Raw genomic sequence first — 56842 nt, forward strand, 5'->3', positions numbered from 1 at the left:
CAGGGTCCCTCCACAGCGAGCTATCAACACGCAGGTATGTCGTTCTGTTCCTTCCTTAAGGCTAATATAGTTAAAAAATTAACCATGTTTGAACAAGCGGCATTTGCATGGGGCAAATGCCGCTCGATTGCGGAAAATTGTCAGATCTGATGAAGAAGCAACGCCAGCAACTGTTGCAGCGAAACGCAGCCTAGCTGCTGGCCACTTGGTGACATGACAACGGCAGAGGAGACGTCGGCGCGCGACATTTCCCGCAACGCTCCCTCGATATCCATGTCCTCAGAAAGCTGAAGCCGGCTTTCGGCAGGGGCCTGTTTGGCGACCGCACCGATCTTGATGACCCGGCCGCGATTGACCTCCTTGACGAAGGCGGCAATGTAATCGTTGGCGGGATTGAGAACGATTTCAGCCGCCGAACCCTGCTGGATGACCTCGCCGTCCCGCAGGATGACGATTTTCTCCCCGAGCCGCAGTGCTTCGTCGAGATCGTGGGTGATGAAGACGACCGTCTTCTTCAGATCTTTCTGCAGGTCGAGGAGGACGGTCTGCATATCGACGCGGATCAGCGGATCGAGTGCTGAATAGGCTTCGTCCATCAGCAGGATTTCAGCATCGTTGGTCAACGCCCTTGCAAGCCCGACACGCTGCTGCATGCCGCCCGAGAGCTGGTTCGGATAATGTTCGGCGAAGCCTTCCAGGCCGACGCGCTTGATCCAGGCATTCGCTCGTTCCTCGCGCTCTGCCTTCGCAACGCCCTGGATCTCCAGCCCATAAACGGTGTTCTGCAGCACGTTGCGGTGCGGCAGGAGCCCAAAACGCTGGAACACCATGGCGGTCTTCCGGCGTCGGAATTCGCGAAGCTGCAGCGCATCCATGCGACAGACATCCGCGCTGCCATAGAGGACTTCTCCCGATGTGGGGTCGATCAGCCGGTTGATATGGCGGATCAGCGTAGACTTGCCGGAACCGGAAAGGCCCATGATCACGGTGATCCTGCCGCCCGGTATAGTGATGTTGATGTCCTTTAACCCCAGCACATGACCATGCTCCTTATTGAGCTCGGTCTTCGACATGCCTTTGCTGACGGCTTCCACATAGTCGCGGCCGCGCGGGCCGAAGATCTTGAAGAGGTTCCGGATCTCGATCGAATTGCTATCCATGCACGATCTCCCGGTGCTTCTGGAGCCGCAGACCATAGGCCTGGCTGATCCGGTCGAAGATGATGGCAATGCCGACGATTGCCAGACCGTTGAAGACGCCGAGGGTGAAGTACTGATTGGCAATGGCTTTAAGAACCGGCTGGCCGAGGCCCTGAACACCGATCATGGAGGCAATGACCACCATGGCGAGCGCCATCATGATCGTCTGATTGATGCCGGCCATGATGGTCGGCAGCGCAAGCGGCAATTGAACGTTGCGAAGCTTCTGCCAGCTGGATGAGCCGAAAGCGTCTGCCGCCTCCAGCACATTCTCGTCGACCATGCGGATGCCGAGATTGGTCAGACGGATCATCGGGGGAAGGGCGTAGATCACGACGGCGATGACGCCGGGCACGCGACCGATGCCGAGAAGCATGACGACTGGGATAAGATAGACGAAACTCGGCATCGTCTGCATGACATCGAGGATCGGATTGACGACCCTTTGCACGGCATTGGAGCGCGACATCAGGATGCCGAGCGGCAGGCCGATAACGATGGACAGCACAGTGCAGACGAGGATCATCGACACCGTCTTCATCGTGTCCTGCCACATGTCGAAATAGCCGATGATCAGAAGCGTCAGAACGCAGCCGATAACGATCTTCCAGCTGCGGGTGGCAAACCAGGCGATGGCGGCCAAAGCCAGCAGGATGATTGGCCAGGGCGTGCCGGTCAGCAGCCGTTCAGCCCAGATGAGAAAACTTTGCAACGGGCTGAAGGCTGCTTCGATACTGTCGCCATAGGCGCGGGTGAAGGCGCGAAATCCTTCATCCACGCTCTTCTTCAGCTCGCGCAGCATGTCGTCGTTCATTGTCGGAAATTTCCAGAGCCAATCCATAACGGTTCCCCAAAATAGATAGTGGCGGCGGCCGATTGTTGTTTTGGCCGTCGCGCCGAAGGATTGTCTGGGCAGCGGCAAGGCTGCCCATGTCATGTCTGAATGATTAGAGCGAAGCCTTGATCTTTTCGGCGGCTTCCGGGGAGACCCAATCCTTCCAGAGGGGTTCGTTGTTCTTCAGGAAGTATTTCGCGCCGTCTTCACCGGTTGCCTGGTTGTCGGTCATCCAGGCGATCAGCTTGTTGACGGTGTCATTGGTCCAGGCACGCTTCTTCAGGTAATCGATGGCCGGGCTGCCGCGATCGGCAAAGCTCTTGCTGATCAGCGTCTTCACGTCATCGGCCGGCCAGGCATTCGGCTTGGGATCGGCGCAATCTGCAACCGAGGTGCAACGCTTCCATTCGGCGGCATCATATTCCGTGCCGTAGCCGAGCTTGACCATCTCGTATTTGCCGAGCAGGGAGGTCGGTGCCCAATAATAACCGACCCAGGGCTGCTTGCCCTCATAGGCCTTGGCGATCGAGCCATCGAGGCCTGCGGCCGAACCGGTGTCGACAAGCGTGAAGCCGGCTTTTTCTGCGTCATAGGCCTTGAAGAGCTGAGATGTGACGACAGTGCCGCCCCAGCCCTGCGGGCCGTTGAAGACAGCGCCCTTGCTCTTGTCTTCCGGTGCCGGGAAGAGTTCGGGATGCTTGAGAAGGTCGGGGATGGTCTTAACGTCGGGATGGGCGTCGGCGATGTATTTGGGGATCCACCAGCCCTGGATTGCACCATCGGAGAGGATCTTGGCGCCTTCGACGACCTTGCCGCCTTCAAGGCCACGCTTGACCAGTTCCGGCTGAAGGCTGACCCAGGCTTCCGGGGCGATATCCGGTTCGCCTTTTTCTGCCATGGAGGTCAGGGTGGGGACGGTATCGCCGGTGACGATTTCGGCCGTGCAGCCATACCCTTCCTCGAGAATGATCTTGTCGAGGCTTGCGGCCACTTCCGCGGACTGCCAGTTCATGCTCGCAATCGTGACATTACCGCAATCGGCTGCAAAAACGCTGCCGCTTGCGAGCATCGTGCCGGCGGCAAAGATGGTGGATGCCAAAAGTACTTTCATTTTCTTGTTCCCTCTGGTCCGCGGTGCATCCTTAACCCGGGCGCCGGCGGCACCGCGTGCGCCGACCCCTGCATTGAGCCTGCTTTAGGACCGCAACGGCCATTCTGGTTGCGCCAGAAAATGGCGCATTAGAACCTTCTTTCAATACTGTCTTAAACACGGCGTCGCTGATGGAATGATGGCGTGGTGTAGTCGCGCCTTGGTTGCGCTTTTCATTCGAAGGGCCATCGGCTGAGAACGCGGACCACTATTCACTTGTTGCAGATGGTTCGCGAGAATCGCTGGAACAGATCGCGTCACACCCTCTTCCTTTTTGGCTTGGCGTATTCCCACCTCGGTCTCGTTTTCCACAATCGCAAAAACGGCTTATCGACGCGCTTGCCAGAAGTTGGATACTAATATATTACTTTCTTCATCAGGCCGAGTGGAGGCGGTTCCCGATGATTTCAAACGCGCGATTGCTGATCTGCTTCTTGGAAGGAATGCGATGAATTCGCCCTCCGCAACCGTGCGCAAGAAGCGCTCCCTGCAGGGGGTCACGGTGCTTTCGCATCAGCGGGCGGCTGCCCCGCGGGCGGCGACCCTGGTCTATAATGCGCTTCTCGACGATATCGTCTCGCTGCGTCGCAAGCCGATGGAACTACTGAACGAGAAGGAGTTGGAGGCGCAGTTCGGTGTCAGCCGCACGCCGATTCGTGAGGCGATCATCCGGCTTTCCGATGACGGCCTGGTCGACGTCTTTCCGCAATCCGGCACTTTCGTTTCCCGCATTCCGCGCCGCGCGCTTTATGAGGCAATCCTCGTGCGCAAGGCGCTGGAGGACACAACGGTTTCGATCGCCGTCGAGAAGATGACGCCGGCCGGCCTCAGGGCACTGGAGCGTAATCTTGCTGATCTGGATKCCTGCCACCGTGAAGGCGATGTGGCGAGCTTCCACGTCATCGATAATGATTTCCACCAGCTCATCAGCAACATCGCCGGGTTTCCAGGCATCTGGGCAATCATCCAGCAGGTCAAGGTTCACAGTGACCRTTATCGCCTGCTGACGCTGCCTCAGCAGGGCCGCCTGACGCGTGTCATCGAGGAACATGCCGCGGTCATCGATTGCATGCGCAACGGCGACGAGGAAGGGGCCAAGGCCGCCATGGGGTTCCATCTCGGCAAGCTGCTGCACGAAGTCGAAAAGGCCGAGATGCTCGACCCAGCCTATTTCATTGAGGATGCCCCGCAGATGGTGGCATCCGGAGGAGAGAAGGATCATTCCAATGMAGATTGACGTACGACACGCCTCCCATCCCGAAGCAGTCAGAGGCTTCGATACGGACACGCTACGGCGTCACTTCCTGGTCGAGACGGTGTTTGCACCTGACGAGATCAGGCTTACCTATTCCCACTATGACCGTATGGTCATCGGCGGTGCTTCGCCGCTCGGCGCGGGCCTGGCGCTGACGGCGCCGAAGGCGATCGGTCAGGACACCTTTCTGGCTGAGCGTGAACTCGGGGTGCTGAATGTCGGCAATTCCGGCCGCGTGATCGTCGATGGCACGACCTACACTCTGGCAAAGTATGATTGCCTCTATGTCGGCAGGGGCGCCGTCGATGTCCGCTTCGAAAGTGCGGATGCCGGCAGTCCGGCAAAATTCTACCTTGTTTCTACGCCGGCCCATGCGAGCCACCCGACCGTGCTTCTGACGCGCGACAAGGCGCGGCATCTGACGCCGGGGGAGGCGGCAACCGCCAACAAGCGTTCGATCTACCAGTATATCCATCCGGAGGTCTGCCAGTCCTGCCAGCTCACCATGGGCTTCACCAGCCTGGAGACCGGCAGCATCTGGAACACCATGCCGAGCCACACGCATGACCGGCGCATGGAAGCCTATCTCTATTTCGATCTCGATGCCGACCAGCGTGTCTTCCATTTCATGGGCGAGCCGCGTGAGACGCGCCATATGCTCGTCGCCAACGAGCAGGCGATCATTTCGCCGCCCTGGTCGATCCATTCCGGCGCCGGCACCAAGAACTACAGCTTCATCTGGGCGATGGCCGGCGACAACAAGAGCTTCACCGACATGGACCATATCGCCATCGGCGATCTGAGGTGATGACGATGCAGGCTCTTTTCGACCTCTCGGGAAAAACCGCCGTCGTCACCGGTGCCAATACCGGCATCGGCCAGGGGATCGCCGCTGCATTGGCGCAAGCCGGTGCGTCGATCGTCGCCGTCGGCCGCTCGTCGATGGATGAGACGGAAGCGATGGTGACGAAGGCGGGTGCGAAATTCCACGTCATCAAGGCCGATCTCGGCACGATCGAGCCGGCCAAGCCGATCGTTGCAGAGGCGTTGGAGCGTTTTGGTAGGCTCGACATCCTCATCAACAACGCCGGCATAATCCGCCGCGCTGATGCGATCGATTTCACCGAGGAAGATTGGGATGCGGTGATGAACGTCAACCTGAAGACGGCTTTCTTCCTGTCTCAGGCCGCCGCCCGCCATATGCTTGAACAGGGCCGCGGCAAGATCATCAATATCGCTTCGCTGCTCTCCTTTCAGGGYGGCATCCGCATTCCGTCCTACACAGCCTCGAAGAGCGGTCTTGCGGGACTGACGCGGCTACTTGCCTGTGAATGGGCCGGCAAGGGCGTGAACGTCAATGCCATCGCGCCCGGCTATTTCGTCACCAACAACACGACGGCACTGCGCGAAGATGCCGATCGCAATGCGAGCATCCTTGCCCGCATTCCGGCCGCCCGCTGGGGTGAGCCAGGCGATATCGGCGGTGCCGCGGTGTTCCTGGCATCATCAGCATCCGACTACGTGCACGGCACCGTGCTGCCGGTCGACGGAGGCTGGCTGGCGCGCTGACGCGACGGCCATGAGGACAAATGACGCTTTCCCACGGGAAAGCGGGGTCGCGTCAAAGGAGTTGACACGGCCGGAATGGAGGAGGACATGCAGTACCAGTTCGATTTTGCGGCCCTTTTGCCCTATTGGGGCGATTTCCTGTCGGGCGCGCTCGTCACGATCGAGATCACCGTCTTTTCGGTCATCATCGGTCTTGTCATCGGCGTTGCTTGYGCCATTGCCCGCCGCTCGAACATCGGCCCGCTCCGCACCCTCGTCAGCGTCTATGTCGAGACTGTGCGCAACACGCCTTTCATCGTGCAGATCTTCTTCATTTTCTTCGGGCTTTCCTCGATCGGCTTCCGTCTGCCTATCATCGCAGCTGCCGTTTTCGCCATGGTCATCAATGTCGGCGCCTATACGGCTGAGATCGTGCGTGCCGGCATGGATTCCATTCATCCGAGCCAGATCGAGGCAGCCGAAGCGCTTGGCCTGTCGAAGCTGCAGATCTACCGCGACATCATTCTCCTGCCTGCCATCGAACGCGTCTATCCGGCACTTTCCAGMCAGTTCATCCTGATGATGCTGTCGACCTCGATCGCCTCGCAGATATCAGCAGAAGAGCTGACGGGTGTCGCCAACAACATCCAGTCGAACACGTTCCGCTCGCTGGAAACCTATATGGTCGTCGCCGTCCTCTATATCGCCATCACCTATCTGATGCGGGCCGGCTTCTACGGCATCGGTCTCATCGCTTTCCCGCGCCGCCGTCGGCTCGGCACGTCGCTTTAGAGGTCGCCATGCTCGGTGGGTTTTCCTTCAATCATCTGATCTATCTGCTTGACGGTCTTGTCTGGACCGTCGTGCTATCCGCTCTCGCCTTCCTGCTTGGCGGCATTGCGGGCTTTTTCGTCATGCTATGCCGTATCTCGCGCTTCCTGTGGCTGCGCCGCGCTGCCCTTATTTACATCCAGCTGGTCCAGGGCACGCCGCTCCTGATCCAGATGTTCATCCTCTATTTCGGCCTCGGGGTGATCAACATCTCCGTACCGCCGCTGGTGGCGGCCGGTCTCGGCATGATGATCTATTCGAGTTCCTATCTCGGTGAGATCTGGCGCGGTTCGGTCGAATCCATCTCGCGCACCCAGTTCGAGGCCGCCGAGTGCCTCGGCCTGACGCGCTGGCAGGCTCTGAGGGACGTGATCCTGCCGCAGGCGCTGAAGATCGCCACGCCGCCGACGGTCGGCTTCCTCGTCCAGCTCATCAAGAACACCTCGCTCGCCTCGGTCGTCGGTTTCCTGGAACTGACCCGTGCGGCGCAGGTCATCAACAACTCCCTGTTCCAGCCCTTCCTGGTCTTCGGCATCGCAGCGCTTTTGTATTTCTGCGTCTGCTACCCGCTGTCGGTCTGGAGCCGCTCTCTTGAGAGGAAACTCAATGTCGGTCGCCGTTAAGCTCACCAATGTCGTCAAGCGCTTCGGCGCGCTGGAAGTGCTGAAGGGCGTCTCCTTCGAGATCAATGCCGGCGAAGTGGTGGCGCTGATCGGCCAGTCCGGTTCCGGCAAGAGCACAGCACTTCGCTGCATCAACCGGCTGGAGACGATCCAGGACGGCTCGATCGAGGTGTGCGGCCACCGCGTCGAGGATCCGAAGCTCGATCTCAGAACCCTGCGGCGCGACATCGGCATGGTGTTCCAGAGCTACAACCTCTTCCCGCATATGACAGTCGCCGAAAACATCATGCTGGCGCTGCGCCGCGTGAAGGGCATACGCAAGGATCAGGCTTTCGAGATCGCCAAACAGGTACTCGCCAAGGTCGGCCTCTCCGAAAAAATTGATGCCTATCCAGAGCAGCTTTCCGGCGGCCAGCAGCAGCGTGTGGCGATCGCCCGTTCGCTTGCCATGCAGCCCAAGGTGATGCTGTTCGACGAGGTGACCTCCGCCCTCGACCCGAAGCTGACGGGCGAAGTGCTGCGCGTCATGGAAGATCTCGCCCGTGGTGGCATGACGATGATCGTCGTCACCCATGAGATGGGTTTTGCCAAGCGCGCCGCCAACCGCGTCATCTACATGCACACGGGCAAGGTCTGGGAGACGGGTGGTGCGGATATCCTGAGCAATCCGCAGACGCCGGAACTCAAGGAGTTCATGGCCGCAGAGCTTTAGACCCCGCCAAGCGCGGGAGGGAAATGCCTGCGCCGGATGGACCGGTGCGGGTTTCAGAGGAGGCCCGACAAAGAGCGGGCAGAGGCAATCAGGTAGAGGAGACTTGGAACATGCCGAAGACAATGATTTCGAAACTGGCAATTTTKGCCGGCGCAGGGCTGCTGGCGTTGGCGAGCGTTGCGCATGCCGATGTACTCGACAACATCAAGAAGGCGGGCAAGGTGCGTATCGCCGTGGCAATGGGCATTCCGGAATATTCCTTCGTCGATGAGAACCTGAAGCCTTCCGGCTCCGACGTTGAGACCGCCAAGCTGATTGCCAAGGACCTCGGCGTCGAGCTCGAGTTGGTGGAAATCACCAACGCCGCCCGTGTCCCCTCTGTGCAGACCGGCAAGGCCGACATGGTCGTCTCCTCGCTCGGTATCACCGAAGAGCGCAAGAAGGCGATCGACTATTCCGTCCCCTATGCGACCCTCGCTCTCGTCGTGGCAGCGCCGTCGACTATCGAGATCAAGAATTATGCCGATCTTGACGGCAAGCGTATTGGTGTTACCCGGGCCACGACCAACGACCAGGATATCACCGCCAATGCAAAGGGCGCCGATATCGTCCGCTTCGAGGATGACGCAACACTGATCACGTCTGTTGTATCCGGCCAGGTCGATACCGTTTCCAGCCAGTCGGCCGTAATCAATGGCATCAACAAGAAGATGGCTGACCATCCGCTGCAGGTGAAGTTCACGCAGAAGGAAACGAACCTTGGCATCGGCATACCCAAGGGCGAAGCCAATCTGAAGGCCTGGCTCGACCAGTGGGTAAAGACCAACTTCGATAACAAGGTGCTACGCGACATCTATAGCAAGTACCACAATGCTGCTCTGCCTGATGACCTGACCTCCCGTTAAGGAGAGTAGCGAGGCCGGCATTGTCACGCGCTGGCCCTCTACAATACCGTCATTTCGGCTGATCTTCTCGCCGCGACCGATGAGGCCGCGGCGTTCGATTTTCTGGGCTTAGAATTGGGCCTATGCTACGCCCTCCAAAAAGCGAACCCTACGTCGATTTCGGTTTCCACAAAACGTTGACGATTTATCGATAATTTCTTAGTGATATTCCAAATGAACGTCGGAGGCGATTTTGTTGGGCACTGCGGCTGGTAGCTGGGATTTCTGGATCGATCGTGGGGGTACCTTCACGGATATCGTCGGGCGCGACCCCTCCGGCGAGCTGCATGCCCGAAAGGTGCTCTCTGAAAATCCGGACGCTTATCGTGACGCCGCTGTTCACGGGATCCGGCAGCATCTCGGCCTGACGGCCGGTGAGGCGATCCCGGTGGGTCTGATCGGCGAGGTGCGCATGGGCACCACGGTCGCCACCAATGCGCTACTGGAGCGCAAGGGCGAGCGTCTGGCCCTGATTACTACGAAGGGTTTCCGCGACGCTTTGCGCATCGGCTATCAGGAACGCAAGAATATCTTCGCGACCGAGATCATCAAACCGGAAGCTCTCTATCAGGACGTGGTCGAGCTGAACGAGCGCGTGCTGGCCGACGGCACGGTCGAGATAGAGCTCGATGAGGCGGCAACGGAAACGGCGCTCCGCAATCTGCGCGCCAAGGGATACCGCGCCGTCGCGATCGTCTTCATGCATGCCTATAAATATCCCGAGCATGAGGCAGCGGCTGCGCGCATTGCCCGCGCCATCGGTTTCGAGCAGGTCTCCGTCAGCCACGAAGTCTCGCCGCTGATCAAGCTGGTCGGCCGCGGCGATACGACCGTTGTCGATGCCTATCTCTCGCCGGTGCTCGGCCGCTATGTGCGCCAGGTTTCCGATGAACTCGATGTGGTGCGCACAGGTGCCCGCGTCATGTTCATGATGTCGTCAGGCGGTCTGACCGCCGCAGATATGTTTCAGGGCAAGGACGCCATCCTGTCGGGGCCGGCCGGCGGCGTCGTCGGTCTTGCCAAAACCGGCGAGCAGGCAGGTTTCGGCCATGTGATCGGCTTCGATATGGGCGGCACCTCGACTGACGTGGCGCATTTCGACGGCGAGTACGAGCGGGCTTTCGAAACGGAAGTCGCCGGCGTGCGTGTCCGCGCGCCGATGATGCTGATCCATACGGTGGCTGCCGGCGGTGGTTCGGTCCTGCATTTCGAGAGCGGCCGGTTCCGCGTCGGGCCTGATTCTGCCGGCGCTTTCCCAGGTCCTGCCTGCTACCGCAATGGCGGCCCTCTTGCTGTGACCGATGCCAATGTCATGGCTGGCAAGCTGCTGCCCGATTTCTTCCCGGCGATCTTCGGCCCGAAGCAGGATCAGCCGCTCGATGTCGAGGCGGTGCGGCAAAAGTTCGCCGAGTTGGCATCGGAGATCGGTGATGGGCGCAGCCCCGAAGAAGTGGCTGACGGATTCATCCGCATCGCCGTTGCCAATATGGTCGAGGCGATCAAGAAGATTTCCGTCCAGCGCGGCTATGACGTGACGCGCTATGCGCTCAACTGCTTCGGTGGCGCCGGCGGCCAGCATGCCTGTCTGGTGGCTGATGCGCTGGGCATGAAGAGCATCCTGCTGCATCCGATGTCCGGGCTGCTTTCGGCCTATGGCATGGGCTTGGCCGATATCCGTTCCACGCGCCAGAAGGCGCTCGGCGTGCCGCTCGACGGAGAAGCTCCCGCAGCGATTGCCGCCCTCGGGCTGCAGTTGCAGGCTGAAGGTCTCCCGGAACTGGTTGCGCAGGGCGTGGAGGCCGACAAGATCAAAACGGTGCTTCGGGCACATATCCGCTACGCTGGTACCGATACGCTGCTCGCGGTCGAGGCGGTGTTCCCGCAAGCGGATAAGGTGGCGCGTCTTCGCAAGGAATTCGAAGTGCTGCACAAGCGCCGCTTCGGTTTCGTCGCCGAGGACAAGCCGCTGGTCGTGGAAGCCGTCGAAGTCGAATGCATCGGCGGTGCGGCGGCCGAGATCGATGTCGATCGCGGTGAGACGGGCAAGGGCGAAGCCGTGGCCGCTCGCCGGACCCTCTTTCATTCGCAGGGCGGTAGCCACGATGCGGCGGTCGTTCTGCGCGACGGCATCATTCCGGGCCAGACGGTCACCGGACCGGCTATCATCATCGAGCCGAACCAGACGATCGTCGTGGAGGATGGCTGGCAGGCGAGGCTGACGATGCGCGATCACGTCGTCCTGACCCGCATCAAAGCCCTACCGGTGCGCACGGCCATCGGCACAAAGGCTGATCCGGYCATGCTGGAGATCTTCAACAATCTCTTCATGTCGATTGCCGAGCAGATGGGCGTGACGCTGCAGAACACCGCCTATTCCGTCAACATCAAGGAGCGGCTTGATTTCTCCTGCGCAGTCTTCGATGCGGAAGGCAATCTCGTTGCCAACGCGCCGCATATGCCGGTGCATCTCGGTTCCATGGATGCATCCGTGGCGACCGCCATCCGCGAAAATCCGGTCATTCATCCGGGTGATGTCTTCCTGATCAACGCGCCCTACAATGGCGGCACGCATCTGCCTGACCTCACTGTCTGCACGCCTGTCTTCGACGATTCCGGCAAGCGCATCCGCTTCTGGGTTGCGAGCCGCGGTCACCACGCCGATATCGGCGGCATCTCGCCCGGTTCCATGTCGCCGCTTGCGACGCATATCGAGGAAGAAGGCGTCTATATCGACAATTTCAAGCTGCTCGATCGCGGCCGTTTTCGCGAGGACGCGCTTGCCGATCTGCTCACCGGTGCGCGCTATCCGGTGCGCGCGCTGGCGCAGAACGTCAACGACCTGAAGGCGCAGGTCGCCGCCAATGAAAAGGGTGTGGCGGAACTCAAGAAGATGATTGTGCACTTCGGCGAGGATGTCGTCGACGCCTATATGGGCCATGTTCAGGACAACGCCGCCGAAAGCGTGCGCCGCGTGCTCGACCGCCTGCCCGACGGCGAGTTTTCCTATGAGATGGATCAGGGCTGCAAGATCGTCGTCAAGATCTCCATCAACAGGGACAAGCGCGAGGCGACGGTCGATTTTACCGGCACGTCGGCACAGAGGCCGGACAATTTCAACGCGCCGGCACCGGTCACGCGGGCGGCCGTTCTCTATGTTTTCCGTGTGCTGGTCGAGGCTGATATTCCGATGAATGCCGGCTGCCTGCGGCCGATCCGTATCGTCATCCCCGAGGGAACCATGCTGACGCCGGCATATCCGGCAGCCGTCGTTGCCGGCAATGTCGAAGTCAGCCAGGCCGTGACCAACTGCCTGATCGGCGCCGTCGGTGCCATGGCCGCGGCGCAGGGGACGATGAACAACCTGACCTTCGGCAACGACAAATATCAATATTACGAAACCATCTGCTCAGGCGCTCCGGCCGGCCCCGGCTTCCATGRCGCGGACGCCGTGCATACACACATGACCAATTCGCGTTTGACCGATCCCGAAATCCTGGAGAGCCGCTTCCCTGTGGTGCTAGAAGATTTCCATATCCGGCCGGATTCCGGCGGCCGCGGTCAATGGCATGCCGGCAACGGCACGCAGCGCACGATCCGCACACTCGAAACGCTGGAATTTGCCGTTCTTTCCGGCCATCGCCGTGTCGCGCCCTTCGGCCTGAAAGGTGGCGAGCCCGGGCAGACCGGCCGCAACTATGTTCGGCGCAACGATGGTACGGTAGATGAATTGATTGGTGCCGCTCATACGGTGCTGGAAGCCGGCGAAGCCTTTACGGTCGTGACGCCAACAGGGGGCGGATACGGACCATCCGATGCTTAAAGTGCATTCGGTTAAAACGATTTAAAATCAATGCGATAGTGATGCGTTCCTATATGCCGAACGCATCGGAAAATAAGGTCGGAGAAACGGCGGCAGAATAGAGAAATCTTAGCGATAATTTGTTGACAAATTATCGCTTCTGGCTAACCTGCCAGACGTACTTCAGTTCTGAGATGAGAGAGTTCATTGGATAAACCGAAGGAACGAAAAGCTCCCCGCGAATTGATCGTGTCGTCAGCCCATCTGGCGCTCGGCAGTTCTCCGGCTCTCTCCGAACTCGAATATGGATCGATCCTCTTTTCTCATGCTTTTAACCGCTGGATGGTGCGCTGCATGGCTGCCGCCGGCGCGCCGAGCCTGTCGCCGGTGGAGATCCTGATCATCCATTCGGTGCGCCATCGCGGCCGTCCGAAGACGCTGTCCGATCTCTGCCTCGTGCTCGACATCGAAGACACGCATGTCGCCAATTATGCAGTCAAGAAGCTCGATGCGGCGGGGCTGGTTAAGACCGGGAAATCCGGCAAGGAAAAAGTGATCCAGGTCACCGACAAGGGGCTGGAAGCGCTGACCCGCTATTCGGAAATCCGCGAACGATTGCTGGTGGAGGCCACAAAACTCTCGGGCCTTTCACAGGATGAACTCTCCGACATTGCCTCCCATCTGCGAGCCTTGTCGGGATACTACGAACAGGCGGCAAGGTCAGCGGCAACCTTATGAGTAGATCGACCGAGAGCAGCAGCGCCGCCAACCCCGCCATCCTCTCGGTCCGCTCACTCTCCGTCGACTTCAGGTCCGGCCAGTTTCAGGCCGTTCGGTGACTGGCTTCGCGACTATCTCGATCCGACGAGGGAAAAATGAGCACCATCCTCAATCTCGAGATTCCGCGCACGCTCGACGTGCTGGTTTCCGGCCTGATTGCCAACCCGCCGGGCAAGCCCGTCGAAGCATGGGTCTTCGATGACGAGCCCTCGCGGCGGGCAGTGGAAGAAAAACTTGCCGCCGCGGGTATCGCGGCGCGGATCCGCAGTTCCTACAAGCCGCTGGTCTATTTCTTCCTTGAGGAGCTGCATATCGCTTCCCTTGCCAAGGTGGAGATCGGTTATCCAGTTCATCCGGCCGCGGACCCGCAACGCTTCCTGATCGAATCCTATCCGCTGGCGGCACTTGTCGGTGATGCAGAAGTCGCTTTTCACGCCAACAGGCGCGATCTCACCTACGATATCAAGCTGACGACGAAAGCAGGAGAGACGGAGACCTATACGGTCTTTGCACCAAACGTGGTTGAGAATGACCATGTCGGCAAGCCGGTTCTGCGATGCTGCGGCTGGGCCAATGGCGAACGGCTCAAGACCGACTTCGAAGCGATATTCCTGGCCGCTGTCGATGCCGTCAAGCAGCAGACATGGGAGCGCAAGCAGCCCTATTTCGACCGGCTGCGCATCACGGTCGATTTGCCGGCCAGGGATCTCGACCTCGATTTCTGCAGCGAGAGCATCAGCCTGCGCGAAGCCATGCATGAAGACCTGTTCTTCAGCCTGCGGGAATGCCTGGATGCCGAGATGGGCGCTATGGCAGGCCGGGGTGGCGCAAGGCCAGGCCAGGTCGTTCCCGATATCCGTGGTACGGACGGCAATCCGCGCATCATCATGACCGTCGAAGACTTCGGCGAGCACGAGGAAACGACTGGCGAGGATGTCGACATTGCCACGGCAACGCGGCCGCTGAAGATCGGCCAGATCCGTCGCGAACTGGCGAAGATCGAAGGCGAGCCGATCAAGGCGCTATCACGCGAAGGTCGAGAGGTGCTCGGCCGCTATCGCAAGGGACCGGGTCCGGCCGTGCTGATATCATCCGGCCAGCATGCCAATGAGACCAGCGGTCCGGTCGGAGCACTGCGCGCGGCACAGCAGCTTGCCGCCGATCCCGACCAGCATTTTGCCGTCGTGCCGGTGGAGAATATCGATGGATATGAGCTGCATCAGCGGTTGATCGTCGAAAACCCGTTCCATATGCATCACGCAGCCCGCTACACGGCCTTCGGTGACGACCTCTCCTTCACCGTTCCTCCGCCGATGTACGAGCGCGAGGCACGCGGGAGGGCTCTTGATCTCTCGTCCGCCAAGCTGCATCTCAATCTGCACGGCTATCCTTCGCATGAGTGGACGCGGCCAATGTCAGGCTACTTGCCGCGCGGTTTCGAACTCTGGACCATTCCGAAAGGCTTCTTCCTGATCGTGTCCACCCATCCCGGCTGGGAAGCGATCGGCGAGGCGATCCTTGATGAGGTGGCCGAACGCCTGGCTGAAGACAAGAGCCTCGTCGAATTCAACGCAAAGCAGATCGATTGCGTGCGTCTGCACATGCCGAACGCTCCCTTCGAGGTGCGTTACGGCATTCCTGTGCTGAAACAGGTGGGCACACTCTATCAGGCGCCGGTGACGATCATCACCGAAGCGACCGACGAGACGGTTTACGAGCAGATCTTCGTCGACTGCCATGACGCGCAGACGCGGTCAGTGCTTTATGCCGTCGAAGCCTATCGCCGGCTGGCGGCGAGCAGCGATTTTCCGTCGGCGTAGTCGGGCGCCTTCGAGTGACAATTTGCGCTCTGTTTGAACAACCATTGTACCGGCGATCGTTGATCTCCAAGGCGCCGTCTAATGCAGGCGCTATTCATACCGGAAGATCGCCGTCATCACCGATTTCCCGTCAGGACAATGCTCCGCCGCTTTCAGGGCGACGGAGCATGATAGGAAGGTTGAGGCTCAGTTCTTGACAGTATCTTCCAGGAAGAAGCGGCCAAGCGGATTCTGGTAGAAGTTGTCGATGTTCTTGCGGGCAACGTTGATATAGGGGCTGTAGTAGAGATCGATCCAGTTGACGTCGTCCTTCGCCGTCTTCTGCAGATCAATATACATCTGCTCGCGCTTTTTCGGATCGAGTTCCAGGCGGGCCTTGGCGACCAGCTCCTTCACCGCTTCATTCTTATAGTTGGTCAAGTAGTTGTTGTTGGAATCGTGGCCGAGCACGAAAGTCGTCTTCTGGTCCGGGTCGAGAATGTCGTTGGTCCAATAGTTGACCGAGATGTCATAGTCGCCGGCAACCGTCATGTCCCATTCCTGACTGGGGTCGACCTTCTGCAGGTTGGCGGTGATGCCGGCCTTGGCGAGTTGCTGCTGCAACAGCACGGCTGTCTGTTCATCCACCTCGTCGCCGGCGCGGATCAGGTAGTTCAACGTCAGGTTGGAGACACCGGCATCGGCCAGCAGCTTCTTGGCCTTTTCCGGATCATAGGGGCGCTGCAGGTTGTCGGCGTAGTAATAAAGCGCGCCCTTCGGAATGTAGGAATTGGCGACCGTGCCCTGGCCGAAGGTGACGGCATCGACGATCGCCTTCTTGTCGATTGCGAGATCGAGTGCCTGACGCACTTCCTTCTTGCCGAGATCGCCATGCGCATGGTTGATCAGCAGGTGATCTTCGCGCGTCGAGGGGTCGATCAGCACGTTGAGGCCTGCATCCTTCTTGAGTTCCTCGACGCGCGAGAAGGGAACGAAGATGGCTGCATCGAGCTGGCCCGCCTGCACGTTCAGCATGCGGGTATTATCGTCGGGCACCGAGATCCATTCGACGCCGTCGAGCTTCACGCGGTCCGCCTGCCAGAAATTCGGGTTCTTTTTCAGGATAACGCGGTCGCCGCGACGCCATTCGTCGACCACGAAGGCGCCGGATCCGATCGGCTTTTCGCCATAGGCTTCCGCGCCCATGGATTCGATGCCGGCCTTGGAAATGACAGAGGCATTCGGCAGCGCCAGCGTCGACAGAAAAGGCGCCGAAGGGTTCTTGAGCTTGATCGTCAGCGTGTGTGGATCGGTGGCGACGGCGGTATCGATCACCTTGTAGGAATCGCTCCAGAGCGAGCCTTGGTCATCACGGATGCGCAGCAGGCTGAAGGCGGCATCTTCTGCCGTCAGCGGTGAACCGTCGGAGAATTTTGCGTCGCGGATCTTGAAGACATAGGTCAGGCCGTCGTCCGACACGGTCCAGCTTTCCGCGAGGCCGGGCTCGAGCTTGGTGCCGGTCTTGTCGACGCGGATCAGCACGTCATAGACGTTCGAAAACACCCAGTTGTCGATGTTCTGTGCCGTCTTGATCGGATCGAATGTCGTCGAATCCTCGCGTCGGCCAATGGTCAGCACGCCGGCGGCTTCGGCATAACTTGCGCTGAGCGTCAGCCCGGCAAGAAGCGCTGCAAGTCCGATTGATTTCCATCTGGTGATCATGCGTTCGTTCCCTTCGTTGTTATGGCATGCGTTTGACGGGTAGGGTCGGCATCGATTGCAGCTCGTCTTCCAAACTGGCGCTGCTCAGAAGCGGCTTGTCCGGATCGATGTCGGGAATGGCGGCGATCAGCGCCGCGGTATAGGGATGCTTCGGCCGCGCGAAAACTTCTTCCGAGCGGCCTTCCTCGACGATCTCGCCGCGATACATGACGACGACGCGTTCGCAGAGATTGCGCACGATGGCCAGATCATGGGCGATGAACATCAGCGTCAGGTTCATCTTCGCGGTCAGTTCGCGAAAGAGCGCGATGATCTGCGCCTGGATCGTCACGTCGAGGGCTGCGACGCATTCGTCTGCAATGACGAGCTTCGGATCGACGGCGAGCGCCCGGGCGATGCCGGCACGCTGACATTGGCCGCCGCTCATGCTGCGGGGCTTGCGACTAGCGAATTCCCGCTCCAGCCCGACGAGATCAAGCAGTTCGCCGATCCGAGCCGGAATGGCCGAGGCTGGTACCTTGCCCTGCACCTTCAGCACTTCGGCGAGCATCTGACCGATGGTGAGCCGTGGATTGAGGGCGTTGTACGGATCCTGAAAGACCATGGCCGTCTCGCGCCGCAGCTTGGCGAGACCGGAGGACCGATGCTGCGCCAGATCGATACCGTCGAACGACACATGGCCAGAGGAAATCGGGGTCAGGCCCAACACGGCGCGCGCAAGTGTGCTCTTGCCACTGCCGGATTCGCCGACAATACCGATGGTTTCGCCGGGCATGATCTGCAGGCTGACGCCTGAAACCGCGCTCACCGTTTTTTTCGCACTGCCCTTGAACAGGCTGCCGCCGACCTTGAAGCKCACATGCAGGTCGTCGATTTCGAGGAGCGGCTTCGTCGAGGCACCTGAGGACGCGACCTCCAGCACAGGTGTCGGCGCCTCGTCCGGCATGGAAGGATGGCTGTTGATCAAGTTGATCGTATAGGGATCCTGCGGCCGGGACAGGACCGCCCGTTTTGACCCCTGTTCGAGCAGCTTGCCACTGCGCATGACGGCGATGCGGTCGCAGGTCTGGGCGACGATGCCGAGATCGTGGGTGATAAGAATGATCGACAGGCCGCGTTTGTCGCGGATCTCCAGTAGCAGCTTCAGGATCTGCGCCTGGATGGTCACATCGAGCGCCGTCGTCGGCTCGTCGGCGATCAGGATCTTCGGGTCGCAGGAGAGTGCAACGCCAATCATTGCGCGCTGGCGCATGCCGCCGGAAAACTCGTGCGGGTAGCTGTCATATTGGCGCACGGGATCGGGAAAACCCACCTGTGTCAGGATTTCGATCGCCGCTGTCCGCGCCTCCCTCGCGCCGAGCCCCTGGTGGTAGCGGATGCCCTCGGAAATCTGGTCGCCTATGCGCATAACCGGGTCGAGATGGCTCGTGGGGTTCTGGAAGATCATGCCGATCTCGCCACCGCGAACTTCCAGCATCTCGGCATCGCTTGCCGTCGTCAGGTCGCGCCCCTCGAGCAGCACGGTGCCGCCCTCGATCTTGATCAGCGAGGAGGGCAGGAGCCGGACGAGCGAGCGGCAGAGCAGGCTCTTGCCCGAGCCGCTTTCGCCGACGAGGCCGAGAATTTCTCCTTTGGCGAGATCCAGGGAAACGTTATCGATCAGCGTTCGAGCGCCGCCATCGAGATGGACTTTAACCGTCAGGTCGCGGACGGAAAGCACTGACGCGCTCATTCGTGAACTCCGAGAAGTTCGCCGAGCGCATCACCCAGCATGCTGAAACCGAAGGCGAGGCAGACGATCGAAAGGCCCGGGAAAAGTGTGATCCACCAGGCAGTGGTGATGAAGCTCTGGCCCTCCGCGACCATGACGCCCCATTCGGCGAGTGGCGGCTGCACGCCGAGGCCGAGATAGCTGACTGCTGCGCCGCTGAGCAGCACCAGCGTCGCATCCGACATGGAAAAGACGATGGAGCCGGCAATCGCATTTGGGAGGAGATGACGGAACATGATCCGGAAGCGGCTGAAGCCGAGGCTAACGGCTGCGACTGCGTAGTCGCTGCTTTTCAGAACCAGCATCTGCGCGCGGATGAGGCGCGCATAAGAGACCCAGCCGACCAGCGCGATGGCGATGTAGAAACTGCTGAGGCCCGGCCCGAGGATGGCGATGATCGACAACATCAGGACGAGGAACGGAAAGGCGAGGATGATATCGACGAGCCGCATGAAAACCGCATCGACGATACCGCCAAAGAAACCGGCGATGGTGCCGACCGTCGTGCCGATCAGGAACGGGAAKATGACGCCGATGACGGCGATCTGCAGATCGATGCGTGCGCCCCATACGACGCGCGAAAGGATATCGCGGCCGAAATTATCCGTGCCGAAGAGATGGTAAGGCGACGGTCCCTGTAGCCGCACATCGGCATTCTGCAGGATCGGATCATAGGGTGCGATTACGGGCGCTGCGATTGCCAGAAGCAGAAAGAACAGCAGGATGCCGGCGCCGATGACGAGCGTCAGCCGCCGGCTGAGGAAGCGGCGCCATGCGACCGGGGAGGGAGCTAGGGTCTCGACGCTCATAGCTTCACCCTCGGGTCGACGGCGACGGTGACGATATCGGCGATGAAATTGACGAGCACGGTGGCGCAGGCAAATGTCATCGCCACGCCCTGAACGACCATATAATCGCGCGAGAAAATGGCGCGCACCAGCAATTGTCCCATGCCAGGCAGGGCAAACACGCTTTCCACGACGACGGTTCCGCCGATCAGCCAACCGATATTGACGGCGAGAAGATTGATTGTCGGCACCAGCGAATTCGGCAGGACGTGGCGCCAGAAGACGATACTCTCAGGCATGCCGCGGGCGCGTGCGGCCGTCGCTACATCCGATTTCAGGGACTCGATCATGGCGGCGCGCAGGCTTCGGGTCAGCACGGTCGAGAGCGACAATGCAACCGTCAACGCCGGCAAGATGAGATGGGAGAGCTTGTCACCCAGTGTCGTGCCGTAGCCGGAGACCGGCAGGACGCCGAGTTCGACGCTGAAAAGTATGATCAGCATCAGGCCGAGCCAGAAAGGCGGAAAGCCGATCCCGAATGTGGAGATGACCCGTACTGCATGATCAGGCGCCCGGCCAGCATTGCGAGCGGCAATCGCCGACATCGGTACGGCGATCAGGATCGACATGATGACGCTTGTCAGCACCAGCGCGATCGTCGGCTCGATGCGCGTGGCGATCAGCGGAAATACGTCGATCTTGTATAGGATCGACTTGCCCATTTCGCCATTCGCGAGGTTCTTGAGAAAATAAAAGTATTGCAGCCACATGGGCTGATCGAGGCCGTATTGGGCGCGGATATTGGCAAGGGCCGTCGGCGTGGCGCGTGTGCCGAGAATGTTGCGGGCGGGATCGCCGGGGATCAATCGCACCAGGATGAAGGTGATGACGCTGATGCCAAAAATGACAGGCAGAAACTGGACCGGCCGGGTCAATATGAACTTATAACGATGCATGGCGGCGCTCGCCCCCTTGTCTTCGTCGGGTTCCGATCACCTTACCCTGCATCAGCTTGCCCTGTGCCGCGATAGGAAATCGACCAGCGCGGGATAATAATCATGCGGATTTTCGTAAAACGGCATGTGGCTGGCGTTGGCGAAGACCCTGAGTTCGGCATTCGGCAGGGCCAGCTTCATGCGCAGCGCGCAGGCCGGCGTCAGTTCGTCATGTTCGCCCGCGGTAATCAGCACCGGCGTCGTCACATCAGGCAGATCGGGGATGCGGTTCCAGTCCTTCAGATTGCCGATATAGAGGAATTCGTTCGGCCCCTGCATGGTCTCATAGGGACCCATGTTCCAGTCGTCGAGCGAGCGGCGCACTGGTGCCGGCCATTMCGGCAGGCGGCAGACATGGCGATAATTGAGGATCGTCACCGCCGCCTGATATTCCGGATGATTGTAAGTGCCTTGCGCTTCGTGTTTCTGCATCATCGCCACCGTCTCAGGCCCGAGGGCGGCGCGCAGCCGTTCCAGTTCGGAAATCAGGTGCGGCATGTCGGCGACTGTGTCTTCCAGGATCAGCGTCTGCAGGTTTTCCGGATAGGTCAGTGCATAGTCGATCGCCAGCCAGCCGCCCCAGGAGTGGCCGAGCATATGCACTTTGCCGAGGCCGAGCGCCTTGCGCACTGTCTCGGTTTCCTCGACATAACGGMCGATSGTCCAGAGGGACGCGTCGGTCGGCCGGTCCGAGGCGCCGGTGCCGAGCTGATCGAAGGCGACGACGCGGTAGCCCTTGTCGATGAGGCAGGAATGGGCCTCGCGCAAATAATCACAGGGAAGGCCGGGGCCGCCGTTCAGGCAGAAGATGGTCTCGCTGCCGCTGCCGAAGCTGTAAGCCACCACCTTATAGCCATCGACCTCGATTTCATGTCGCGCTTCGGGCTCGATTTCACGCCACATTGACCGCTCCGGCAGAAGATTTCGCTTGCTCAATAATTKGGCATGGCTAAATTTTTACCTTAAACCATAGTCTTCGCCAGCTATAAGAAGTGATAGGGTATGGAACCAACCCGACCGGAGCCTGCCATGCTTGATGAAATCGGAACGATCAGACGGCAATTCGTAGCCCATGAGACCCTTGACGGCCGCATCGATCAGATTTTCGGGGCGATGAAAGAGATAGGCTTCGAGGCCCTGATCTACGATTACACGCCAGTGCCTTATGACCTCGACGGCGGGATCATGATCCCTTCACTCTTGAAGTTGCGGAATATTTCGGAGGATATGCGGGAATACTGGTTCGATCGCGGCTATTTTCGCATCGATCCCGTGCAGCAGGTCGCGTTGCGCACCTCAGCGCCTTTCTTCTGGAACTACGACCGGGATGCCGACACGCTCATCAATCGTTTCATGAGCGACGACACCGCGCCGGTGACGCGCTATCTCAGCGAACGCGACATGTCGACCGGTGTCACCGTGCCCGTTCATATGCCCCGCGGGGACTATGCGACGGTGACCGGCATCCGCTTTGGCGCCAACAGTGATTTCGAGCATCAGGCGCTGCGCAACATCGCCGATTTCAATCTTCTCGCCCATGTCTTCCATGAGGCCGCCTATTCGCTTTTCGATGCCAAGGCGCTGAGCGTCGGCAAGATCCGGTTGACGGAGCGGGAGCGCGAATGCCTGCGCTATTCCGCGGAAGGTCTCTCGGCCAAGGAGATCTCGCGCATCATCGATCGGTCGGTGCCGACCGTCGTCATGCATCTCAATGCGGCGGCCAAGAAACTCGGCGCCCGCAACCGCACGCAGGCTGTAGTGCGCGCTACGCATTACCGCCTGCTGGAAGATCGCCCATCCTATAACTTCTGATAGCTGCCTTCGCCTTTTCGGCGACGCTATGCTTCTCCATCATTGCCCTCAGGATGGAGAGACTTGTGGCCGCAGTTCCGACGAAGGAAGCCTATCTGCCATTTCGCGAATACCGCACATGGTATCGCATCACTGGTTCGCTCGATTCCGGCAAATTGCCGCTTGTCGTTGCCCATGGCGGCCCCGGCTGCACGCATGATTATGTGGATTCCTTCAAGGACATCGCCGAGCTCGATGGCCGCGCCGTCATTCACTACGACCAGCTCGGCAACGGCAAATCGACACGCCTGCCGGAGAAGGGGCCGGATTTCTGGACGCCGGCGCTTTTCCTGGAAGAGCTCGATGCGCTGCTGAAGCATCTCGGAATTCAGGATCGTTATGCCTTTCTCGGTCAGTCCTGGGGTGGCATGCTCGGCGCAGAACATGCCGTGCGCCAGCCGAAGGGCCTGAAGGCGCTCGTCATCGCCAATTCGCCCGCCAACATGCATACTTGGGTGGCGGAGGCAAACCGTCTGCGCGAGGAACTGCCGCAGGAAGTGCAGGATACGCTGCTGAAGCATGAGGAAGCTGGCACCATCGCCGATCCGGACTATGTCGCAGCCTCGCGTGTTTTCTACGACCGGCATGTCTGCCGCGTCGTGCCCTGGCCGCCTGAGGTCGCGCGCACCTTCGCAACCATGGACGAAGACAATACCGTCTATCGCAACATGAACGGTCCGACCGAATTCCATGTCATCGGCACGATGAAGGATTGGACGATCGAAGATCGGCTGTCGCTCATCGAGATGCCAACTTTGTTGATTTCAGGCAAGTATGATGAAGCGACCCCGCTTGTCGTCAAACCCTATGTCGATCGGGTCAAGGGCTGCGAATGGGTGCTCTTCGAGAATTCCAGCCACATGCCGCATGTCGAGGAAAAGGAGCTTTGCCTCGACGTCGTCTCGGCCTTCCTTACCAGGCATGATTGATCGCACTCAGCGGCCCGCGCTGTTGGGCCCGGCCGCTGTTTCGTTACCGCTCGAACGGCTCGCCGAGTGAGGCGACGCCGTTGAGTTTCAGCAGTCGGCGGTCTGCCGAGATGATGCCGAGCACGATGATCGTCACGAGATAGGGCAGGCAAGCCAAAAGCTGCGAAGGCACGTCGAGCCCGGTTGCCTGTGCGGCGAGCCCCATCAGCGATACGGCACCGAAGAGGCATGCGCCGAGGAAAATCCGGCCCGTCAGCCAGGTTCCGAAGACGACGAGCGCAATGGCGATCCAGCCGCGGCCGGCGATCATTCCATCCGCCCAGAGCGGCGTATAGATCGTCGATGCATAGGCGCCGGCAAAGCCCGCCATCATGCCGCCGAATCCCACGGCGGCGAAACGCACGGCGATAACCGGATAACCAATGGCGTGGGCGGCTTTCGGATTTTCGCCGACGGCGCGAATGACGAGGCCCACCTTGCCATAGGCAAACGTCGCCCAGATCGCGAGTGTCACCAAAAGCGAAAGCCATACGACGATATCCTGGGTGAAGAAGCCGCCGATGACGGGAATGTCCGAAAGCCCGGGAATGGTGATCTTTGGCAATGCCTTGACCGTCAGGCTTTCATAGCTCTTGCCGAACAGTGCCGACAGGCCCTGGCCGAGAATGCCGATCGCAAGCCCCGTCGCGACCTGGTTTGCGTTGAAGCCAAGGATGATGCCGGCAAAGACGAGCGAGAGCAGGATGCCGCCGAGCCCGGCCGCGAGAAACGCCAGAATGTGGCCGCCACCGTGATAGACGATGATGAAGGCGATGACGGCGCCGAATGCCATCAAGCCCTCGACGCCGAGATTAAGCACGCCGGCGCGTTCGACCACCAATTCGCCGAGCGCCGCCAGCAGAAAGGGCGTCGCGGCCGCTAGCATGCCGGCCAGAATGAACTCGATGGCGTTCATGTCGGGCTCCTGATTGCGTCCGGTCGCCATGCGAGGCGGTAACGCACAAAGGCGATGGCGATGAGGTAGATCAGAAGCAAGCTACCCTGGAAGACGCGCACGGCAGCAATCGGCAGGTTGGCGGAGACCATGGCGTTGTCTCCGCCAATATAGAGCGCCGCCATGACGACCGAGGATATGACGATCCCGATCGGATGCAATCCGCCAAGATAGGCGACGATGATCGCCGCATAGCCGTAACCGGTCGAGATCGAGCGCTGCAACTGGCCGAGCGGGCCGGCGACTTCGGCTGCACCCGCAAGACCCGCGGCCGCGCCACCGATCAGCAGCGAAAGCCAGATCGCCCAGCCCTCTTTGAAGCCGGCATAGCTTGCCGCACGCGGGGCTAATCCGCCGACCTGTAACTTATAGCCGATGAAGCTCTTCTGCATGAAGATCCATGCCGCCATTGACAACAGAACGGCGACGATKAGCGAGACATTAACGCGCGTTCCCTCAATCAGGATCGGCACCATGGCATCGTACTGGAACATGACCGACTGCGGGAAATTGAAGCCGTTCGGATCTTTCCAGGGGCCAAGCAACAAATAGTTGAGAAGCTGTGCGGCAACGAAGCTCAGCATCAGCGAGACGAGGATTTCATTGGCATTGAGCCGGACGCGCCAGAAGGCAGTGAGGGATGCCCAAACCGCGCCGCCGATGGTGCCGAGCAGCAGCATTGCCGGCCAGATCCACTGTCCGGCGGCCTCAGGCCACCAAATCGGAATGGCAGAGGCAAAGATCGCTCCAAGTACGAATTGCCCTTCAGCACCGATATTGAAGACCTTGGCGCGAAAGCCGATCGCAAGTCCCTGCGCGATGAGCAGCAACGGTCCGGCCTTTAGCAGCACCTCGGAGAAGGACGCCCAAGAGAAGAACGGCTCGATCAGCATCGCATAGATGACTGCAGCCGGATCGCGCCCCATGACGACATAGAGGCCGAGATTGAGGATGATTGTAACGATCAGCGCGATCGGCGGGGCGAGCAGGGTGGCGGCAAGTGAGGCGCGCTCACGGCGCACCAGTATGGGCAAGGCAGCGAAAGAGGCTCTGCTCATGCGGTGACCTTCTCGCGCGGTAACTGTGCTCCGATCATGTATCGGCCGATCTCCTCGGGTTTGGTGTCGCGCGTGACGAGCGGCGGGCTCAGCCTGCCGTGGTGCAAAACCTGTATGAAATCAGTGAGTTCGAACAATTCCTCGAGTTCCTCGGAAATGACGAGGATCGCCATGCCTTCGTTGCGCAGCGTGATCAGCCGCTTGCGGATTGCCGAGGCTGCGCCGATATCGACGCCCCACGTGGGCTGGGCAAGGAAGAGCAGTTTCGGTGCCAGCATGATTTCGCGCCCGACGATGAACTTCTGCAAATTGCCGCCGGAGAGGGAGCCGGCTTCGGCCTCGGGGCCGCGTGTGCGCACGTCGTAGTCCCGGATGCACTTATTAGTGAAGGCGGTCGCCTGCGCCTTGTCGAGCAGGCCGCGTTTGACGAGATGCAGGGGATGGGCAGTGAGCAGGCTGTTGAGAGTGAGCGACATTTCAGGAACTGCGCCGCGCCCAAGCCGATCTTCCGGAACGAAGGCGAAGCCCAGTTTCCGGCGTGCGGCCGCGTCCAGCATACCGACGTCCTTGCCCATCATGAAGATCTGGTCGCGTCGTTCTCGCGGCAGGGTGGTCTCGCCCGAAATCAGTGCGGCGAGTTCACTTTGGCCGTTTCCCGAAATCCCGGCAATGCCGAGGATCTCACCGACGCGCACCGTTAGGCTGACATTGGAGAGCGGTACCGCGAAAGGATCATTCGCCCGGTAGTCGAGGCCGATGAGCTCCAGCCGCTTCTCGCCTTCGGTCAAGGGCAATGCCGGCGTGGATTCCGGCATCTCGCGGCCGATCATCATGCGGGCAAGGTCATGGGCGTCATGCTCGCGCGGATCAACGTGGCCGGTCACGCGTCCGCCGCGCAGGATCGTCGCGCGGTCGCAAAGCGACTGGATCTCTTCCAGCTTGTGGGAGATGAAGAGGATGGAAACGCCGCCGTCTCGCAGCCGGCGCAAGGTCTCGAACAGCTTCTCCACGGCCTGCGGCGGGAGGACCGATGTCGGCTCGTCGAGGATCAACAGTTTCGGATTGGTCATCAGGCAGCGGATGATTTCCACCCGCTGCCGCTCGCCGACGGAAAGCGAATGCACATGGACAAGCGGATCGACTTCGAGGCCGAACTCGTGCCCCAGCTTGCTGATGCGCTCCGCCAACTCGGCCTTCTTGCCGGCCACGATGAGCCTGATATTCTCGACGACCGTCAGGCTTTCGAACAGCGAGAAATGCTGAAAGACCATGCCGATGCCGGCGCGCCTTGCCTCTGCGGGAGAGGCAAGGCTGAGAGGTTGCCCGTTCCAGGCGATGGTTCCGCTGTCCGGCTGCTCGACGCCGTAGATCAGCTTCATCAGGGTCGATTTACCAGCCCCGTTTTCTCCGAGAATGGCATGGATCGAGTGGGGAGCGACGTCGAGGTMGATCTGCTCGTTAGCATGGACCTGGCCGTAGCTCTTGGAAATGCCGCGCAGCGACAGGAGCGGGCTTGCCATGGCTTACTTCGGCAGCGGCGTCTTGACACCCTTGACGTGCCAGTCCATCGCGACGATCTGAGCGTCCGTCATCGTGGCTCCCGAAGCAGCTCCTTCGCTGCCGTCAGCCTTGGTGATCGGGCCGCTGAAGGGCGAGAAGCTGCCGTCGGCGATCTTGGCCTCGATCTCCTTGATTTTCGTCATCGTATCGGCCGGGATAGCCGGGTTCCAGTCGACCACTTCGACGACCTTGTCGGCGACACCGAGGAAGGTATTGGCGCCCTTGAAGGTGCCGGCGAGATGCGCGTCGACCGAGGCCTTGAAGAAAGGTGACCAATCGGTGGAAACGCAGCCGAGATAGGTCTTCTCGGCATATTTCTTCATTGAGGAGTTGAGGTTGAAGGCATAGACGCCGGCATCCTCGCAGGCAGAGATCACCGAGGGCGTATCCTGTGCATTCGAGAAGATTACGTCGCAGCCCTGCGCAATCAACGCCTTTGCGGCTTCCTGCTCCTTGGCCGGATCGAACCAGGAATTGACCCAGACGACAGAGACTTCGATGTCAGGCTTGACGGACTGTGCGCCGAGCGTGAAGGCATTGATGGAGGTGATCAGTTCGGGAATGGCGAAGGCCGAAACCGAGCCGAGCTTGCCGGTCTTGGAAACAGCCGCTGCCGCCATGCCGAGCAAGTATGTTCCCTGGAAATATTTGGCGGCGAAGGGCGAGAAATTCGGTGCGACCTGGAAACCGGACGCATGCAGGACAGTGACCTTGGGATTACGGCGGGCAATCTGCAGGGCGCCATTCTGATAGCCGAAGGAGCCGGCGATCAGGAAATGGTTTCCGTCGGCGACCGTCTTGTTCATGATGCGATCGGCATCGGGGCCTTCGGCGATGTTCTCAATGATCGTGACCTTGACCTTGTCGCCGTAGGCGGCCTTGATCGGATCGATGCCGGCGGCAAGCGCATGACCCCAGCCGACATCGCCGATCGGCGAGGGAACGACAAGGGCGATGCCGAGCGGTTCGTCGGCAGCAAATGCAGTTCGGCCTGCAAAGGCCGTTGCGAGGCCGGCGGCGGCTGCGCTCTTCATGAGCGTTCTGCGGGTCAGATTGTTGGACATGTCAGTTCCCTCTTTTGGTTTTTCAGAATTCTACGGTCGCGAGCGCTGCTTCGGCGTCCGCAAAAAGCTTGAATTCGTCGAGGCCGGTAAATTCGCCAGCCTGCCAGACGATGCGTCCATTGATCATGGTGAGGTCAGTCGGCATGCCGATCCCGACCTTGGCGATCAGGCTCAGTGGATCATGGCGCGTGCCGACATAATCCATCCGCCGTGTATCGATCGCGAAGAGATCGGCGGCCATGCCCGGCGCCAAACGGCCGATATCGCTGCGTCCGAGCAGGCTTGCGCCGCCCGTTGTTGCGTAGCTCAGGAAGTCGACCGGCGGCGGAACGGGATGAGCGCGCGTCGATGCCGTCAGGCATTGCAGCATGTAGGCGGAATGAATGCAGTGCATGAGGTTTGAATTGTCGTTCGAGGCAGCCCCATCGCAGCCAAGCCCGACGCGCAGACCAAAGGCTGACATCGCCGGAATGTCCGTTACCTCGGCACCGACGAGATACACCGGTTCTGGGCAATGTGAGACGCCAGTGCCGCTTGCCGCCATTTTGCGCAGTTCGTCATGAGTCAGTTCCCAGCAATGGGCGTAGAATGTGTCGGGGCCGGCAAAACCGAGTTCGGTGCAGTAATCGACGGTGCGCATGCCGTGCCGTGCCTCGATGACAGGGCTTTCGCCTTCGCCGACATGCGTGTGCAAAAACACCCCACGGTCACGGGCAAGTGCCACGGATTCAACGAAAGTCTCCMGATAGCAATTGACCGGCTGGCAGGGAGCGACGACCACCTGCCGCATGCTGAAGGAGCCGGCATCGTGGTAGCTGTCGATTAGCCGGGCGCAATCGGCAATGAATTCGTCGGTGGTTTCCAGCATGGCGTCGGGGATCGTCGAGCCCTCGGATTTCGGCAGCGTGTTGCCGCCGCGCCCCGCATGGAAACGCATGCCGAGAAGCTCGGCTGCTTCGAACTGGCGATCGATCAGACGCTTTCCCGCGTGTCGGGGGAAGCAGTATTGATGGTCGAAGGCCGTTGTGCAGCCATGCTTGATCATCTCGGCCATGGCCGTGACGGAGGAATGGTAGAAGCAATCCTCTGTCAGCCGCGAGAAGATCGGGTAGATGCGGTCCAGCCATTCGATGACCGACAGCTTCGTCCAGTCGAGATCGGCCCGGTTGCGCACGAAGCATTGGAAGAAATGGTGATGCGTGTTGACGAGGCCCGGATAGACGAACCAGCCGGTCGCGTCCTGCACGATCGTGCCGGCAGGCAGCGTTTCGGCAGGCAGGTTCGCGCCAATTGCTTGGATCGCCGGACCATTGGTCAGCACGTCCACATTCCGGCGCACGCTTGGTCTGTTGCCCTCGTTGACGACGACGGCTGCGCAGTTTTTCAGGAGGTAGCCGGCCATATCAGCTTTGCTCCTTCGCAGGATGGGGATCGGGCTTCAGCTCGTGCAGTCGGTGGATGCCGGGCATTTCGATGAAGCCACCGATGCTTCGGATGGCGCGCAGCCACAACCGGATCGTTGGGTAGGGATCGAGCGAGATGCCGCCATCAGGTGCCAGCGCCACGTAGGGGAAGCAGGCGATATCGGCGATCGTGGCATGGTTCGATGCCAGGAAGCGCATGCCACGAAGCTGCTGTTCGAAGAGACCGGCTTCCAGCTCGCGCAATGCTGCGACCCCCTGCGCCTGCAGGGTCTCGATATTGCCCGGGCGCAGCAGCATCTCGTGCAGCCGCGCGCCGCCGAGGTTCGCCGTCAGCCGGTGCGAGAAGGAGAGCCACTGCTGTACCCGTGCCGTCTCCTCAGGCGTGCTAGTGCCCAGCCATTCCGGCGCGCTTTTGGCGGCGAGGTAAGCGAGGATGGCCGAGGATTCCGTCAGGACGAGATCAACATCCTCGAGGATCGGAATGGAGCCTGCCGGATTGAGTGCCAGGAGTTCCGGTCCGCGATGTTCGGCGCCGGGATGGAAATCGACAGGCCTGATGTCCAGCTTGATGCCGAGGATCGCGGCCATCAGGCGGATCTTGTAGCAGCTCGGCGAGAGAATGTAGTCGTAGAGCTTCATTGCGCCACCAACTGTGCGCCGTAGGTATAGTTATGGCGCTTGAGCCAGCGCCGATAGGCGACCGATGTCAGATCGGCCCTTGTTGGGATTTCCATGCCGGGATCGAGCGGCAGAAGCGCTGGGATCTGGTTCTCGAGTATCGAGCGATCCTGCAGGAAGATCATCTGCTGAAAATGGATGAGGTCTGTCATGGGCGTTTCGTCGTCAAAGAGGGCCATCCATGGCCATACGTCGCAAAGGTCTTCTGCAAGCGGCTGCACGAAGAGGGTAATGACATCCCATTCGCCCGGGCGGGGAGGGCAAGTCTTGTAGAGCACCGAGCAGGTGGGTGCCGGCACGCGGTACATATATTCGGTGGTGATGCCGCCGGCGGCCGACTTGGCTGCCTGCGGCTGGTAGAATTTCACCTGCGTCGCCCAGACTTCATCCTCGTCTTCCCGGATCTCCACCTTGTAATTTTCGACTTCCGTATGCGGTTCAGCGCCGAGAATATCGGTATGGACGAAGGGGAAATGGGCGATGTCGAGGAAGTTCTCCACCGCCCGCAGCGGCGAACAGCGCACCCGCACCACGCCGACATCGACGAAGCGGCGGCCGGGCTGGTCAGCCTCGGGAATCGCAAAAAGTTCCTTGGCGGGGTTGCCGATAGAGGACCAGACATGGCCATAGCGGACACGAACTGGGAGCGCGCGCCCTTCGCCGGATGTTACCCGCGCTTTGCCATCAGGCGCGCGCGCTACCTCGATCGGCTCCCCCATCAGCGCTGTCTTGCTTCCTGTTTCGGTGAGCTGGCTGAAAAGGCCGACCGGATACCACTCATCGATCATAGCGCCGGCGTTCCTCATGCGGCCTCCTTCTGGCGTGCCTCCGCCTGACGGCGTACGGCTTCGGCGATACGGGATGCAGCAATCCGATCCGCGATGCTGCACGCCTGCTCGATCATGACATGAATGAGCGTGCGATCTCCTTGTTGTATCGGCAGGAGCAGGATCAACGGAAAATCTGCGACACTGACAAGCCCGTCGGCATCCGCTTTTGCGCCGGCCGCTGCTTCGATTGCCGCGATGCCGGCCTCGGCCGTCAAAGAGCGCAACGGGACAAGATCGCCCAGGGGAGGCGGTTGTGTCGCCGGTTGGCCGACAGCAACCCATATAAGGCCATTCGATTCTTCAACTTTCTGGACCGCGACACGGATCGTTTCCGGCGGAACGAGATCGGGGTGGGCGGGGATGCGAATGCAGCCTCCCGCCGGAGAATAGCTCCAGCCATGATAAATGCAGGAGAGTGCCTCGCCACGCACGAAGCCGTGGGACAATCGCATTCCACGGTGCGGACAGCGATCTGAGGATGCCGATGCGCGCCCGGATTGACTGCGCCAGAGAGCGATCGATCCTGCTGGCGTCCAGGCAGGCAGGACGGTTGCTGGCGGCAGATCAGCAGAAAGGGCGACAGGCGTCCAGGAGCCGGCCGTATCAGATAGCATGACCTCTACTTCCTCAATTTTACCAATGCTTTAGCGCTTCTGGCCGCGCACTGTTGCCGAGCTTGTGATCTCAGTTATCAGAGGCTTGCATAAAAAAATCGCATTGGCAACAATGATTAAATAAAGGGCAGCGGATGAATTTATCCGTGCTTCGGTGTGTCGCCGGGATCTACAATCCTGCGCTGAATCTCGTCCACCCAGACATCGATCGGCCCAAGTGAACATCCCATTTCCAGCATGTCGATCAGCTCTACAGGCCCCGCGACCTCAAGTTCGATTCGGTCGGCGCCTGTGTGAAAGAAATCCTGGGAAAGTCCAAGCTTATCAGCATGGCGGCGGATCCACGGGACGAACGATGCAGCATTGACCTCGCCAAGGATCGTCATTCGCTCCCGCAGTTCGCCCCGCCGTACCTGCATCACTGATTTACCAATCATTTCATCCGTGACGACAGCATAGCGGCTCTATGCATTTGTGAAAGAGGCATGACAGGCCAAACAGTCTTATGACTTTCATGGCACCGTGAATAAATAGAATGGGAAAACCCCCATCATCAGCGACGCCGGCTGCGCCAGTGATTATGGTGGCAGGCAATATCGATCAGCAGGACAAGAGGACATGGATATGACGGCGACTTCCTGGCAGGCAGACCCGCTCGTTTGGGGGGCTGGATCACGCGTTTTCGAGGCCTTTCTGGAGCCGACCTGCCCCTATTCCGTCAGGACGTTCAACAAGCTGGACGCGCTTCTGGAGCAGGCCGGTGCGGACAAGATCACCGTGAAGATCCGGCTGCAGTCGCAGCCATGGCATCTCTACTCCGGCGTGATCGTACGCTCTATTCTGGCGGCATCGACGATGGAAGGCGGCAAGGAGACTGCGAAGAAGGTMATGGCGGGTGTCGCCGCCCATCGCGAAGAATTCGAGTTCGAGCGTCACGCCGGCGGCCCGAACATGGATGTGACGCCGAATCAGATCATCGGGCGCCTGGAGCGCTATAGCGGTGTCGAATTGAAAGAGGCCTTCGCCATTCCGGATCTCGACCGGGAGATCAAATGGCACTGCAAATATGCCCGGCAGAACGGCATCCACGTCTCTCCGACATTCATGATTGACGGGCTGGTGCGCCCGGACATGAGCAGCGGCGATGATGTTGAGACCTGGGTCAAGCTGCTCATCGGCTAGCTGCTTCGATTAGACGGGACACTCAGAACAGCTTGGTGACCGACATCATGGAGCAGGGCTCGCGTCTGGCGCGGAGCGCATTGAACGCAGCCGGTTTTCCACGATGAACCTATAACAGATCCGGTCCGAGGCAGCTGATCCGAGCGCTCGCCATCAGCGGCGGGTATGGGCGCGCGCTGTTTCATCCGCTGGCATATCTTCCGGCGGCGGCTCCCGGCCGAAGACGCTTCGGCCGCCGAAGGCCGAGGATTGCCGGAATTCGTCAGCGACGATTTCCTTGAGGTCGGGGCCGGTGACATAACGCTCCAAGCTGCGTGACTGGTCGTCGAGCCGGCGCAAGGCCTGCAATTCCTCTTCGCGGCCGAGCTTTCCCTTCAGGACTGCCGATTTCATCACATTGATGGTCTCGTCATAGACCTTGAGCGGTACGGGAAAGGGATGCCTGTCCTTGCCGCCATGAGCGATCGAAAAGCGGGCGGGATCGGAAAAGCGGCACGGCGCGCCGTGCACGACTTCGGCAACGAGCGCCAGCGCCTTAACGGTGCGGGCACCAACGCCGGGCACGAGCAGCAGATCTTCGAAATCGACCGGTCCGCGATCGGCAGCTGCAGCAAGATTGCCGTGGAGACGCCGCATATTGACGTCACTTTCGCGCACATCGTGATGTGCGGGCATGATGAGATGCGGCAGCATCGGCTGTTCGGCGGGTTTCGGCTCGAGTGCAGGATCGGCGGCCAGGGCAAGGGCTGCCGCCTCGCGGATAATACGGTCCGGTCCGAGCGTTGCGAGAAGATCGAGTTGGTCGTGGCGGGATTTTTCCGCGCGCCGATCGGCCAGATTGATGATCTCGCCCTGCGAGCGGCCTTCGATGGCGGCATGCGGAGAATTGACGAAACTTTCCAATCCTTCCGAGAACCAGTGATAGCGCCTGGCCTGACGCTTGTCGCCGTTCATGCCCTGCTGGACGATGACCCAGTGACCGTCATCGGCGACGATGAAGCCGTGGAGATAGAGATCGAAACCATCCTGCACGGCTGCACTGTCCACTTTGGCGACCAGGCGGCTTGTCTTGGCAAGGCCGGCGCCATCCAGCCCGGTGCGGTCGCCGATCGCCATCAGCTCGTCCGGCGTCTTGCGCGATTGCGCGCCGCGGCCACCGCAGACATGCAGTCCGAGTTCCTTTGAAAGCGGCTTCAGCCCCCGCTTCAACGCCCCCAGAACACTGGTCGTAATCCCCGAAGAATGCCAGTCCATGCCCATGACGGCGCCGAAGGACTGAAACCAGAAGGGATGGGAAAGCCGCCGCAGAAACTCGTCACGCCCGTAATGGTGGACGATTGCCTCGGTTATCAGCGCGCCGAGCGTCGTCATGCGGTTGCCCAGCCATGGCGGCACGCGCCCTCCGTGAAGGGGGAGGTCGGCGCTGCCCGCTCTTTGCGACATGCTTCCTCTTTCTGCCTGCGACCTGCTGTGATGGATCGGATCACCCCGATAAAGCAGCTATCGGTCAAAATCGGGGCGATGGCAATAAATTCCTATCGCTGACGTTATTGCTGGAGATCGCGACCGACGGATTTGTGCTCCACTAAAGGCGACCGGCTGGAGCTGCAAAAAAATGCGCGAAAAACTGCGATTTTTTGAGCCGTCACGGAACCAGAGCCCCGCATTTTCAATTTCATGTGGAGTGGAAATGGGAGACCGCGTCATGAAGTCGCTTGCTGCACCAACCATATGTCTGGCAGTGGCCGGGACCGTTCTGGTTGGCGGTCTTGGATTTGCGTCCGATGGGTTCCGCAAAGCGGAGCCACATCATTTCGCCAACCTCGATGCACCGCTCTGGACGACGACACCAACCCGCGTTGATCCCAAAACGCAAGACTACAAGCGGCTTCCACCTCTTCAGGCTGCGGCCAACGCTTCGTCTTCCACGCCTGGCGGTCTGGTTGGCATATCGGCCATTGCACCACCCGAAGCGGCCGTGACGGGGGAGATTGAGCAGCCGAAGCAGGAGTGGATGGCTGACAGCCGTCATCTCAGCCTGTGCCAACAACGCTACCGGTCCTACAATGTGGCTGACAATACGTACCAGCCTTTTGACGGCGGACCCCGCAAGCCGTGCGTGACCGACGAAGGAGCGCTTTCCGTCGGACTGCCGGCGGCGGATACAAGCCCCGACCCGCGTATGTCGTCGTGCGCTGCCCGCTATAATTCCTATCGCGTTTCGGACAATACTTACCAGCCGTTCAGCGGGCCAAGACGTCAGTGCGTTTCTCCCGTTATTTGAGCGACGCCGCTAATTCTTCCCGGTAGAAGGTTCCGTCCTTCGGAATGCGCGTTGCACCACATCAGGGACCAAAGTCCTAGGGCGCCTGGTACCTATGTCCGACCGTCTTGCAATTTCGGAACAAGCGGTCAATCTCATGCTTTCCGTTTTCGACAGGCCAGTCTGGACGAGGCACAAGGCACAGGACGATGGTGATCTCGAAACGTAATTTCCTGAAGGGCTGCGGTGCGAGTGTTCTTGCCGTTGCGACGTTTGCGCCGCTGAAGGTCGAGGTGCCGGGTTCATTTCCCTCGCTCGCCATCCAGGCAGCATTCGCAAAGAACGAAAACAACAATGGCGGGGGGAATGGAAACGGCAACGGAGGGGGGAATGGAAACGGCAACGGTGGTAATAGCGGCGGGAATGGAAACGGTAATAGCGGGGGAAATGGCAACGGTGGGGGAAACGGCAATGGCGGGGGGGGTGGAAACGGTAATTCGGGCGGCAACGGCAATAGCAGTGGGAACAGCCGGTCCAGTTCAAACGGCGCCGGTAGTGCGAACAATGCGCCCTCGACATCCGGAGTACGCGCGAGCGAAGCTACGGACGGCTCGATCGACGTCCGGCATACGAACGGAATAACCGAAACCCTTCGGGCGGGACGTTACATCATGAAGGACGGCAAAGGCCGCACGATCATCAACAGGCGGGCGACATCTGCTGACGGCGCCCGGCTCGCGCGCCTTCTGCGCTAGCGTTTTTCACGCCACCGCAAGGCAGCTTCCGTCCTGTTCGTKACGCCGAGCTTTGTCAGGATCTGGGTCATATGATGCTTTACCGTTTTCTCCTGTAGATCGAGACGCAGGCCGATGTGCTTGTTTGAAAGGCCTTGCGCAACGAGATCCATCACCTCGCGTTCCCGAGGGGTAAGTGCATCCCTGTCCGATGCCTGGCCGCTCAAGGAATATTCCATGACTTTGGCCGACATCGCCGGGGAGACGTAGCGGGCTCCCTTGAAAACTGTGCGGATCGCTTCGGCCAGACCGCGTGAACCAACACCCTTGAGAATGTAGCCCTTTGCTCCTCGCTGCAGCGCTTCGACGAGCGTATCGACTTCCTCTGAGGCCGTGAGCATGAGGATTTTGGTATCCGGGCTTATGGAAAGAATCTCATCGATCACCGAGAGCCCGTCGCCGGGCATCGACACATCGAGAAGCAGCACGTCCGGCCGGGTATCGGCGGCGATCATTGCGGCATCAGATGTGTTGGCGCCTTCTCCAACGACGACAAAATCGCTGACCTCGGAGAGGCTGCGGGTCACCCCCTCGCGGAACAGCGGATGGTCGTCTACGACGCCGATCTTGATGGACGTCATTCTATTCCTCCACTTCCATCGGCGCGAACGTCATGATGACAGTCGTTCCGCCTTCGCCGGTTTTTATGTCGAATTCGCCGCCAAGGCTATCGATACGCTCTTTGAGCCCCACAAGGCCGAGGCTCGCGGGTCTCACCTGCGTCGGATCAAAACCCTCGCCTCGGTCACTGACTTCGATGCGGACGCCGCCGCCCTGTGATGTTGCCCTGACAGCCTGCTGAACGCCACCGCCGTGGCGATAGGCATTGTTGAGTGCCTCCTGAATGAAGCGATAGATGCAAATCTTCAGAGCGGGGGCAAGTTCCGGATCGTCCTCGTCAATTGTTGTATCGACGGTGGTGCCGGTCTTCTGCTGATGGGCTTCGACAACGCGTTTGACGATCTCCGTAATCGAAGCCTTCTCGATTTGCGGCAGGACCAGTCCCTTGCAGATATCGCGGATCTCCTTCATCGCCTCGGCAAGGCTMGAACGGATCCAGGCGAGTTCCTTCTCCCGCGCCTCCGGCTGGRTGGCGGCATCGACCAGCAGGTTGCTGTCGAGACGCAACGATGCATAGGCGACGTGCTGGGCGGGGCCGTCATGCAGATCGGCGCCAATGCTGCGCAGATAGGTTTCGTTCAAGGCCGCGGCGCGCTGGGAGGACAATTGAAGCCTGCGTTGCAGCCCGCGATTTTCGCTGAGGAGCGCAGAGAGTTCGTCCACTCTGGCCTTTAGCGCTTCGCGCTGGACCTCGATCGTTCGGCTGCCACGAAAGACGAGAATGGAGAGGACGAGGAAGAAGATTGCGGTCAGGCCGGCCACGGCCAGCCAGCTCCAGAGCCGTGCGCGTGTGAGGCTGTCTTCCAGGCCTTCGGCCGTTTCATAGAATTCAAGCACTGCCACAGCCTCTCCCGACCAAGGCTGCAGAACAGGATTGTAAATTTCCATGAGCTCCCTGCCGAGCCTGCGCTCCTCGGCGCTTTCGGGGTCGCTTGCGACTTCGTAACGTGCAACAAGCGAGCCCGCAAATGCTTGGGCGAGCTTGCCATTGACCGGAAACGTCTTCCCCACCAATTCCTTTTCATTGGAGTAGAGGATCGTGCCGTCACGGCGCCATAGCTTGAACGACACGAGACGGCGTCCGAGTGCGCCCTGCCCGAGCGTTTCGTCGAGCGCCTGGGCGCTTGCTTCATCGAGCAGCGATTGCTGCTGCATGTCCGGAAGCAATGGTGCGACGACGCTATCGACGTAGAGCGCCGTTGCAGCCCCGGAATTGTGAATGACGGCATCCTCGATGAGATGGGTGACGATAAGCCCGATGACGAACATTGCACCGAGGGATACAAGCCCTCCCATGATGAGGAATTGGGAGGCGAGGGAGCGGGCGTTCCAGCGTAAGAGCCAGTTCATTTCCAACCTGAGTTGCGACGATTCATTCAAACTATCGCATTGGCCGGACTTTTCCAGTTCACCTGGCCTCGATGAGGTCTGCGCCCGCGACGCTGGCGGTCAACTGGCCCGTGTCGCCCGACATGGCCGTACCGAAAACATAGAGTATGGCGGCAAGAAAGATGACGAGCGCCAGCAGGGATGCGTTCCATGCGCTGGAAATTTCTGGGATGTCGTTCCTGTCGTCCATGATTGAACTCCTCTTTCGATGGAGAGCCGAACGAGTGGGGAGAGAGTGCGTTCCGGCTGCGGGACTTCAGTCCGACCGTCATCAGACCAAAGTCCGAAGCAAATCCGACTGAGGTCCGAGCCTCGAAACACCGGGAATGCGGGTCGTTGGTCTGGCGGCGGTCGACCGGGCTTCCGACGGTCAACGGAGCCGCTGCTGGTGCCGTGACCGGCGCGGTTGTCGGCAGCCCGGTCGGCGCCGCGGTTGAATGCGAATGCCCGCGATGACGGCTATCGCATGCCACTGTTAAATGGMTTTCGAATGAGAAGTATTCAGGCCAGCCGGCAGCCGTGCCATAAAGGCGAGCGAAGGGCATCGCTCACGTCAATCTGGAGCGGACGGATGCTGCCGGCTTTCAACGCGATAAGGCTTGCCAGGGCGAAATTCTTCCAAAGAAGTTGGCGATGGCCGAGAGCGAGGCAGCCCGCATGCGCAACAGTCTTTGCCGGCGAAGGGCATCGACGCGCGTTCCCGGTGCCTTTGCAAGAGCTGCTCGGGCATCTCTCACCGGATCCACCAGACTGGCCGCAACTTCGGGCAAGTCATCCACTTCGGCCTCGAGGCGTGTGAGATAGGCATTGAGCCCATCTGCGGCGGCCTGCCGCAGCCGCCGGGTCGGGGCATTCCGCAGGCTACGCGTCGCCCAACGCAGATGCTCCTGGGCATGTCGGTGTAGCGCCTGCGGATGCTTATAGGCTCTGTGGTCACCAAGCATATCGGCGACGAATGCCACTTCTCCGAGTTCGCCGCAGCGCCACCAGAGCTCCATGTCCTGGAGGTACTGCCAGGCGGGATCCCAGCGACCGGCCTTGAAGAAGACGTCGGTACGGATGGTTGCGCCCGGCATCGCGACCATATTGTTGAGCAGCAGCAATTCCCGGAACGCCTCACCGCTGTTGCTGTAACTCCATCCGAAGCGGCGGCCGGGAATGGGATCACCCTCATAGGTGATCTGACGGAAACGGCCGTGGATCAGGGCAGGGTGGCGCATTGCCGCGCGCCCGATGGCGTGTAGCGCGCCCGGCGCGAGACGGTCGTCGGCATGCAGCGTGACGAGGTAATCGGCGTTCGCACCGGCGGTATAGGCGCGATTCCAGTTGTCCGTGCGCGGCACGGTGTCCGGGTGCAGGGCCGGCTTCAGCAGTGGAGACGAGTAGGATGCGATCATTTCCCGACTGCCGTCCGTGGAGCCGTTGTCGCAGATATGTACCTCGAAGTCAGGATAATCCTGTGCGAGAGCGCTATCGAGCGCCTCGGCAAGTGTCTCAACATTGTTGAAGCAGGGTATGATAATGGCGAGAGAGGGTAATTTGTTCAATGTCCCGGCTGTCATGGTGAACTCCCGTTTACTCGGTCTCTGATCCCGTGAACGCGTGTCGAGGAAGCAGAAGGGACCCGTCTCTTCCCCCCGTCGTCGACGCCTAGCCGGCAAGGGCCGTATCTGCGATCTTGACATCGAACACGTCACGCACCGGCAAAGTCCGGACATCCAAACCGTGCGCGACAACGCCATTCAGCATAGGGCAGACAAAAAGCAGACCGTTATGCGAGAGGCTCGCCCGGTTCTGCAGACTKTGGGCCAGAGCCAGATGAAAGACGGCGACGTTGCGGAAGGCATAGACGCCTGCCGATGCATTATCGGAAATGACGACCTTCTCCCGCGCTTCCAGCACCCGGCCATCATCTCCAATGCTAAGATAGCTGTATTGCGGATGGCGGGAGCCAAATGTCAGTGCAAGACCGCCGAGATTGGGGTCCGTTGCAAAAATTGCAGCAATGTCCGCATCGCTGTCGAACATGATGTCGCAGAGATCGACGACGACGGGCGCATCCGGAAAAGCGACGAGTGCCGCACCGGCCGCAGCACTCCAGGCCGCCCCGCCGCTCATTTCGGACAGCCAGACGATCCGCGCTGCCGGATAGCGTGTCAACAATGTTTCCCCGGCGTAGCGCCGCGATACGGGCTTGTCCCTTAGTACGAAAACAGGCACCGCGCCGCCGTTCCACCAAGCGCGCGCTTCCAGCGTGGCGCCGAGCAGTGTCGTCTCTTCCACCGGCATTTCCGCCTTCACCGAGCCGTCAGCCCGTTCAAAATCATTCCCGGCCATGGGAATGATGATGTTTAGCGGCGCTGTCGCGTCCGGTCTGGTGGCGACATCATGCATAGGCAGGCTCGCGGCCTTGCAGATATTCGGCCAGGTCCTCGGGTGTGCCAAGCCCATGCATGCTCCTGACGTCGATCTCGTAAACGCCGATGCGAGCGCCGTTGCGGATGGCGTAATTATAGGCGGGGCAGACATAGAACTCGTTGTTGGTGCGGTCGTTGTGCACCATCATGTCGAGCGCCCCCTTCATGAAATCGCCGGCGCGGCGGAAGAAGTAGATGCCGACCGTCGCCAGTTCGGAGATTGGCTGCTTTTCGGCAACCCTGAGCACGAAGCCTGCCGCATCGGTTTCGGCGAAGGACCATTTTGGATCGCGCTTCGGATCGCGGAAAACGAGGATCGACCCGTCGAGATCGCGCGACATGCAGTCGTCGATGAAATCGACGATGCGCATGTCCACCACCTGGTCTGAATTGGCGATGAGAAGGGGTGCCTCCTCGTCAAGGTGCTGGCGCGCCAGAAGAACGGTGCAGGCAGTGCCCTCGGTGACATGGTCGACCGAAACGACCTCGACACCCCGCGAGCGAAGCTCGGCCACCCCATCCGCCTGGCTGTCCAGATGTTCTCGCAGCAGCAAGACCGTCGGCTGTCCGCCCGGCGGCAGGGTATTTTCCAGCACGTGCTGGATCATCGGCCGGCCAAGCACATCGATGAAGGGCTTCGGGCGGGCGAAGCCGACCTTGGCAAAACGGCTGCCCCGGCCGGCGGCCGGCACCACCAGTTGCACGGGCCGTGTGGCCTGTGCGGAGGACAGGCGGCGTACGCCGTTCACCTCGAAATTCTCGATCATTTTCGGGTTGTAGAAGCTGTGGTAGCGATCCGCGGGAATGCTTGCGGAAACGACGCGGCCGCCATCCAGGATCACTTCGTTCAACGAGGAACTGACATAGTAGCGGTCTTCTACCGTGACACCGTGCCGCAAGGCGGCAGTCGCGGCCTTGAAGAAGATCTGGGCCTCGCGGAAATAGTAGAATCCGGCGATTGCCTTGTTGCTGATCACATCCTTCTCGGACGTACGGTTGACGAGACCGTCGTCGCCGAGCGTCGCATAGGACCAGCGCGGGTGGATCGTCTCGAAAGTGATGACGCCGGCATCTGCCTCGGCCGCCTCGAATTCCGCAATCACGGATGCAAGGCGGGTGTCGATGATCTGGTCGCTGTTGGCGATAACCAGCGGCTCAGTGGGATCGATCCTGTCGATGGCCATCAGGCAAGTGCAGAGCGCGCCAGCCGTCGGGCCTTTCAGCATCACCACCTCGGAGCGGCCGTTCGTGCTCAGGTCGAAGATCCGCTCATAGGAATATTTGACGGCATCCTGCTGGTCGACGACGAATAGGAAATGCGTGTCGCCGCCGAGCGACTTCAAGTTCTCGATGGCCCATAGGATCATCGGCTTTCCGGCGACTTCGATGAGGGGGCGCGGATAAGCATAGTCTTCCGGGCTGAAATGCGGGCTTGGACCCGTGGTGGGAAACAGGACGATCATGCCATCACCTCCGATACACGCTTGATCTCCGATACGATCCGGCCATGGATGACGTCGGCCGGCGTGCCGATCTGCATGACGTAAGCTCCGCTGTCGCGTGCGGCTTTCAGGCCGTATTCATTGTCCTCAAGGATCAGGCACTCATCCGGCCTCAGGCCGAAGCGCTCCATCGTCGTCACATACATTTCCGGATCCGGCTTGGCGCGGGTGACGTCCTCGTTGGAAACGATAAGGTCGATATATTCCATCAATCCGGCGCGCCGCATCATGGATTCGATGGTGACACGGATCGAATTCGAGCAGACGGCGATCTTGTAGCCATCGTGCTTGAGGCGGCTCAACGCATACTGATGAGCAAACACCGGCTTGCAGCGGGTGTAGATCAGCTCCATCGTATAGTCTTGCTTCAGCTCGTGGATCAGCTCGTTCAGCCCTTTCGGGAGGCCATTGGAACGAGAGAGGATCTCCAGCTTGCGACGGGTGGGCAGGCCATCGAACGTGGTCAGATGCGCCTGGCGGTCGATCGGCATGCCGAAAAGATCGAGCGCCCGGTTCAGCGCTTCATAATGCCATTCCTTGGCATCGATCAGCACGCCATCCATATCGAACAAAACAGCACGGATCATGTGACTTCCTCCTCAACCATCCAGGCAAAGCTCTGCTCGGCTGCATCGGGCAGATCGGTACAGATCATCAGCCGCTCGAGTGGAAGACCGCTCTTTGCAGCCTGCCGCAATTCGCCAGACCAGGCGGCCCAGGTCGCTTCATGCGCTCGCTTGTGCAGTTCCGGCGAAACCATCGCGACATATTTGCCGTGTCTGAGATCGTCGATCGCGCGTTCGATCGACGCCGGCTTCTCGGTGAATGAATCCACCCAGACACCCTGGCAGCGTTCGTAGAAGGACGGGTAGAGCTCGACCTCGCTGAAGCGGGTGAAGACGGGGATATCGCTGTCGAGATAAGGCCTGAGATCGGGAACCGAGGCGTCGAAAACGAAGGAGCGTTTCGTCACCCCATACTGTTCGAGCATCGCCACAAGGATCGGGCAGAGACCGTCAGCCTTTATGTTGATGGCCAGCCGTCCGGGGGTGCCATTTGCCGTATAGCACTCAAGAACGCGCTCGAAAGGCAGCGCCCCGGTTGTAGGAGGATCGTGTGAAATAACCAGTTCGCCATTCAGATCGCGAACATCGAGTTCGACGCCGTGTCCGGCTGCAAATGCCTTGTTGAATGCCCCTAAACTGTTCCGCTCATGGGGCGCATGCCACCAGCCGCGATGTGCGAGTATCATCATGATGATGCCCCTCAGACCAATCTTCATATGCATGATTGTAATTTCGTCTTAACTATGCAGAAGTGAGTATAAACCGTCAATATAGAATATACACCAAAGTTGTTACTTTGGTAACACATGCAAGGCGCGTAGTAGTGCAGAATTTACCTCGGTTTTAACTAAAAAGAATGTGTGACCATGGGCACATCTAGTGTTGCATCAACTGCAATCTCCGACACAGAAGAAGATCAGAAGCCACGCAGCGCGTCGACATCACGGGATGCACTGTGGGTGTCGGGCGCGCGCCTGGTGAGCCAATTCTGCGGCATCGGAACGCTGCTGGTCGCCGCTCGGGTCCTCTCTCCGGCCGAGGTCGGGATCTTTGCCATGGTCTCCTCGACTGTTTTGTTGCAATCAAAGATTGYCGAAGCCGGATGGAGTGAATATCTGATCGCTGCACCGCATGATAGGGAGCTGCCTGGCACTGTTCTTTATTGCGCGCTGGTGAGCGGCCTCGCCTTCACCGTTCTCGGCTTGCTCGGGCTTGCAGTTTCCCTTGTCTGGTTGGCGCCAACCGGATCAATTTTCCTCACCCTTCTTCTCCTGATTGCCACCATCGTTCCCGGCACCTTCATCATCTGCCAGAGTGGCGTGCTCGTGAGGGGGCGACGCCTCCGGGAACTTGCCTGTTACCAGTCGACTTCGGAATTTTCGGGTCTTGTCGTGACTGCCGGAGGGTTGCTGCTCGGCTGGGGTATCGTCGCGCTCGCGGCAGGACGGTGTTGCGTCGTGCTTGTTGCACTCCTTATGTCCACAAGCTTTGCGCGATGGCTTCCCCGGTTCGAATTCAAGCTTGCCACCGCCCGCGAGGCGCTCGCCTACTCCACGCGGCTGCTGGCATCGCGCCTGATGCAATTTGCGCAAAGTTATGGCGCGGAGTTCCTGATCGTGTTCTTCATCGGCGCTGCGGAAGTCGGCGTCTACAGGATGGCAAGCCGCATCGTCGGCGCCGTCACGGAACTGGTTTCCGAACCCGTGCGGATGCTGGCATGGAGCTACTTCTCGCGCCAACAGGGTGAAGCAGGTGGCGGTGTGGAGGGCCTCAGCCGCCTCACGGGACTGATCATGGCCGCGACKGCTTTTGCGGCACTTCCGGTCTTCATGGGCCTTGCCGTGATCTCGGAACAGCTCATCAGCACGCTGCTCGGCGCGCAGTGGCTCGCAGCGGCGCCGGTCCTCATCCTGCTGGCGGCTGCGCGCGGCATTGGCGTTATCCAGATGCTCAACGAGCCAGTACTCAGCATCATCGGTCGGGTCGCACTGCTGCCGCGCCTGAACATGCTGTTTACGGCAACCAGTCTCGCCTGCCTCGCGGTCGCGGGCTGGATCGGGCCGGAATTGCTCAATATCGCCGTCGCGCAAGTAGTGGCTGCGGCATTGACGACTGCCTTGTCCCTGTACTTCCTGCGGCGCGGCACAGGATTCCACTGGTCATCCTTGTTGCGTAGGATTTTCCCCGCCGGTCTGGGCGCCTGCGTCATGGTCGGTGCCGTCGGTCTGGCTCTCCATATGGCAGACGGCAGTCTGCATCTTCCCTTCGTGGATCTGTTGATGGGAGTTGCTGTCGGGGGCCTTGCCTATGCCGTCATTGCCTGGTCCAGCGGTCGCGCCTTGATGATGGAACTCAACCATGTGACGGGCGCGCGATAGCGGCACCGATGCGGCTGCCTGTTAAAGGCGAGCCTTCGTTGATCGTCTCAAGGCTCGAAAGCCGTTCCACCATGCAACTATATCTTTGCGAGGATCGACTTAATTCTCAAATGAGCGGGTGAGATCTGTCCGGGAAACCACCTGCCGATATTCTCGAAGGCTTYGTCGGCCGTGGTGGAGGGAGAGGGGCGTTCGGATCGATCCAGAGCAACGCGGGATGTATAGGCGGGCTTCGAACTTATGACGGCTGAGTGCGTTCTCATCTTGCGATAATTGACCCGCCGAATGAGGAAGCTGCCTATGACGGACATACGCACGCACGGATTCAAGACGAAGGCCGAGCTTGACGAGCATCTTGCCGATATCGAAGGGGCCACAGAGGCCGACGAGGCCAATTTGCCTCCGGTTGATATGGTGGAGGACGAGGAGGCCGTGGAACTTGCGAGATTGCAGGGGGAGCTGACATTGCTGCGCAGACGCCTCGCTCTCATCCGCGAGCAGGCGAATAGCGAGATCTCGCCACACGCCCAATGGAGAGATGCGAGTGCCCATGAGCGGCTTGGAAACTATCCCTGGTTGAAGCTCGCCGGCGCTATCCTCATCACTTTCCTGGCTGCAAGACGGTTGCGGTCGCTGCCGCTTTCGGGAATGGCGACGATGCCTTTCGCCCGTTCGCGCTTCGGCCGAGCGTGATCATGCTTTCTGAGTCTAAAAAGCTCAGTCAGTAGCCACCATGGGGCTGGAAGGCAGCCGGTGGTCGGTTTCGGAAATTTCGGGAAATGCCTCGCTTTGATGAACTCGAGGGAGGGCGGCTCTTTAATCCAGCGAACTGCAATTGAGAATGATTGCATCCTTGTGCCAACGAGGATGCTTCAAATCGCTATCCGACGTCTGTATCCCTTAGTCTTCCGCTAACCCAAAGTTGTCATGGAGTGCCAAACCCTCGACGGCGGACAGCTATCAAATCCGATCCTGTGCGAATTGCTCAGCGCCCTCGACCGGCTGCAGCCAAGGTTCTCGGCGCTTGATCCAGAGCTCATAAKTGGGCTTGAGGCCGGTCGGCGCGTCCTGAAGGGTTCCGAGTTTGATCTCGGCCTCGTCTGCGTCGTAGGCAAAGACCCTCGAACCACAGGTGGGGCAGAAGCGGCGGCCCCGATGATCTGCGGTTTCCCCGGTGGTTTTGAAGGCGGCCGTCTGCCAGATCGCGTAATAGGTAAAGGCTGCGCCGCTCTCCTGTCGGCAGTCGGTGCAATGGCAAAGGCCGATGCGCTTGGGTTCGCCCTCCAACTGATAGCGCACCTTGCCGCAATTGCAGCTACCGTGCCGTATGGTCATTTAAGGCCCTCCTTAATGTTTCACCCTGAAGGGCGGTTGATCGTCGTCGAAATTGCCGTTGCTCAAACTGTCGTAGCGATTGAGGCTCGGCTCGCCGCCTCGGGTGCCGAAGGGCGTCAGCTGCACCATCATTTCCTTGGCGCGGTCGATCGCATCTTCTTCGCTCAGCGCGGCCGCCTCGGGAAGGCGCACCGTCAGTCGTTCGCCGGCATCGCCAACGAAATCGACGTGCCAAGCCTCTTGCTGATGGGTTACCTTTGCCTCGTTTAGATGCATTGAAACCTCCCTTCGGGCTTTCCGCTGGTTTCGCTTCTCTMGCGGCGTGGAGATTCACTGTATCAACTGATATGCTGGCGATTGGTTCCGGAGCCTTCCCTCCTTCGGTTGTGCACCGAAGGGTGCCGTCGGCGTGGTTCACCCAAGGCTGCACTCTACTGGAATCTGCCGAAGAATATGTGCGTTCGTGAGGAGCAGTGGTCGACACGGCTTTGGCTTGGGTCTCACGTCGAGATGCTTGACGCATCTATTTGCAGTCCTCTGCGTTCACTTCGAGGACCACATCTTTGTTCGAACCCTTGAAAGGAACGCATATGAGTTTTCCAGCACCGACAAGCAATGATCCCACGCGTCGTTTTCAGGACGCGACCGATGCTGCCCGCGTTGCCCTGGAGGCGCTTATCGCCGATGCTAACGCCGCGGGTTGGGGCACGGATGAAATGGCCGTTGCGCTGGTTGAGGCGGCACGGTCTCTCAAGGACGCAAACGCCAGAGATCCAGATCCTGCCAACGATCCGCCAATCAGCGATATCGATGCGAAGCAAGGACAGATTGGACGTGGCGAGTTATTTGATTGAGCGACGACCCGGCGGTGGCTTGCAACAGGACGAGCGATTTAATCTGGCACGAAGTTGTCTCATCAGATCCTGATCTGCAGTAGACCACCTCGGGCCACCTGTCTGCCGTGGCACCAGAACGGATGGATCATGTCACTGATGGTCAGGACATCGGCGCATGGAACAAGGGGGCACGATCCTTCGTTGGCAGCGAGCCCGACGAAGGCCAGTCTTGTCAGGGATCTCGTGCCTGCGAGCAGATCTTCGTCATCGACGCTGATGTCCACCAATAGCACTTCCGGCGCCCGCACGGAGCAATCGACTGCTTCCCGAGCGATTGTCGTCACCGACGTGCTTGCTCCGATATAGAATGCCATAATTGTATTGTTATCGAAGTCGGCGATGGCGGGAACGAGCAGATTTGCGGGCAGGGCCGTCAGCGTATCGCGTGTACCGTCAAACCGATGCCCCGACGCGTCCTCGCCTGCGAGACTGCGATTTCCCGAAAACTGGTAGAAGACCTCGCGTCGAGTCAGATATTCGACCGTCCAGCGACCGGAATGGTCTGTTGCATTTGGGGTCGCGAGCGCCTCGATCTCCGAGACGACTTCATGGAAGGTGGTGCGAGCGTCGGCCATGACAATTCTCCTTGAGGGGACAAAGGCGGCCGGGCGGTGAATGTTCCTGCCGGAAGAGAATAACTTCCGATGCTGGCGTGGMAACCGATGGCCGCAACATGACGCGGTGCTTTCGGTATGGTACCGTTGAAAGGCGCAAACAGTGCCATCATATTGACGCAGTGGGCGTTAACCTTTGACGACGAAAGGAGATGAGCATGGCCGGACACGATAGCTACTATATCGAGATCACCACGCGTCTTCGATCGGTACGATCCTTCTGCGACTTCCTGTCGAGCGGCGGTACTGTCGGCGTTGCTCCGGCAGACGGCTCACGCTACGGCGATGTCACCACCGATCTGCTTGCAAGAACGCGCAAGGAAGCAGAGGCTCTCGATCGCATGCGTCGTCAACTTTTTCCGGAACGTGCGGACGAAGAGGTTTCGCCGGCACTCTATAATTGCGGACTCACGGGCTCCCGCCGGTCTCATAAGGCAGGTCGAGCTCAATCATGACGGGCGCATGATCGCTCCTGTGGTCCCAGCCTCGTGGAGTGTGTCGGACGCCGTCAGAGAAGATGCCCAGCGACATCGGGACTCCGAAGAACATGATCGACCCGCGTCGGCGCGTCCTGTGCGAATGAGTTTCTCCAGTATTTACAGAAGATTGAGAAGTCACTGAGACCATCAGACGGGTGAGGCGGACCGGAGAGGTTGGGTGCTCGTCTGCCATTTCGTTAGCCGTGGCGAGAAACCGGAAAAATCGCCATGTTCACCATCCCTATCACGTCCGGTTGACACGGTCCGCGCTCGGCGAAGGGAATGTGCGCGACTTCAGAAAGTTCCCGTTGCGCTGTCGTCGAGGCGGATCAGGCTACCTTGCAATGCCGGTATGCCTTTCTTATTTACCTCACATCACCGCTATCGATTGGGTAACAACCCACAGGACGACGAGGTCTCCTTTTGAAAAGGAGATGCGCGGTCTGGCCAAGATTTTCGCAAATATCGACCATTGGCTGGTTCAGCACACATTGCAGCCGCGCTGATGCAGCGCGGTGGTAAAGCATGATCTTGTGCTCCGTCCATCGAGGGCTGCCTTCGATTGCGCAATTGTCGCAGAACGAATGCCGAGGATTTGCCAGGCGAGCTGGCCCCAAAACATCATCCGCAAGGAGAAAATATGCAAGTCATTGTCAGAGACAACAATGTTGAACAGGCGCTCCGCGCCCTGAAGAAGAAAATGCAACGCGAAGGGCTATTTCGCGAAATGAAGGAGCGTCGGGCCTATGAGAAGCCCTCTGAGCGGCGTGTCCGCGAAAAAGCCCAGGCAATTGCCCGGCAGCGCAAGGCTGCACGCAAGAAGATGCAACGCGAAGGGCTTCTGCCGACCGCAAGACGCCGCGCGTCCGCACGCCGATAATTGCAGCGCCGCCGTCATATGCCGGCGGCCCTTTGTTCTGGCTCTCTGTTCTGGAAAGGCACATCATGGAAGAGTTGCGTAGTTTGACGGTTTCCGATGATCGGCTTGACGATTGCCGTGAGGCTATCGGACCGGATCTGCAGGACCTGATCGATGCCATCGTCGCCTCCGGCTTCACCATCGAGGAAACGTTGATTGCGATCAGCGAACTGGTGGCGGAAGATTTCGCCTCCGTGATGAAGCTCCGGAGCGTTCACTGAGGCGGAAGATCGGTCAGCGGTTGCGTGCACGCCGGAATCAGGCTCTCTCAGAGGCGTTCTAGGTTCCAACTACTCAAGCGCGCGATGCGCGATCGTGAGGCGGTGCATCACGGATGGCGCTCACTTCTTCTTCTCCATCGAGCGCGTTTTGCATTTCCTCAAGAACCCGAATGAGCTGCGACGTCGAGGACGCTGTATCGTCAGAAGGGACTGTGTCCGAAGCAATATTGGCGGGCGTTTTCTGGCCCGTTCGCGACAGCACCGGTAGCAGGGTTACGACGAGTGCGGCGAAGAACTTCTTTCGCCGTTCGGCGACTTCCGCCAGCACGAAACAGAGGATGAAGCAGACGACGAGCAGGGCCGCTGCCATCGGAATATGCTCCTCCACAGGATGCAGGAAGGACGCAAACATGAGGATGAGCGGCTGGTGGACAAGATAGAGCGTAAAGCTGCCGCCGGCCAGCCATTTGATCGCCGGGCCTATTTTCTCGAACAGTACCGGAGCCTGGTTAAGCAGTGATGCGGCGCCGATGAGGTGCAGGACGACGGCAACGCCGATGAGATTGAAGTAGACGAAATTGATCGCTTCTTGAGACAGTGACCAAGTCTCGTACATGTTGGTCGCAGCGCGATCGGAGAAAAATTTCAGGCTGATGAAGAGCGCGACCGATGTGCCGATCATTGCGATGGAGATGGGGCGCCGAAATGGTGGACGTTCGATGACGCACTTCATCGTCAACCAGCCCATGAKCCACAGCGGCATATACATCAGGATTTTTGGGCCAGCGATAGCGGCCCAAAGGCACAGCAACGGTGTTTTCGCGCGCCGCGGCGAAAACGCGAACAGCCCGAAGAACAGGTAGTACTGAACTTCGAAGCCGAGAGACCAGTAAGGTTCGCCGCTGCCAAAAACGGCATGTGCAAACCACAACTGATTGGTGAAGGTCACGTAGGCGAGTGCGGCTTCGACCGACACGGGAGCGAAAAATCCGGTGTTGATGAAATCATAGTAGAAGGCGTTCGTATGCATCCCGATGCTGTCTGMCACGAAAATCACCGCGATCGCCAGCAGAGCGACGGGCATTATTCGGGCGAGGCGGGCGACGAGGTATACGCGCCATTCCTTTTCGCTCACCTGCCCAACGTAACTGATGACAAATCCGGAGAGAACGAAGAAAACCGCCACTGCTTCCCGTCCCCAACCCAGAGGTCCGATCTTGATGGAGGGGAGCAGGAAGACATGCGCATGGGAGAGAAATACGACAACGGCTGCGCCCAGCCGCAGCAAATCAAGATAGATGGAAAGATTGCCGTCAATCTTCCTGGCTTCGATCGCGCCCATGACTGATTTCCCGTCGGATGACAAAGCGTATGTTCAGCTTGGAGTCGCTTTGTCAGGAACTGATTTCTGCGCTGATGCGCGAAGGCGCTATTCGATCAAGCAAACCTGTAAAATTGTTTACTGAATAAGCTCAAATATTGAATAAGCGGCTGATATCGGAAGAAATATCTCGCATTGCGAGAGTATGTCACTCGCTACAACCGCATCGCCCAGGTGGTCGCGTATTCGGACAGCCGCCGCAGATGGTCATCGGCGGAATAGCCGGAGATCTTCTTTCGTGGCTTGAGATCGTGGTCGCCATCTTCCAGCCAGAGGAGATCGATATGATCTGAGAGCGTATACGATTCGACTTCTTCCTTTGATCCGAAGGGATCACGCGTTCCCTGGCAGATCAAAGTGGGCGTGCGCAGGTTTTCCAGATGCGCGGTGCGAAGCTGATCCAGCCTTCCCGGTGGGTGAAACGGATATCCGAGGCAAAGCAGGCCCCGGACTTTCTTCGCCGTAAAACTCTCATCGGCGATCATGCTTGCGACACGGCCTCCCATCGACTTACCACCGATGATCAGTTTGCCGGCGTCCAGTTCGCCGATCGCGGTGCGATACTCGCCGAGAAGATGGTCGGCGCGCAGCGGAGGTTTGACCGCTCCGGTCAGGCGACGCTGCGCCATATAGGCGAACTCGAAGCGTGCTACCCTGAAACCGCCGTCTGCGAGCGCTTTCGATAGAACCGTCATCGACGCGGAATCCATCGCTCCGCCAGCGCCATGCGCAAGGAGAATTGTTAGGCTGGCTGTTTCCGGTCCCGTAATCAAAAAGCTTGTCATTATTTTCCCGCATACTCTTATTTTTGAGCTCACCCTATGGACTGCATCACTCTGTGGGTGCAGGCACGACTTTAGCAAGAACATGGCTCTTCAGTCGAATGGCAGCTCTCGATGTCTTGCCGCGTTTGAATCATAGACAAACCGACAATCGCAGGCGGCAATCTGCCTGTCATTCCTGAGATACCAATGGTAAGGGAGCCTTACGAATAATATCATTGTTCCAGGTGTCTCTTGAACACAGTTTGGCAAAAGGCCAGGATCGAAGCGCCACCGCTGACCGATAGCGCGCGGGCAGTGCTGAGAACCATCGCAGGCAGCGGTCCGGCGACCAGGCCGCAACTCAGTGCGGCCCTCATGTTCTCTAAGCCGACCATGTCTGCGGCTGTCAGCGAGCTTGAACGTTTCGATCTTCTCGCGCCCGCCGGCATCAATCGCGGCTCGGTCGGGCGCACGTCCGTTGCTTACGGGCTTGGCCCCAAAGCCGGCTTCGTTGTCGGGATCGACTGCGGCACGACACATATCAATGCCGTCGCGCGCGGTCTCGATGGCATCACCTTAGCGACTGTGGAGCAGCCGCTCATCGACAAATCAGCTGATGAGCGCTTCMTTGCGGTGGAAGAAGTGATCGCCCGACTGCTTTCGCAGTTCGAGGCACAATCCATGCCGTTGCGTGCTTTGGTTATCGCGCTTCCGAATATCATTTCGGCGTCGCTCGACAGAATGCCCGGGCGCGAGGTGCTGATCCCGGTTCTGGAGCGTCTTCACGCGACCTATGGGGCACCTGTCCTGCTGGAAAACAACGTCAATTGTGCCGCGCTCGCCGAATATCACGAGGGCGCGGCAAAAGATCATTCCTTTGCGATCTACATGCAGATCGGCGTGAAGACCGGCATGGGCATCGTTCTGGACGGGCGTCTGTTTCGTGGCTTCAAGGGCGGCGCGGGTGAAATCGGCCATCTGCCATTTCCCTGGTCAGAGCGGGAGCAACCGAAATGGCAGCAAGTCGAAACTTATATGGGGTCGGCATCCCTCCTGGAGCGTACAATCGCCAGATGGCCGGCCGACGAAGGCAAGCCGCCGGAAAGTGCTAGCGAGCTGTTTGCTCGTGCGGGGCAGTCGCCGACCGCACGCGCCTTCGTCGAGCAGCATGCGCGTGACATCGGCAATCTTGCCGCTGCCTGTGTCAGTGTTCTCGATCCGCAGCTCATCGTCCTTGGTGGCGGCGTGGGGCAGAACCCACTGCTGTTGCCGGGGGTCAGGAATGTCGTGAAGGAATTGTGCTGGCCCGTAGAGGTCGTGAATGGCCGCTTGTCTAATCAGGCGACCGTGCTCGGCGCCGTGCGTCTCGCCATGGACTATGCGATGGCAAGACTGCTCGGGGAGGAGGGAAAACCCGCCTATCTCTATTCCGATGCGCAGACATCGGATCAGGTCAGCGCCTGATCTCTTTAGACGCCGCGTTTCGTGTCCGTCTGACGATAGCGGAATTCGCAGACGGGCAGGCCGGCTTCTTCCGACAATGTAGCGATGAAGAGTTGCGCCGGGAGGGCCTGCAGGATGGCATCGCCGATGCCTTCCGAAAAGGCGGGAACATGGATAACGACTAGATTGTCGGCTTCGACCACGTCCTCGCGAGCGGTCACCAGAACCGAGGGAATGCCGAAGGTGGCCAGATCCTGAGCGAGTTTGACCTCACGGCCGTTGCCGAAGAGCAGCACACCACTATCCTTGTCGTTCGGCTCCATCGGTCCATGCAGGAAGTTCAGCGTGTCCCAATCCTGGGCCGAAACGCGGGCCGCCTCGCGAATGAGCAGGGCCGCATATCCCGCCGTGCCGAGCGCAACACCGGCGCCAACGCAGTCGATGGACTTCTTGCCGGCCAGAAGTCTGGCCGCCTTGTCGGCTTGCGCCCGCGTTTGCTTGAGTACGGCTTCAGCCCTGGCCGAAATCTCGGCCCAGTTCGTGCCTGCAGGGCGCCCGGCCTTGTCTGCCACAAGGGCTGCGCTTAGGAGCGAACCGAGGTAGCTCGTCGTGTTCGGGCCGCTGTCGGTGCCGCTTTCAGTGGCGATCATATGCTTGACCACTCGCGAGATCGGCGTGCCGTCTGACTTGGCGATGCCATAGGAGTTGGCCAAGGGGCGAAGCTCCATCGCGCGCGCAGGCTCCTCACTGCGGCCAGAGGCGGAAAATGCGATATAGGCACCGCCCGCATCGATCGATGCATCATAGAGATCGGTGCCCGGCAGGGCGAAGGCCCGCAGGCCCTGTGCGCGCATCTGAGCGGCAGCCGCGACGGCGGCATAGAGGCTGGCACCGATGCCGACCAGAACTGTCGGCCCGGCTTTTATCGGCTCGACATCCAGTGTCTCAATCCGCGTGGAGACGGTCCGGAAGCAGGTATTGAGGGCGGCTGGCTGCAGCGCGATCGCCTCGCGATAGGGCACTCTGTCTGTCATGATCATTCCCATATGTGTAGAGGTGGTGACCGGATAGATGGCTCCGGTCACCTGCTTTGGTGCATCTCTCAATCGAGCTTCATGTAGTCGGCAAAGCGGGCAGCATCATTGATGGTGACCTTGTCGAGCTTGTTTTCGCCGAGGCCCCACTTCTCGAAGATTTTGGCATAGCTTCCGTCATCGATCATCGACTGCATGGTTGCGGCAAGCGCATCGCGAAGCTCCGGGCTCTCCTTGCTGACGAGCATCGCCTGKTAGCCGACKGCATATTGAGCGCCCGTGATGAGCTCCAGTTTCTTGTTGCTTTCCGGCTGGTGCTGCAGGCTGTAGGCGGCGACACCGGTCGTATCCATGGAAAGATCGACGCGGCCGCTCTGGAGAGCGATCTTGATCTGGTCGTTCGACGGGAACTGCATGACGTTGAGCGGCCTGTCAGCCGGGCACAGGCCCTTCTGCTTGTCGAGAAGCTGAAGAGGGATCGATCCCTGGACGGCGCCGGCATTCAGACCGCAGGCATCCTTCAGCTTGTGCACGCCCTTGGGATTACCTTCGAGAACGATGATGCTGGTGCCTTCAAGCATGTAGTTGACCACATCGACGATCTTTTCGCGCTCGGCGAAATCGCCGAAAGCCGACATGCCCATGTCGAAACGGCCGGCCTGGATGCCCGGAATGATGCTGGCGAACTGCGCCGGCATGTCAGTGAACTTGACGCCGAGGCGTGCGCCCATTTCCTCGCGAAGCTCGCGCTCGAGGCCGATGATCGTCTTGTTGTCTTCGCCGTAAAAGTCATAGGGGGGCGTTTGTGGCTCGGTACCGTTCTTGATCTCGCCGGCCGATTTGATCTTCTCCGGCAACATATCGTGCAGCTTCTGATCGACGCCGGCCGCAAAGGCGGTGCTGTTGGCAAGTATGGCTGCAGCTGCGATCATGATCGCCAGATTGGTCTTCCCTGTCATGTCATTCCCCTTTTCTTGATGCACGTGGAGGACGTGCGGCCTTTTGCTCTGGTGCCTGCCCGCGGTCAGTGCATCCGTCGCAAGAATGCTTGGGTTCGTTCCTGTCTCGGATTGTCGAGGACCTCGCGTGCCGGTCCCTCCTCGACGACAACGCCCTGATCCATGAAGACCACGCGGTCGGCGACCTCGCGGGCGAAGGTGAGTTCGTGAGTGACGACGATCATCGTCATGCCGTCGGAAGCGAGCTTGCGCATGACACCAAGCACTTCGCCGACAAGTTCGGGGTCGAGTGCGGAGGTGGGTTCGTCGAAAAGCATGAGCTTCGGGTTCATGGCGAGCGCCCGGGCGATTGCCACGCGCTGCTGCTGTCCTCCGGACAATTGATAGGGGTATGCGTCGCCGCGCCCCTCAAGGTCCACCATCTTCAAAAGTTTCCGGGCGTCGGTGTGCGCCTCTTCACCCGTCAGGCCGCGATTGAGGATCGGTGCCTGGGAAATGTTGGTCAGGGCATCTTGATGAGCAAAGAGATTGAAGCGCTGGAACACCATGCCGATGTCACGACGCTGGACCGCCAGCTCCTTGCCACTCATTTCATGCAGCGTGCCGCCGCGCTCGCGATAGCCGATGAGCTGGCCATCGACGAGAATGCGGCCGCTCGTCATCCGCTCCAGATGGTTGATGCACCGAAGAAAGGTCGATTTGCCACTGCCAGAAGGTCCAAGCAGGCAGACGACCTCTCCTTTTTTGACCGAGAGATTGATGCCTTTGAGTACTTCGAGTGAGCCGAAAGACTTGTGGACGTCGATCGCCTCGATGATGGGCGAGGTTGGGGAGGGGGTGCTGAGGGCGCTCATCCGTTTCTCCCGTCGGCGCGCATGAGGCGAAGAGCGCTCCGCCAGAGGCCGGGCGCCTGTTGTGYCGATTTTCCGAGACGTCGCTCGATGAGGTATTGGATGGCCGACGCTACCGTCGTCATGACGAGGTACCAAATGCTTGCCACAATCAGCAGCTCGATGATCAGGAAGTTTCGCGCGTAGATGTTCTGCGCGCGGGTCAACAGATCCTGGGCCGCGACGACCGAAACGAGCGAGGTCGTCTTCAGCATGGAGATCGTCTGATTGCCGATCGGCGGAATGATGACGCGAAGCGCCTGCGGAAAGATGATCCGCACCATGGATTGGGCCGGCGTATAGCCGAGTGCCTTGGCAGCTTCATGCTGGCCGCTGTCGACTGCAAGTAACCCGCCGCGAATGATCTCCGCCATATAGGCCGCCTCGTTGAGGCTGAGGGCGAGCAGCGCGGCGACGAAAGCGGTCACGATCACATTGGTGTCGAGGTGAAACGAGCCGATGTCGATGCTCGGGATGAAGAGCTGGATGTTGAACCAGAAGATGATCTGGACGAGCAACGGTGTGCCGCGAAAGAACCAGATATAAAGGCTCGCAAAGCCTGATAGGACGGGGTTGGGCGAAAGCCGCATGGTTGCGAGGATCGCGCCAGCCACGATACTGATGACCATCGACAGGACGGTAAAGAGGATTGTCAGCCTGATGCCGTCAAGGATCGTCTCGTCGAAGAGATATTGCGGAATGGCAGACCAAGTGACGTGCCGGCTCGTGCCCACCATGAATATCAGCAGAGCGACGATGGCTATGAGAAGGGCCGCTGCTACGCGCTGCCCCCAGTTTCTCGCCGGGATGATCTTCTGTGGCGTCATGCAGMTCTCCCGTCATTGTCGGCTTTCAGCACTCCACCGGCATGCGGCAATGGCAAATCCTCAGGCAGGCCGCCGGCGTTCAGTTTCCGCGCGAGCGCGATGGCTCCGAAAACGGGCGGATCTCTCAGCAGCGTCAGCTCCATGTCGGGTAGTCGGTGGGCGAGGGCGGCTTGGAAGGCGGAAAGCAGCCGGGGCTGGTTGATGATGACGCCGCC

58 protein-coding genes and 1 pseudogene (1 of these 59 cut by a window edge) are annotated in these 56842 nt (G+C 59.7%); 22 read left to right on the top strand and 37 right to left on the bottom strand.

The window, feature by feature from the left end:
• Nucleotides 1-140: 140 nt before the first annotated feature.
• The 3 genes from AC1DNW_RS27285 to AC1DNW_RS27295 form a co-directional block, all read right to left on the bottom strand.
• Entirely contained in the window at nucleotides 141-1160 is a 1020-nt protein-coding gene (locus AC1DNW_RS27285; RefSeq protein WP_113301734.1) for a quaternary amine ABC transporter ATP-binding protein, read from the bottom strand.
• Nucleotides 1153-2040 (bottom strand): ABC transporter permease, encoded by an 888-nt coding sequence (locus tag AC1DNW_RS27290; RefSeq protein ID WP_477854945.1) that lies wholly within the window; start codon nucleotides 2038-2040, stop codon nucleotides 1153-1155. The genes AC1DNW_RS27285 and AC1DNW_RS27290 overlap by 8 nt, the downstream gene beginning before the upstream one ends.
• A 106-nt stretch (nucleotides 2041-2146) precedes the next feature.
• Complete coding sequence (locus AC1DNW_RS27295) at nucleotides 2147-3145, bottom strand: ABC transporter substrate-binding protein (protein ID WP_113301735.1); 999 nt, start codon at nucleotides 3143-3145, stop codon at nucleotides 2147-2149.
• A 487-nt stretch (nucleotides 3146-3632) separates the two neighbouring features.
• Between AC1DNW_RS27295 and AC1DNW_RS27300 the strand changes: the two genes are divergently transcribed.
• The 10 genes from AC1DNW_RS27300 to AC1DNW_RS27345 all read left to right on the top strand — a co-directional run bounded on the left by AC1DNW_RS27300 (nucleotide 3633) and on the right by AC1DNW_RS27345 (nucleotide 15496).
• Nucleotides 3633-4421 carry a GntR family transcriptional regulator gene (locus tag AC1DNW_RS27300; protein ID WP_477854946.1) on the top strand — a complete coding sequence of 263 codons (789 nt, stop codon included), beginning with the start codon at nucleotides 3633-3635 and terminating at the stop codon, nucleotides 4419-4421.
• Nucleotides 4411-5247, top strand: a complete 837-nt coding sequence (kduI, locus tag AC1DNW_RS27305; RefSeq protein ID WP_477854947.1) for a 5-dehydro-4-deoxy-D-glucuronate isomerase — start codon at nucleotides 4411-4413, stop codon at nucleotides 5245-5247. Before AC1DNW_RS27300 ends, kduI begins: the two co-directional genes overlap by 11 nt.
• Nucleotides 5248-5252: 5 nt before the next feature.
• Entirely contained in the window at nucleotides 5253-6008 is a 756-nt protein-coding gene (kduD, locus tag AC1DNW_RS27310) for a 2-dehydro-3-deoxy-D-gluconate 5-dehydrogenase KduD (RefSeq protein WP_477854948.1), read from the top strand.
• An 87-nt stretch (nucleotides 6009-6095) separates the two neighbouring features.
• Nucleotides 6096-6779 carry an amino acid ABC transporter permease gene (locus tag AC1DNW_RS27315; RefSeq protein WP_477854949.1) on the top strand — a complete coding sequence of 228 codons (684 nt, stop codon included), beginning with the start codon at nucleotides 6096-6098 and terminating at the stop codon, nucleotides 6777-6779.
• 8 nt (nucleotides 6780-6787) lie between these two features.
• Nucleotides 6788-7441 (top strand): amino acid ABC transporter permease, encoded by a 654-nt coding sequence (locus AC1DNW_RS27320; protein ID WP_477854950.1) that lies wholly within the window; start codon nucleotides 6788-6790, stop codon nucleotides 7439-7441.
• The gene (locus AC1DNW_RS27325) at nucleotides 7425-8153 is read left to right on the top strand and encodes an amino acid ABC transporter ATP-binding protein (RefSeq protein ID WP_113301738.1); all 729 of its coding nucleotides are present in this window, start codon (nucleotides 7425-7427) and stop codon (nucleotides 8151-8153) included. Before AC1DNW_RS27320 ends, AC1DNW_RS27325 begins: the two co-directional genes overlap by 17 nt.
• Before the next feature lie 110 nt (nucleotides 8154-8263).
• The gene (locus AC1DNW_RS27330) at nucleotides 8264-9058 is read left to right on the top strand and encodes a transporter substrate-binding domain-containing protein (RefSeq protein ID WP_477854951.1); all 795 of its coding nucleotides are present in this window, start codon (nucleotides 8264-8266) and stop codon (nucleotides 9056-9058) included.
• A 232-nt stretch (nucleotides 9059-9290) separates the two neighbouring features.
• Nucleotides 9291-12917, top strand: coding sequence for a hydantoinase B/oxoprolinase family protein (locus AC1DNW_RS27335; RefSeq protein ID WP_477854952.1), 3627 nt, complete (start codon nucleotides 9291-9293; stop codon nucleotides 12915-12917).
• 186 nt (nucleotides 12918-13103) lie between these two features.
• Entirely contained in the window at nucleotides 13104-13634 is a 531-nt protein-coding gene (locus AC1DNW_RS27340) for a winged helix DNA-binding protein (protein ID WP_113301741.1), read from the top strand.
• 137 nt (nucleotides 13635-13771) lie between these two features.
• Nucleotides 13772-15496 (top strand): M14 family zinc carboxypeptidase, encoded by a 1725-nt coding sequence (locus AC1DNW_RS27345; protein ID WP_477854953.1) that lies wholly within the window; start codon nucleotides 13772-13774, stop codon nucleotides 15494-15496.
• Between the two features lie 186 nt (nucleotides 15497-15682).
• On the opposite strand, the gene AC1DNW_RS27350 is transcribed toward AC1DNW_RS27345, so the two are convergent.
• From AC1DNW_RS27350 to AC1DNW_RS27370, 5 genes are read right to left on the bottom strand one after another with little or no spacing between them, the layout of a single operon-like run.
• Nucleotides 15683-17197: an ABC transporter substrate-binding protein gene (locus AC1DNW_RS27350; RefSeq protein ID WP_477854954.1), complete on the bottom strand. Its 1515-nt coding sequence runs from the start codon at nucleotides 17195-17197 to the stop codon at nucleotides 15683-15685.
• A 19-nt stretch (nucleotides 17198-17216) separates the two neighbouring features.
• A complete protein-coding gene (locus AC1DNW_RS27355) occupies nucleotides 17217-18929 on the bottom strand; it encodes a dipeptide ABC transporter ATP-binding protein (RefSeq protein ID WP_477854955.1) in 1713 nt (570 codons plus the stop codon).
• Complete coding sequence (locus tag AC1DNW_RS27360) at nucleotides 18926-19777, bottom strand: ABC transporter permease (RefSeq protein WP_477854956.1); 852 nt, start codon at nucleotides 19775-19777, stop codon at nucleotides 18926-18928. The genes AC1DNW_RS27355 and AC1DNW_RS27360 overlap by 4 nt, the downstream gene beginning before the upstream one ends.
• Nucleotides 19774-20712 (bottom strand): ABC transporter permease, encoded by a 939-nt coding sequence (locus tag AC1DNW_RS27365; RefSeq protein WP_113301746.1) that lies wholly within the window; start codon nucleotides 20710-20712, stop codon nucleotides 19774-19776. Before AC1DNW_RS27365 ends, AC1DNW_RS27360 begins: the two co-directional genes overlap by 4 nt.
• A 51-nt stretch (nucleotides 20713-20763) precedes the next feature.
• Nucleotides 20764-21654, bottom strand: coding sequence for a proline iminopeptidase-family hydrolase (locus AC1DNW_RS27370; RefSeq protein WP_477854957.1), 891 nt, complete (start codon nucleotides 21652-21654; stop codon nucleotides 20764-20766).
• A gap of 126 nt (nucleotides 21655-21780) precedes the next feature.
• On the opposite strand from AC1DNW_RS27370, the gene AC1DNW_RS27375 reads away from it, so the two are divergent.
• Together AC1DNW_RS27375 and AC1DNW_RS27380 are read left to right on the top strand one after the other, a co-directional pair.
• The gene (locus AC1DNW_RS27375) at nucleotides 21781-22563 is read left to right on the top strand and encodes a LuxR family transcriptional regulator (protein ID WP_113301748.1); all 783 of its coding nucleotides are present in this window, start codon (nucleotides 21781-21783) and stop codon (nucleotides 22561-22563) included.
• Between the two features lie 53 nt (nucleotides 22564-22616).
• Nucleotides 22617-23531: a proline iminopeptidase-family hydrolase gene (locus tag AC1DNW_RS27380; protein ID WP_162747295.1), complete on the top strand. Its 915-nt coding sequence runs from the start codon at nucleotides 22617-22619 to the stop codon at nucleotides 23529-23531.
• Nucleotides 23532-23574: 43 nt separating this feature from the next.
• Here the strand turns inward: AC1DNW_RS27380 and AC1DNW_RS27385 are convergent, their stop codons facing one another.
• The 9 genes from AC1DNW_RS27385 to AC1DNW_RS27425 all read right to left on the bottom strand — a co-directional run bounded on the left by AC1DNW_RS27385 (nucleotide 23575) and on the right by AC1DNW_RS27425 (nucleotide 32190).
• A complete protein-coding gene (locus AC1DNW_RS27385) occupies nucleotides 23575-24486 on the bottom strand; it encodes an ABC transporter permease (protein WP_477854958.1) in 912 nt (303 codons plus the stop codon).
• Entirely contained in the window at nucleotides 24483-25583 is a 1101-nt protein-coding gene (locus tag AC1DNW_RS27390) for an ABC transporter permease (protein WP_477854959.1), read from the bottom strand. Before AC1DNW_RS27390 ends, AC1DNW_RS27385 begins: the two co-directional genes overlap by 4 nt.
• The gene (locus AC1DNW_RS27395) at nucleotides 25580-27103 is read right to left on the bottom strand and encodes an ABC transporter ATP-binding protein (RefSeq protein ID WP_477854960.1); all 1524 of its coding nucleotides are present in this window, start codon (nucleotides 27101-27103) and stop codon (nucleotides 25580-25582) included. Before AC1DNW_RS27395 ends, AC1DNW_RS27390 begins: the two co-directional genes overlap by 4 nt.
• Before the next feature lie 3 nt (nucleotides 27104-27106).
• A complete protein-coding gene (locus AC1DNW_RS27400; protein ID WP_113301753.1) occupies nucleotides 27107-28207 on the bottom strand; it encodes a BMP family ABC transporter substrate-binding protein in 1101 nt (366 codons plus the stop codon).
• A 22-nt stretch (nucleotides 28208-28229) separates the two neighbouring features.
• Nucleotides 28230-29609 carry an amidohydrolase gene (locus tag AC1DNW_RS27405; protein ID WP_477854961.1) on the bottom strand — a complete coding sequence of 460 codons (1380 nt, stop codon included), beginning with the start codon at nucleotides 29607-29609 and terminating at the stop codon, nucleotides 28230-28232.
• Nucleotide 29610: 1 nt separating this feature from the next.
• A complete protein-coding gene (locus tag AC1DNW_RS27410) occupies nucleotides 29611-30270 on the bottom strand; it encodes a glutathione S-transferase family protein (RefSeq protein ID WP_477854962.1) in 660 nt (219 codons plus the stop codon).
• Nucleotides 30267-31115: an aromatic ring-hydroxylating dioxygenase subunit alpha gene (locus tag AC1DNW_RS27415; RefSeq protein ID WP_477854963.1), complete on the bottom strand. Its 849-nt coding sequence runs from the start codon at nucleotides 31113-31115 to the stop codon at nucleotides 30267-30269. Before AC1DNW_RS27415 ends, AC1DNW_RS27410 begins: the two co-directional genes overlap by 4 nt.
• A complete protein-coding gene (locus AC1DNW_RS27420) occupies nucleotides 31112-31753 on the bottom strand; it encodes a Rieske 2Fe-2S domain-containing protein (RefSeq protein ID WP_477854964.1) in 642 nt (213 codons plus the stop codon). The genes AC1DNW_RS27415 and AC1DNW_RS27420 overlap by 4 nt, the downstream gene beginning before the upstream one ends.
• 140 nt (nucleotides 31754-31893) lie before the next feature.
• Nucleotides 31894-32190, bottom strand: coding sequence for an acylphosphatase (locus tag AC1DNW_RS27425; RefSeq protein ID WP_477854965.1), 297 nt, complete (start codon nucleotides 32188-32190; stop codon nucleotides 31894-31896).
• Nucleotides 32191-32377: 187 nt separating this feature from the next.
• On the opposite strand from AC1DNW_RS27425, the gene AC1DNW_RS27430 reads away from it, so the two are divergent.
• A complete protein-coding gene (locus AC1DNW_RS27430; protein WP_477854966.1) occupies nucleotides 32378-32935 on the top strand; it encodes a DsbA family protein in 558 nt (185 codons plus the stop codon).
• A 153-nt stretch (nucleotides 32936-33088) separates the two neighbouring features.
• Here the strand turns inward: AC1DNW_RS27430 and AC1DNW_RS27435 are convergent, their stop codons facing one another.
• Nucleotides 33089-34378: a DUF763 domain-containing protein gene (locus AC1DNW_RS27435; RefSeq protein WP_477854967.1), complete on the bottom strand. Its 1290-nt coding sequence runs from the start codon at nucleotides 34376-34378 to the stop codon at nucleotides 33089-33091.
• 262 nt (nucleotides 34379-34640) lie between these two features.
• Here AC1DNW_RS27435 and AC1DNW_RS27440 point away from each other — a divergent pair, with 262 nt between their 5' ends.
• Together AC1DNW_RS27440 and AC1DNW_RS27445 are read left to right on the top strand one after the other, a co-directional pair.
• Entirely contained in the window at nucleotides 34641-35219 is a 579-nt protein-coding gene (locus AC1DNW_RS27440; RefSeq protein ID WP_477854968.1) for a BA14K family protein, read from the top strand.
• Nucleotides 35220-35407: 188 nt separating this feature from the next.
• Nucleotides 35408-35953 carry a twin-arginine translocation signal domain-containing protein gene (locus tag AC1DNW_RS27445; protein WP_477854969.1) on the top strand — a complete coding sequence of 182 codons (546 nt, stop codon included), beginning with the start codon at nucleotides 35408-35410 and terminating at the stop codon, nucleotides 35951-35953.
• Here AC1DNW_RS27445 and AC1DNW_RS27450 read toward each other — a convergent pair.
• The 8 genes from AC1DNW_RS27450 to AC1DNW_RS27485 form a co-directional block, all read right to left on the bottom strand.
• Nucleotides 35950-36573: a response regulator transcription factor gene (locus AC1DNW_RS27450; protein ID WP_037096890.1), complete on the bottom strand. Its 624-nt coding sequence runs from the start codon at nucleotides 36571-36573 to the stop codon at nucleotides 35950-35952. The two genes, AC1DNW_RS27445 and AC1DNW_RS27450, sit on opposite strands and share 4 nt — an antisense overlap.
• Nucleotide 36574: 1 nt before the next feature.
• Nucleotides 36575-37963 (bottom strand): sensor histidine kinase, encoded by a 1389-nt coding sequence (locus AC1DNW_RS27455; RefSeq protein WP_477854970.1) that lies wholly within the window; start codon nucleotides 37961-37963, stop codon nucleotides 36575-36577.
• A gap of 58 nt (nucleotides 37964-38021) precedes the next feature.
• Nucleotides 38022-38192 carry a hypothetical protein gene (locus AC1DNW_RS27460; protein ID WP_477836766.1) on the bottom strand — a complete coding sequence of 57 codons (171 nt, stop codon included), beginning with the start codon at nucleotides 38190-38192 and terminating at the stop codon, nucleotides 38022-38024.
• A gap of 394 nt (nucleotides 38193-38586) precedes the next feature.
• A complete protein-coding gene (locus AC1DNW_RS27465) occupies nucleotides 38587-39564 on the bottom strand; it encodes a glycosyltransferase (protein WP_477854971.1) in 978 nt (325 codons plus the stop codon).
• Nucleotides 39565-39652: 88 nt separating this feature from the next.
• The gene (locus AC1DNW_RS27470; RefSeq protein WP_477854972.1) at nucleotides 39653-40396 is read right to left on the bottom strand and encodes a glycosyltransferase family protein; all 744 of its coding nucleotides are present in this window, start codon (nucleotides 40394-40396) and stop codon (nucleotides 39653-39655) included.
• Entirely contained in the window at nucleotides 40389-41882 is a 1494-nt protein-coding gene (locus AC1DNW_RS27475) for a glycosyltransferase family 2 protein (protein WP_477854973.1), read from the bottom strand. The genes AC1DNW_RS27470 and AC1DNW_RS27475 overlap by 8 nt, the downstream gene beginning before the upstream one ends.
• A complete protein-coding gene (locus AC1DNW_RS27480; RefSeq protein WP_113296316.1) occupies nucleotides 41879-42508 on the bottom strand; it encodes an HAD family hydrolase in 630 nt (209 codons plus the stop codon). Before AC1DNW_RS27480 ends, AC1DNW_RS27475 begins: the two co-directional genes overlap by 4 nt.
• Nucleotides 42505-43209 (bottom strand): PI-PLC domain-containing protein, encoded by a 705-nt coding sequence (locus AC1DNW_RS27485; RefSeq protein WP_477854974.1) that lies wholly within the window; start codon nucleotides 43207-43209, stop codon nucleotides 42505-42507. The genes AC1DNW_RS27480 and AC1DNW_RS27485 overlap by 4 nt, the downstream gene beginning before the upstream one ends.
• 144 nt (nucleotides 43210-43353) lie before the next feature.
• Here AC1DNW_RS27485 and AC1DNW_RS27490 point away from each other — a divergent pair, with 144 nt between their 5' ends.
• Complete coding sequence (locus tag AC1DNW_RS27490) at nucleotides 43354-44865, top strand: oligosaccharide flippase family protein (protein WP_477854975.1); 1512 nt, start codon at nucleotides 43354-43356, stop codon at nucleotides 44863-44865.
• Nucleotides 44866-45165: 300 nt separating this feature from the next.
• Nucleotides 45166-45558: a hypothetical protein gene (locus AC1DNW_RS27495; RefSeq protein ID WP_477854976.1), complete on the top strand. Its 393-nt coding sequence runs from the start codon at nucleotides 45166-45168 to the stop codon at nucleotides 45556-45558.
• A gap of 267 nt (nucleotides 45559-45825) precedes the next feature.
• Here AC1DNW_RS27495 and AC1DNW_RS27500 read toward each other — a convergent pair whose 3' ends face one another.
• Nucleotides 45826-46200 carry a GFA family protein gene (locus tag AC1DNW_RS27500; protein WP_477854977.1) on the bottom strand — a complete coding sequence of 125 codons (375 nt, stop codon included), beginning with the start codon at nucleotides 46198-46200 and terminating at the stop codon, nucleotides 45826-45828.
• A gap of 12 nt (nucleotides 46201-46212) precedes the next feature.
• Nucleotides 46213-46476 (bottom strand): hypothetical protein, encoded by a 264-nt coding sequence (locus AC1DNW_RS27505; RefSeq protein ID WP_113296321.1) that lies wholly within the window; start codon nucleotides 46474-46476, stop codon nucleotides 46213-46215.
• 314 nt (nucleotides 46477-46790) lie between these two features.
• Between AC1DNW_RS27505 and AC1DNW_RS27510 the strand changes: the two genes are divergently transcribed.
• A complete protein-coding gene (locus tag AC1DNW_RS27510) occupies nucleotides 46791-47054 on the top strand; it encodes a hypothetical protein (protein ID WP_113296322.1) in 264 nt (87 codons plus the stop codon).
• Nucleotides 47055-47116: 62 nt separating this feature from the next.
• Here AC1DNW_RS27510 and AC1DNW_RS27515 read toward each other — a convergent pair whose 3' ends face one another.
• A complete protein-coding gene (locus AC1DNW_RS27515) occupies nucleotides 47117-47671 on the bottom strand; it encodes a hypothetical protein (protein WP_477854978.1) in 555 nt (184 codons plus the stop codon).
• 197 nt (nucleotides 47672-47868) lie between these two features.
• Between AC1DNW_RS27515 and AC1DNW_RS27520 the strand changes: the two genes are divergently transcribed.
• On the top strand, nucleotides 47869-48165 hold the full coding sequence (locus tag AC1DNW_RS27520) for a hypothetical protein (protein ID WP_113296324.1): 297 nt from the start codon (nucleotides 47869-47871) through the stop codon (nucleotides 48163-48165).
• On the opposite strand, the pseudogene AC1DNW_RS27525 reads toward AC1DNW_RS27520, so the two are convergent.
• Nucleotides 48119-48314, bottom strand: a pseudogene (locus AC1DNW_RS27525) (exodeoxyribonuclease III); the annotation flags it as partial. The gene AC1DNW_RS27520 and the pseudogene AC1DNW_RS27525 sit on opposite strands and share 47 nt — an antisense overlap.
• A 515-nt stretch (nucleotides 48315-48829) precedes the next feature.
• Here AC1DNW_RS27525 and rpsU point away from each other — a divergent pair.
• Together rpsU and AC1DNW_RS27535 are read left to right on the top strand one after the other, a co-directional pair.
• Nucleotides 48830-49069, top strand: coding sequence for a 30S ribosomal protein S21 (gene rpsU / locus AC1DNW_RS27530; RefSeq protein ID WP_477855007.1), 240 nt, complete (start codon nucleotides 48830-48832; stop codon nucleotides 49067-49069).
• A 65-nt stretch (nucleotides 49070-49134) separates the two neighbouring features.
• Entirely contained in the window at nucleotides 49135-49329 is a 195-nt protein-coding gene (locus AC1DNW_RS27535; protein ID WP_477854979.1) for a hypothetical protein, read from the top strand.
• A 73-nt stretch (nucleotides 49330-49402) separates the two neighbouring features.
• On the opposite strand, the gene AC1DNW_RS27540 is transcribed toward AC1DNW_RS27535, so the two are convergent.
• Together AC1DNW_RS27540 and AC1DNW_RS27545 are read right to left on the bottom strand one after the other, a co-directional pair.
• A complete protein-coding gene (locus tag AC1DNW_RS27540; RefSeq protein ID WP_477854980.1) occupies nucleotides 49403-50671 on the bottom strand; it encodes an acyltransferase family protein in 1269 nt (422 codons plus the stop codon).
• Between the two features lie 194 nt (nucleotides 50672-50865).
• A complete protein-coding gene (locus tag AC1DNW_RS27545; protein WP_477854981.1) occupies nucleotides 50866-51495 on the bottom strand; it encodes an alpha/beta hydrolase family protein in 630 nt (209 codons plus the stop codon).
• Nucleotides 51496-51726: 231 nt separating this feature from the next.
• Between AC1DNW_RS27545 and AC1DNW_RS27550 the strand changes: the two genes are divergently transcribed.
• On the top strand, nucleotides 51727-52938 hold the full coding sequence (locus AC1DNW_RS27550; protein WP_477854982.1) for an ROK family transcriptional regulator: 1212 nt from the start codon (nucleotides 51727-51729) through the stop codon (nucleotides 52936-52938).
• Between the two features lie 5 nt (nucleotides 52939-52943).
• Here the strand turns inward: AC1DNW_RS27550 and AC1DNW_RS27555 are convergent, their stop codons facing one another.
• The 5 genes from AC1DNW_RS27555 to AC1DNW_RS27575 form a co-directional block, all read right to left on the bottom strand.
• A complete protein-coding gene (locus AC1DNW_RS27555; RefSeq protein WP_477854983.1) occupies nucleotides 52944-53951 on the bottom strand; it encodes an SIS domain-containing protein in 1008 nt (335 codons plus the stop codon).
• Between the two features lie 68 nt (nucleotides 53952-54019).
• Nucleotides 54020-54910: an ABC transporter substrate-binding protein gene (locus tag AC1DNW_RS27560; protein WP_477854984.1), complete on the bottom strand. Its 891-nt coding sequence runs from the start codon at nucleotides 54908-54910 to the stop codon at nucleotides 54020-54022.
• A gap of 65 nt (nucleotides 54911-54975) precedes the next feature.
• Complete coding sequence (locus AC1DNW_RS27565) at nucleotides 54976-55764, bottom strand: amino acid ABC transporter ATP-binding protein (RefSeq protein ID WP_477854985.1); 789 nt, start codon at nucleotides 55762-55764, stop codon at nucleotides 54976-54978.
• Nucleotides 55761-56627, bottom strand: a complete 867-nt coding sequence (locus AC1DNW_RS27570) for an amino acid ABC transporter permease (RefSeq protein WP_477854986.1) — start codon at nucleotides 56625-56627, stop codon at nucleotides 55761-55763. Before AC1DNW_RS27570 ends, AC1DNW_RS27565 begins: the two co-directional genes overlap by 4 nt.
• A protein-coding gene (locus AC1DNW_RS27575) for an N-acetylglucosamine kinase (protein WP_477854987.1) crosses the window boundary here: on the bottom strand, nucleotides 56624-56842 show its 3' portion. 738 nt of this gene lie beyond the right edge of the window; the window shows 219 of its 957 coding nt (coding positions 739-957); its start codon lies beyond the right edge, outside the window; it ends in the stop codon at nucleotides 56624-56626. Before AC1DNW_RS27575 ends, AC1DNW_RS27570 begins: the two co-directional genes overlap by 4 nt.

This window comes from Rhizobium sp. 05L429, assembly GCF_056397645.1.

Excerpts from the sequence above, each read along its gene's own strand:
- AC1DNW_RS27425 (WP_477854965.1), bottom strand. The coding sequence starts at position 32,190 with ATGATTGGTAAATCAGTGATGCAGGTACGGCGGGGCGAACTGCGGGAG.
- AC1DNW_RS27565 (WP_477854985.1), bottom strand. The coding sequence starts at position 55,764 with ATGAGCGCCCTCAGCACCCCCTCCCCAACCTCGCCCATCATCGAGGCG.
- AC1DNW_RS27485 (WP_477854974.1), bottom strand. The coding sequence starts at position 43,209 with ATGCATATGAAGATTGGTCTGAGGGGCATCATCATGATGATACTCGCA.
- AC1DNW_RS27385 (WP_477854958.1), bottom strand. The coding sequence starts at position 24,486 with ATGAACGCCATCGAGTTCATTCTGGCCGGCATGCTAGCGGCCGCGACG.
- AC1DNW_RS27350 (WP_477854954.1), bottom strand. The coding sequence starts at position 17,197 with ATGATCACCAGATGGAAATCAATCGGACTTGCAGCGCTTCTTGCCGGG.
- AC1DNW_RS27505 (WP_113296321.1), bottom strand. The coding sequence starts at position 46,476 with ATGCATCTAAACGAGGCAAAGGTAACCCATCAGCAAGAGGCTTGGCAC.
- AC1DNW_RS27375 (WP_113301748.1), top strand. The coding sequence starts at position 21,781 with ATGCTTGATGAAATCGGAACGATCAGACGGCAATTCGTAGCCCATGAG.
- AC1DNW_RS27415 (WP_477854963.1), bottom strand. The coding sequence starts at position 31,115 with ATGAGGAACGCCGGCGCTATGATCGATGAGTGGTATCCGGTCGGCCTT.
- AC1DNW_RS27365 (WP_113301746.1), bottom strand. The coding sequence starts at position 20,712 with ATGCATCGTTATAAGTTCATATTGACCCGGCCGGTCCAGTTTCTGCCT.
- AC1DNW_RS27440 (WP_477854968.1), top strand. The coding sequence starts at position 34,641 with ATGAAGTCGCTTGCTGCACCAACCATATGTCTGGCAGTGGCCGGGACC.
- AC1DNW_RS27420 (WP_477854964.1), bottom strand. The coding sequence starts at position 31,753 with ATGCTATCTGATACGGCCGGCTCCTGGACGCCTGTCGCCCTTTCTGCT.
- AC1DNW_RS27320 (WP_477854950.1), top strand. The coding sequence starts at position 6,788 with ATGCTCGGTGGGTTTTCCTTCAATCATCTGATCTATCTGCTTGACGGT.
- AC1DNW_RS27445 (WP_477854969.1), top strand. The coding sequence starts at position 35,408 with ATGGTGATCTCGAAACGTAATTTCCTGAAGGGCTGCGGTGCGAGTGTT.
- AC1DNW_RS27515 (WP_477854978.1), bottom strand. The coding sequence starts at position 47,671 with ATGGCCGACGCTCGCACCACCTTCCATGAAGTCGTCTCGGAGATCGAG.
- AC1DNW_RS27400 (WP_113301753.1), bottom strand. The coding sequence starts at position 28,207 with ATGTCCAACAATCTGACCCGCAGAACGCTCATGAAGAGCGCAGCCGCC.
- AC1DNW_RS27480 (WP_113296316.1), bottom strand. The coding sequence starts at position 42,508 with ATGATCCGTGCTGTTTTGTTCGATATGGATGGCGTGCTGATCGATGCC.
- AC1DNW_RS27345 (WP_477854953.1), top strand. The coding sequence starts at position 13,772 with ATGAGCACCATCCTCAATCTCGAGATTCCGCGCACGCTCGACGTGCTG.
- AC1DNW_RS27475 (WP_477854973.1), bottom strand. The coding sequence starts at position 41,882 with ATGATCGTCCTGTTTCCCACCACGGGTCCAAGCCCGCATTTCAGCCCG.
- AC1DNW_RS27545 (WP_477854981.1), bottom strand. The coding sequence starts at position 51,495 with ATGACAAGCTTTTTGATTACGGGACCGGAAACAGCCAGCCTAACAATT.
- AC1DNW_RS27295 (WP_113301735.1), bottom strand. The coding sequence starts at position 3,145 with ATGAAAGTACTTTTGGCATCCACCATCTTTGCCGCCGGCACGATGCTC.
- AC1DNW_RS27325 (WP_113301738.1), top strand. The coding sequence starts at position 7,425 with ATGTCGGTCGCCGTTAAGCTCACCAATGTCGTCAAGCGCTTCGGCGCG.
- AC1DNW_RS27465 (WP_477854971.1), bottom strand. The coding sequence starts at position 39,564 with ATGACAGCCGGGACATTGAACAAATTACCCTCTCTCGCCATTATCATA.
- AC1DNW_RS27495 (WP_477854976.1), top strand. The coding sequence starts at position 45,166 with ATGACGGACATACGCACGCACGGATTCAAGACGAAGGCCGAGCTTGAC.
- AC1DNW_RS27410 (WP_477854962.1), bottom strand. The coding sequence starts at position 30,270 with ATGAAGCTCTACGACTACATTCTCTCGCCGAGCTGCTACAAGATCCGC.
- AC1DNW_RS27535 (WP_477854979.1), top strand. The coding sequence starts at position 49,135 with ATGGAAGAGTTGCGTAGTTTGACGGTTTCCGATGATCGGCTTGACGAT.
- AC1DNW_RS27435 (WP_477854967.1), bottom strand. The coding sequence starts at position 34,378 with ATGTCGCAAAGAGCGGGCAGCGCCGACCTCCCCCTTCACGGAGGGCGC.
- AC1DNW_RS27510 (WP_113296322.1), top strand. The coding sequence starts at position 46,791 with ATGAGTTTTCCAGCACCGACAAGCAATGATCCCACGCGTCGTTTTCAG.
- AC1DNW_RS27555 (WP_477854983.1), bottom strand. The coding sequence starts at position 53,951 with ATGACAGACAGAGTGCCCTATCGCGAGGCGATCGCGCTGCAGCCAGCC.
- AC1DNW_RS27290 (WP_477854945.1), bottom strand. The coding sequence starts at position 2,040 with ATGGATTGGCTCTGGAAATTTCCGACAATGAACGACGACATGCTGCGC.
- AC1DNW_RS27460 (WP_477836766.1), bottom strand. The coding sequence starts at position 38,192 with ATGGACGACAGGAACGACATCCCAGAAATTTCCAGCGCATGGAACGCA.
- AC1DNW_RS27520 (WP_113296324.1), top strand. The coding sequence starts at position 47,869 with ATGGCCGGACACGATAGCTACTATATCGAGATCACCACGCGTCTTCGA.
- AC1DNW_RS27285 (WP_113301734.1), bottom strand. The coding sequence starts at position 1,160 with ATGGATAGCAATTCGATCGAGATCCGGAACCTCTTCAAGATCTTCGGC.
- AC1DNW_RS27380 (WP_162747295.1), top strand. The coding sequence starts at position 22,617 with ATGGAGAGACTTGTGGCCGCAGTTCCGACGAAGGAAGCCTATCTGCCA.
- rpsU (WP_477855007.1), top strand. The coding sequence starts at position 48,830 with ATGCAAGTCATTGTCAGAGACAACAATGTTGAACAGGCGCTCCGCGCC.